The following is a 57,671-nucleotide window of genomic DNA, read 5'->3' as shown; positions in this document are numbered from 1 at the left end:
TACGTTATATACAACAACAGCAAAGTGAACGACGTGATATTAAAATGGGACCAAAAGAACTTAATAACCATGCTGTGACCCAGTTTAACAAAGGCCAATTGAATACAGCACTAGAAGCATTCACGCATGCGTTCAGAGTGATGCCACGTAATCAAAGCATTGCACTTAATTTATTACAATGCTTATTTGATTCAACCAAACAAAGTGGCAGTTCATTGAATATCGGGCTTGCTAAAAAGTGCTACACCTTATTAGACAAATCCGATTTGCCTGCCGATCAAGCGCAGCGTTTAGATAAAATTATGAATCAAGCAAAAGAGATGAAGCTAAACCTCAAAGACTAAAGCTTTTTCATTGCGGCGCCATTAACGCAGTATCGAAGGCCCGTTGGTAATGGGCCATCTGGAAATATATGCCCTAAATGCGCATCACACACATTGCATACAACCTCTACACGCTCCATGCCATGGCTAAAATCACGTACATAGCCAATTGCTTCTATACTTGCCGGCTGAGTAAATGAAGGCCAGCCAGTTCCGCTTTCAAACTTTTCGTCAGCATCAAACAATAAATTATCACAACACACACACACATATTTACCAGGCTCTAACAATGTACAACTACCAGACATATCAGGGCGCTCTGTTCCTTTCATACGCGTTACATAGTATTCGTTTTCTGACAATTGTTTACGCCATTGTTCATCTGTTTTAGTAACTTTTTTACTCGGTGTAGGATTGCCATTTTTGGCAAAATTAATCACATCGTTCCATTTCAACATAATAACCTCATGAAAACCTGTATTACGAATAGGGTAAATAATCTGAGCTCTGGATAATTAACGTTTATAAATCAAAGATCAGGTTATATAACTAGACCTTTTATTACGTGGTGAAATGGTGCGTCGATCAAGCTTGTTCAAAGGTAATCGTTTGCTTTTCCGCAGTAGTAAAAATCCGCTGCATGAACGCCTCTAACTCCGCTTTTTTAACTGGTAAGCTAACGCTTAGTTGCCGATCATTATTGCTACAAATAATAAGCTCATCATCTTTGCTTACTACGCGCTCAATACTTTGTATAACCAGCCAATTAGGACCATGTTTTTTATCAAAAAAGCCCATTAAGCTAAATACTAATAAATGCTGCGCATCGCGTTGAACAAAATGCTCTAAGCGATTTCGCGCTTTAAATAATGGAGTAAGTCTATACATGCTAGAACAAAACACAAACACCCATACACCTATCAACATTTTAAACCACATAACGTCTGATAACTCATAGCCAAGCATTAAACCAACAAGCACAAAACCAATGAGTGCAATTATTAATGCTATTTTTTTGTTTACTGCGTCCACTATGAATCCTTTTTAAGATGTTTTTTATCATCTGATGCTTTTTCTGTTGGCTCAGGCCAATCTTTAAAAAACACAGTTAAATACCGGCTTTTAACTAAATACCAAAGCACCCAAAACACAATAACCATTTGCACCGCTAAAAAAAGCGAAAACCGATAATGGCTATGTGCCGCTTGTACTATTAACCACGTTAAATCTATCAGCGCACAAACAATTAATGGCCAGCGCATATGCCGCCAAATACTTGCCAACCGGTCAGTGGCTATATGTGAATCACGTGGACGGCGCAAACAAAATAACAATGTAGGAATTATCGCAATACTGCCAATAGCAATGGCAATAAAAAAGTCGCTTTTAGATCTAAAAAATAACGACATTAAGTCAAGCTCTGGTCGGCGGCTTAGTGCCGCAATAACCCAAATAAAATAAGCACGCAGCAACACCACTACACTTAAGTGAAACGCAACAGGAGTACGATAACTCCCGTATTTATCCCAGTATTGGGGTCCGTATCGGCTCATTGCTACTTTCCTAACCGTTATGCTTTTTAAGCAGCTCGATTAAATCATCCTCTGTCAGGACATCTATTCCTAAATCTTGAGCCTTTGTGAGTTTAGAGCCCGCTTTTTCACCCGCTACTAAGGCATCGGTTTTAGCAGATACACTGCCTGACACCTTCGCACCTAGCTGTTGTAAGCGCGCTTTTGCATCATTGCGATTAAGTGTGTTAAGCGTACCTGTAAGTACATAAGTAAGCCCTGCTAGCGGTTGGTCATCCTCCGATGGTGCACTCAGCGCAGGCCAATGTATGCCTTGCTCAATAAGCGCATTGACGACCGCTAAATTGTGCTCTTCGTCAAAAAAACCTCGCACATGCGATGCCACAATATCACCTACATCGCTTACTTGTGTCAGGCTATCGACACTGGCACTAATAATATTCTCAAGCGTTAAAAAGTGATTTGCTAAATTTTGTGCCGTTGCCTCACCAGCCTCTCGTATACCCAATGAATATAAAAATTTAGCAAGCGTGGTGGCTTTTGCTTCGTTTAAAGCAGTGACCAAATTTTTAGCCGATTTTGGCCCCATGCGTTCAAGTGATTCAAAATGGCCTTGCTTTAGTATAAATAAATCAGCGGGTGTTTTTATAAGCTCACGGTCCACTAATTGATCAACAATTTTATCGCCAAGGCCATCAATATCTAATGCTTTGCGAGATGCAAAGTGCTTTATAGCTTGCTTACGCTGTGCCGGGCACACTAAACCGCCAGTACAACGGGCTACAGCTTCACCTTCGACTTTTTCTACATGGGAATCACAAATTGGGCAAGCTGATGGAAACACAATATCTCTTGCTTCTGCGGGTCTGCGATCGAGCACTACCTGCGTTATTTGCGGAATTACATCGCCAGCACGGCGAATAATCACCGTATCACCAACTTTAACACCTAAGCGAGCAATTTCATCACCGTTGTGAAGCGTTGCATTAGACACCGTTACACCGCCTACAAATACAGGTTCTAAACGAGCAACAGGCGTAATTGCACCCGTGCGCCCAACTTGAAACTCTACATCAAGTAGTTGAGTAACTTCTTCTTGCGCCGGAAACTTATAAGCAATAGCCCAACGAGGCGCACGCGCCACAAAGCCCAAACGCTCTTGTAAGGCTTTATTATTAACTTTTATTACTACGCCATCAATTTCATATTTAAGCTCACTACGACGCGTTAAAATATCACCATAGTAATCTAAAGCAGCTTGTGGCCCTTCCACCAGCTTTGTTTCTGGGCAAAGGGGTAAACCCCAATCAGTTAGCTTTTCTAATTGCTGAAAATGATCATCAGGAATTGAGCCATCGGCAACCAAACCAGTGCTGTATGCATAAAACATCAGTGGGCGTTTGGCGGTGATTTTAGAGTCTAGCTGACGCAAGCTACCTGCAGCTGCATTACGTGGGTTTACAAATACTTTTTCGCCACGCTTTTGCGCTTCACTATTGAGCTTTTCAAACCCTGCGCTATCCATGAATACCTCGCCACGCACTTCAAGCTCTTTCGGGAAGTCTCCACGTAATTTAAGAGGCACGTTACGAATTGTTTTTACATTTTGAGTGATATTCTCACCAGTAAAGCCATCACCCCGCGTTGCGGCTTGTACCAACACTCCATCACGATAAATGATCGACACAGCCAAGCCATCTAACTTGGGCTCACAGCAAAAAGTAAGATCATCGGTGCTCATTAAGCGATCTTTGATTCGGCGATTAAAGCCTGTAAATTCGTCTTCGCTAAACGCATTATCGAGCGATAGCATGGGCACTTGGTGGGCGACTTGCTCAAACTTGCTAAGCGCTGCGCCACCTACTTTTTGAGTCGGTGAATCGGCAGATAAAAATTCAGGGTTTTGTGTTTCAAGCGCACTGAGTTCGCGTAATAGCCTATCGTATTCAGCATCTGGAATGCTTGGGGTATCAAGCACATAATAATTGTAATTGTGCTGCTCTAATAGGGTACGAAGATGATTAATTTGCTCACTAATGCTGCTAGACATTTAAACCTCAAAAAACATAAAAAAGCCACTTTGACGATATCGCCCAGTGGCTTATAAAAATTATATATTACAAATTGTTACGCTGAAAAAGCACGAACCTGCTCAACATACTGTCTTACACGCTCAACACTCATTTCTTCGCGCTCTGCGTCTAATATATGCGCGCCGAATTCGTCGGCTATTTTTTTAGACGCACTGTGCAACATATTAAACGCTGCTAACCCGTCGCCGTCACACGGTAAGGTCATGAATAAGCTGACCCCAGCGGTGCTAAACTGTTCCATATTATCTATATCGAATGTCCCTGGGTTGTACATATTAACCAATCTAAACAACACAGGTCCTTGGCCTGCGGGGTCTAAATGACGGTTAAAAAAGCCTTCCTCTGAGTATTTAAAACCGAGCGTATTTACAGCGGGTAATAACTTGCTGCCTTGCATAGTTAACCCTTCAGGCATTTGTATATGTACAATAACAAAATCCGGTACTGGCTCCTGTGGTTGTTGATCAGTTTGCTCAACCGACTCTAAATCATCAACAACACTTAGATCGTCCTCAATAGGCACCTCTGGCACGCTAGACTCTATTTGAGGCTCATTAGCATCAAAGTTAAGCTCCCCTAACTGTGGCTCGTCACGTTCACTAATAACCGGTTCTTTTTGCTCAGTTTTTTGACTATATGAATGAGATGAAGCTGCGGGGCTTTCTTGGAGTGGTTCAACCCGTTCTTTAACAGACGTATCTGGGCTGTCTTTTTTTCTTACAGACCATAAACCATGGACTAATAAGCCACCAATGACAATCACACTGATAATGATTAAAACCCATCTTAATTGTTCGGCCATCCCCTCACCTTTTATTATTTGTTATGCCTAAACTCTGTATATTAATCAAAAACTAATACACGTGTTATAAAAATTTATGCGTGTGCAAGTTGCACCGCTTGCTCAATATCTACAGCAACCATTCGTGATACACCTGGCTCTGCCATGGTAACACCGGTTAAACGCCCCGCCATCTCCATTGCAATTTTGTTATGACTTATATAAATAAATTGCACTGATTGTGACATTTCTTCTACCAAACGGCAAAAGCGTACAACGTTTGCGTCATCTAATGGCGCGTCAACTTCATCCAGCATACAAAATGGCGCTGGATTTAGCCTGAATATAGAAAACACTAATGATAATGCCGTCAGCGCTTTTTCTCCACCACTTAACAAGTGAATGGTTGAATTTTTCTTACCTGGCGGCCGTGCCATTATACTAACACCACTTTCAAGTAAATCGTCACTGGTTAATTCCAAATACGCACTACCGCCACCAAAAACTTTAGGAAACAGCTGCGCAAAATCTTCGTTTACTTGATCAAATGTGGCTTTAAAGCGTGTTTTTGTCTCGGTATCAATTTTTCGAATAGCACCTTCAAGGGTATTTAACGCTTTGGTTAAATCCTCTAACTGGTTATCTAAATACTCACTTCGCTGTTTTGCAACGTCAAACTCTTCTATGGCTGCTAAGTTAACCGCACCCAGCTTGTCTAGCTGATTTGTAATACCTGTTAATTGGTTTTGCGCTGCATTTAAGGATAAGTCGTCTGGTAATATTTCAAGTACTGCTTTTAGGCTTTGTTTAAGCTCATCTAATGGCTCAAGTGAAGATTGCGCCTTTATTAATAAGCTCTGCTCTTCAAGTGTTAATTTTTGATGTTGTTCTTGAAGTCCTTGCAGCTCACCCTGAGAATTTTTAAGGCTAGCTTGCTTTGTATTTAAGGCATCTTTAGCTTGTAATAAATCGTTTTGTAATTGCGCTAGTAATTGCTCGCCATGTTGATGCGTTTCTAATAACGTTAAAATTGATTCACTGAGTGTTTCTTCTGGAATAAGTAGCGTCTCTATTTCCAAAACTAATTCTTCAGCTCCTTGTTTTGCCTCATTATAGGCTTGCTCTGCATGGCTTAGTTTTGTTTGGCTTAACTGCCACTCACTGCGTGCTTTTTGCTGACTTAAACTAGCCTGATGAGCCTGCGTTTTGTATTGCTCTAGCGCACTGAATGCTTGGCTATAATTTTTATCACTTTGCATGCGCTCATCATTAGCAGCCTCAGTTTCATCTATTAAATTAAATTGCTGCTCAGCAAATAGTTCATATTGCTCTGTTTGTTCTTCAAGCTGTTTATTAAGGTGCAAAAGTGACGCACTTATCGTTTGCTCTTGAGTTTTTATTTTTAATAACTGGTGTTGATATTGAGTGACTTGCTCTGTGAGCATATCGCTTCGGGTACTTGAAATAGCAATCTGTTGGGCAAGCTGATGAATAACGTCTTTAAGCGCTTTTTGCTCGGTATTAAGCTCTGCTTGTAGTGCAATGTATTGTTCAAGTTCGCTTGTCACCTTTTCAAGATCACTTTTAGTCTGTGTAATCTCATAGGTGTACTCGTGAAGTTGCTTATGTTTAATTAGCAATGAGTTGTTTGTGTTGCTATCCGCGTTTACGTGCCAATTACGGCCATGCAACGCGCCGTTTTTATCCATCACCGCAATGTAATAGTCATCGTTTAACACCGTTAAATCGGCGTGTTCACTGTAAACAATTCGTGTGAGTAAATCTGGGTATACGCCAGCGGTAATATAATCAGCCAGGCTTGGCTTAAGTAAAGACTGATTGCTTGGCCATACGCTATTAGGTGATTGCTGCTCTGTGACGCTTAAATCTGTAAGCGACTTAAGTGCTTGCTCTATTAATGGCTCAAAACCATCTTGCACTATTAGTTGACTTAAGAGTCCGGCTGAATCAGTGACTTCTTCATCCAACCCCAATGCACTTTTAAGCCCTGCAATACGTGCGCTCAGCTCATTTTCTTTTTGTGTCAGCGTTGTATGGTGGTTTTGAGTTTCATTAACTTGCTTATTTTGTTGAGTCAGTTTAACTTCACATTGCGAAAGCGCACTTTGATTTTTTGCAAGCTCCTCAGTAAGTGTTTGGCGCTGCTGTTTTTGCTCGGCCAGCTGCTGTTCTATATTATTTTTTTTAAGTTCATCAAGCTGCGAATTTAACTGGCTGAGTTGCTCATTAACATGATTTATTTGCTGTTGCGTGTGCTTTATTTCACTACTTTGCGACTGCACCTGAGTATTAAATTGCTGCTGTTGTTCGTTGAGTGTTTGCCAATGCGAATAACTCTGCTGCTTAGCGGCCTGTAATCCCTCAAGTTCAAATGACAATTCACTCACTTGCTCTTCGCACATTAAACTGCTTTCTATTGCCGCTTGCAGTGCCTCATCAAGTTCTTCGCATATGTGCTGCTGTTGCGCTTTTTGATCAAGGCTGTCTGTTTGACGTTGTTGTAATTTTATTAAGCTTTGCTTAAGTGATTGTATTTGTTGTTTAATACTGATTTTTTGCTGTTCGGCTCGAGTTAACTCGGTATGAGTAATATGTTGCTGATGCTGCGCATCACTTAATTTATCTTGCTGAGCTTGTACTTCGCCTTCAAGTGTTGCGAGCACATCATCGTGCCCTGAGTGGGCTGTTTTAAAAAAGCTTATTTGTTCATTAAGCTTTCTTATTTGCTCGCTTTTGTCTATTTGTTGCTGATGCAGTTTTTGCCATTTTAAAACAGCTATTTGACCTTTTAATGTGCGCTCTGTTGCTTTGAGTTCACGGTATTTTTTTGCGTCAAGTGATTGAACTGCCAATTTATCGAGCTGACTTTGCAGCTCTTTACGAACATCTAATAAACGTTCTAAATTTTCGCGGGTACTTTTTATCCGCGTTTGCGTTTCGCGGCGGCGCTCTTTGTATTTAGATACGCCCGCGGCTTCTTCTAAAAACACGCGCAGCTCTTGAGGTTTACTTTCAATTAAGCGCGATATCATCCCTTGCTCAATAATCGCATAACTGCGAGGACCAAGACCCGTGCCTAAAAATATATCGGTTATGTCTCGTTTACGGCATTTGCTGCCATTTAAAAAATATAACGATTGCCCATCGCGTGTTACTAAACGCTTAATCGCTATTTGATTTCTATCGGCAAAGGTATTTTTTAATTCTTGCTCGCCTAATGAATTATCAAAAATTAGCTCTACTGAAGCTTGCGAAATGGCTTTACGATTAGTTGACCCATTAAAAATAACATCAGTCATGGCATCGCCACGCAAGTTTTTAGCTGAGCTCTCGCCTAGCACCCATCGCACTGCATCAATAACGTTAGATTTTCCACAGCCGTTTGGCCCAACAACGCAGGTCATTTGATCTGGAAATGGAATTTTAGTGGGCTCTACAAACGATTTAAAGCCCGCTAATTTAATAGTGCTTAAGCGCATCTTGTTGTTTTACCAATTTATTATTGTTGTTATTCATGGGCAATTTAACTTAAAAAACACGCAATTGTTAAGCTTGTCGCTTAAAATTATCTAAAATAATCCCTGTTGCCATAGCAACGTTGAGCGATTCGGCCTCGCCAAATGCAGGAATTGTTATTTTATCGGTCACTAAACCCGCACAGGCTTCGCGTATCCCATGAGATTCACTGCCCATTAGTAAAACACCCTCACCACTGAATTGTGTTTTATGCACACTTTGACCATCTAAAAACGCGCCATATATTGGCAAGTTTAAAGTCTTTAAATATTCAGGTAATTCAACTTGGCTTACAGATACTCTTACAAACGACCCCATAGTGGCACTAATTGTTTTTGGGTTATAGGCATCGGCGCTGTCTGTGCTAGTCACAATATGTTTAACCCCATACCAATCAGCAACTCTGATAATAGTACCTAAATTGCCTGGATCAGACACGCCATCAAGAGCCAATATTAACCCATTCATATTGGGTAAGTCGGCTTTGGGCATATCAACAATTGCAATAGCTGCATTATTACTTACAAGGGTGCTCGCTTTAGTCAACGCCTCTTCGTCTGCTTCAATGATGTGGGTGTTTGGAAAACGGCTTTGATGAGCATTTATAAACGCGGAAGTTGCAAATATAACAACTGCGTTTAATGAACTATTTAACAACTCAAGTACGTTTTTTTCGCCTTGTACAAGGTATTGATTATATTGCTTTCGGTACTTTTTTTGGCCAAGTTGGCGAATAAGTTTGAGTTGGTTTTTTGAAATCATAACAGCCCCATAAAATTATCCGCTCAGTATAACAGAGTTCATTATAAAAAATGTATCACCTAGTTTGAACACACCTTATAGTGAGAAAAAACAGCTAAATGGGTCAAACAAACGTCACACCTTGTATGTATTAAAAGCGCTATTGCTGTGATAAATATTGAGTTTTGCACTTAAAATCGGTAAATTAACAAAAAAACAACATGGAATGGCTTTTAATGGAATCAATACACCCAACCCCTTCACAATCAAACGAACCGATCGCGAACCCACTTACCCCACTATCTAGCTCCAAAGTGCAATTTAGTGGCAAAGGCGGTGAGTTTTTTGGTATTTGGATAGTAAACATATTACTTAGCGTACTAACATTGGGCATTTATTCTGCCTGGGCAAAAGTGCGTACAATGCGCTATTTTTATGGACATACTCGTATTGACGGCCACAGTTTTGACTACTTAGCCACTCCTATGCAAATTTTAAAAGGTCGTATTTTAGCGGTTATTGTGTTTTTAGCTTACACCTTTGCTGTCAGCTTTTTTCCACTCGTAGGCTTTATATTTGCGATTGCTTTTATTTTTTTAATGCCGTGGATCATTAACCAAGGCCTGCGCTTTAATATGCGTATGACCCGTCATCGTAATGTGCGCTTTGCATTCAAAGGCAATTACGGCGAAGCCTTTGTCAACTTTATACTGTTACCTATAGCCAGTGTTTTTACACTTTATTTATTAATGCCTTATGTTTTAAAGCGCATAGATACTTACATCCACAGTAATATTAGTTACGGCAATAAACCATTAGCCGTAAAGCTCAAAGGTGAAACTTACTACTTAACAGCGCTTATTTGTTTTGTGGTGAGCTCTATCACCATGGTGATATTTATGGCTATTTTAGGACTCTTTGGACTTGATTTACTCAATGTTGAAAATCAACAAGCGGCTCAAGACCCAGCCAAAATGGGAATTATGTTTGGTGGATTAATGATTGCCTATGTTGTAATGATTGCCATAGTAACCGCAGTGTGGAAAGCGGCCATTCGAAATCATATTTTTAATAACAGCCAATTTGAAGATGTTGCATCGTTTAAATCTGAACTTAAACCTATTCCTTATGCCATTTTACTTTTAACCAACATGTTAGCTATTGTGTTTTCATTGGGGCTTGCTTACCCCTGGACACAAATTCGTACATCAAAAATGCTTGCTGAGGCCACAACTGTTGATATATACCCTGGCGCATTAAACTTAATCGATACAACGCAAGAGCAGCAGTCATCCTTTGCCGAAGAAGCGGCTAATGTATTTGATATTGATTTATCGCTAACATAAGAGTTTATTATGAACGTTCAGGGGCATTATTTTCCAAACGCTTCGAGTAACTACCAGCTGTGTGTTGCTACAGTTAGTGGCTCACATGTTGAAATTAATCACGGTGGTCACGCACCTGTTCGTTATGCAATTAATGAACTCAATTTAAGTTCAGCAATTGCCGGTATTGCCGACGAGCTAAGCTTTGATGATGGCGGTCGCTTCATTCCGCTTGACACAGAATTTAGGTGGCCATTTAACGCTAAAAGTCATCACTCATTAGAGCGGCTTGAAAAAAATAAGTGGGCTATTATAGCGGCAATTGTAGTTACACCGCTTTTTATGTGGTTTATGCTATACAAAGTTGTGCCCGCAATTGCTGTGTACAGTGTTGATACCCTACCACATAGCGTTGTTGAACAAATGGGTGAGCAAAGTTTTGCTGTAATTAAAAAATTGGCTCTCGACCCAACCGAGTTACCTGCCGAGCAACAAGCCACAGTGCAGCAGCATTTTAATACCATGCTTGATGCGCTTGCACTTGAAAAGTCGGTGTATAGGCTTTCGTTTTATAAATCCCAAAGCTTTGGGGCTAATGCGTTTGCACTCCCTCATGGCCGTATTGTGGTCACTGATGAATTAGCTAATTTACTAGCCGATAAACCCAATGCGCTAAAAGCTGTGTTACTTCACGAAATAGGTCATGTCGTCCACCAGCATAGTGTTCGCATAACAGCACAATCGGCTGCCAGCACAATTGTACTTGCCGTTATATTTGGTGATTTAGAAGGGATTGCAGAAGTCGCTTTAGGTACGGGGGCATCGTTTGCTCAACAAGGATTTTCACGAGATATGGAACGAGAAGCCGACAGCTATGCATTAACTCAATTAGAATACTTAGGCTATTCAAGCAACGATTTTGCCGATGCAATTGAAGCATTACAGGGTGCGCATACCACTGAGAACGAACACCTTAAAAAGGTGAATAACTTACTCGAATATTTATCGAGCCACCCCAGCTCACAGGAGCGAATAGACAATGCTAGGAAATAACCGCGGTTATATACAAATGGCACGCTATATCGTGGGGCTGAGTTGGATGTATCATGGCTTTTTTCCAAAGATTTATCATATCGCCCCTCTTGAAAAGTTAATGACTGGCAGTGCAGGTTATTCTGAACAGGTGTCTGATTTAATTACGCGTAGCGCAGGTATTGCTGAGGTTATTTTTGGGCTGTTACTAATTATATTTTATAAAAATAAACAGCTAGTTTGGTTAAATATTTTCTTATTATGCGGCCTGTTAGGGGCCGTTGCGCTCATGCAGCCTAATTTGTTAATAGAAGCATTTAATCCAGTTACTACCAACTTACCGCTTATTGCCTTGAGCTTTATATGGCTGAAAGAAATAAAACTATTGAGTAATCGATACCTCTAAATAATAAAAGAGGATTTACATCCTCTTTTATTATTGGGGCACTTTAGAGTGAGTACTTATTTTTATGTGTCCACAAATGCAATAACTCGCTCGCAATGGTTGCTGCGGCAATAGCGGTAAGCTCACTTTGATCGTACGACGGTGATACCTCTACCACATCCATACCCACCATATTTATACCTTTAAGCGCGCGCAGTATTTTAAGCACTTTATCTGATGTTAAACCACCACAAACCGGTGTGCCTGTACCTGGTGCAAATGCCGGGTCAAGGCAGTCTATATCAAACGTTAGGTAAACGGGTAAGTCGCCTACTCGATCACGTATTTGCGCTGCAATGTCATTGGCATGCAAATCGTTAGCTTGCATTGCATCAATCACTGCAAACTCATGCTTTGATTGGTCAAAGTCGGTACGAATACCTATTTGGATACTGTGCTCTACATCAATCAGCCCTTCCATGGGTGCATGATAAAACATAGTGCCGTGATCAAAACGCGAACCATTGCTGTATGTATCGGTGTGCGCATCAAAATGAACCAAGGCCATTTTGCCGTGTATCTTTGCATGTGCACGCAACAGCGGAAGCGTTACAAAGTGATCGCCCCCAAGCCCTAACAAGGTTGCACCTTGGCGAAGTATTTGCTCTGCGGCCATTTCTAGCTGTGCAGTAAAATACTCAGGATCGCCCACCGGATAAGTAAAATCCCCTGCATCTGCAACCGTTAAACGCTCAAACAAAGGAAATGTCCACGGGTATTTAGTGTCTTCCCAGGCTAAATGTACCGAGGCTCTGCGAATGGCATCGGGCCCTAAGCGAGCACCGGGACGGCCCGATGTTGCTAAGTCAAACGGTAAGCCTAGTACAACGACGTCTGCATCAATGGCATTAATATTTTGCACCATAGGACGACGTAAAAACGTCATCCCGTTTGAATACAACGAGTGGTCAACATGACCAAACAAGCTAGACATTGCTTATAACTCTTCTAAATAAGTGTAGCCATTAAGGCCGCTTTGCAACTCGTCTAAAACGCTTTGCTGTTCTTTTTTATCTATTTTTGCAGACACTAACTGCGCATACGACTGCTGAAAGCTCTCAACATCTAAATGTACATAACGCATCATATCAGCTACGGTATCGCCGTGATTTATTTCGCTGATACTGGCAACGCCTTGCTCATCCATGTTGATAATGGCACTGTGCGTATCGCCAAATAAATTATGCATATCACCTAAAATTTCTTGGTATGCACCCACTAAGAAAAAGCCCATTAGGTAAGGTTTATCAGCACTGTACTCAGGCACCGGTAATGTGCTTTCAATGCCTTGGCCATCAACATAGTGCTCAAGTGCACCGTCTGAATCACAGGTTATATCAAGTAATACAGCACGTTTTTTTGGTGCTTCGGTTAAGCCACTTAATGGCAATACCGGAAACACTTGATCAATCCCCCACGCATCAGGCAATGATTGAAAAAGCGAAAAGTTTACAAAAAACTTATCGGCTAAACGCGCATTTAACTCGTCAATAATCGGGCGATGAAAACGGTTTTTGTTATCCATGTGTTTGTTAAGCTCATAACAAATACGTAAGTTAACTTGCTCTGCCCACGCACGCTGCGTTAAATCTAAAAGCCCTAGCGCAAACTGGTTATGCGCCTCTGCTAAGTCGCCTTGGCTATCGTGATAAATTTCAATGAGTGCACGGTCATCAGTTAAATCGGTTAACTGAACAAACGAGGCCCACATATTATTTAATAAAAGTGGTGCATCTGCTGCAGGCGCTTTTAGCTCCTCTGGTACGTAGCTTTCTGTGCCTATCACGTTTGAGATAAGTACCGCATGGTGCGCCGTTAGTGCACGCCCCGACTCAGAAATAATAGTCGGCATGGGTTGCGCGTACTGCTTACACGTATCGCCTATGGTGTACACAATATTATTTGCATACTCAGCTAAGCTATAGTTCATTGAGTTATGAGATTGGCTGCGCGTACCATCGTAATCAATCGCTAAACCGCCCCCTACATCTAAGCACTCAATGCTTGCGCCTAATTTGCGTAACTCACAGTAAAAACGCGCTGCCTCGCTTACACCTAAACGCACATCGCGAATGTTTGCCATTTGCGAGCCTAAGTGAAAATGCACAAGCTGCATTAAATCAAGCTGTCCGGCCTCTTTTAAACGATTCACTACATGCAGTACTTGCGACGCTGATAAACCAAATTTAGATTTTTCGCCGCCACTTGCTTGCCACTTACCTTTGCCTTGCGATGCTAAACGTACACGAATACCAATACGTGGTTTAACATTTAGCGCTTTTGCTTGGCTAAGCACCATGTCGAGCTCAGAAAGCTTTTCAAGCACTATGTATACTTTGTGACCTAGCTTTTCGCCAATAAGTGCTAAGCGCACATATTCTTTGTCTTTGTAGCCATTGCATACAATCACTGCACTGGTTTTTTCTGCCATTGCCAAAACAGTTAAAAGCTCTGGTTTGCTGCCTGCTTCTAGGCCTAATTGTTTTTTTTCTAATTCAGCTTGGCTTGCTACTATTTCTTCAACCACTTCGCGTTGTTGGTTTACTTTAATTGGGTAAACTAATAAGTAGTCTTTTGGGTAACCATAGTTTTCAATCGCGCTATTAAATGCACCACATAAACTGTGCACACGATGATGTAAAATTTGTGGAAAGCGCACTAAAGCTGGTAAGCTCAAGCCTTTTTCTTCTAGTTGTTTTGCAATATCTGTCAGTGCAATAGTTTGCTCTGGGGCGTGAGCCTTTGGCGCAACATACACATCACCTTGATCATTAATACCAAAAAAACCTTGGCTCCAATGACGAACATTGTAACTCGTGCGAGCTTGTTCTAGTGATGTTGTCTCTTTCATTTATCTTTCTCTTTTATTTAATGAATGCCGGTTCGGCCAAGTGCGCGCATTAAAAGAAAAATAGACTTTTAAGTCCAACAAGTATTTTTACTCGTAACGAGTGATTTTTAATATTATCAGTAAATAGTACACAGCATGATCCACAAGCCCTTACTTTATGGGGCCTAGTTGCAAATAATAATCAGATTAGTCACACGTTTATTTATTATGAGGAGAAATATAGGTCTGGTTTTAATAAAAAATTTATTCAGCTTATACGCATGGTTAGGGGGCTGCTAATAAAAAACTTTTTGTTTTATATTCATTATTTAATTTTGCTATGCCGAGTTTTTAACCATTAGCGTGAAAATTTAAATCTTCAAATTGATTAAGTATTATTGCGGATGGGTTTTAACAGCTAAATAGCAACAAATTAATTACTTAGCCTGAAATCTGCTTTAGCAGTTTGCTATTCAGAAATCAGGCTAATTAGCTACTGAAGCTAAAATCAATTATTTAACTAAGGCCACTTCGGCTAACTTCATTGTACTTTCGAACGACTTAGTACCGGCTATAAATAACCCATTATGGCAAAATACAGCGTCGTCTAAGCCTGTTTCAGCTTGAAACTCTTCATCAGATAAACCAGCCCACGCTTTAGGGAGTGACTTTCTATCTTCAAATGAGCCCGGCTCTACAGGTACTGTTTGTAGTATCCATTGACCTGAGTGTGAAGGATAAACCATGTACAATGCTTCACTTGACAAGATATGCACTGTTTTTTTCCATGGAGTGTATTTTTCAAGCACAATAACGCGTGGGTCTTCTGCACTTTCTATAGCTTCAGTTACAATTGCTTTTGCATTAACACTGCCACTGGCTGACGCTATAAATCGAGTCAACATACGAGAAGCAAATTCGACAGCCTCATCAAAGCACTTATCAAACTCAGGGCTCTCTTCCCACGTTGGGTTATACATTGAAATTGTTTGACTTAAACTTATGCCTTGCTGCACCCCTTCAACATGGCCACAATCAATTGCATCAATGGTTGAGACCAACCCGGCATCTACTCTGTCTGCAATTGCTTGGTTATTGCCACACAGTGATAAACCATACTTTTGCCACACCAAACCAAATGACGAGTACGGTATTCCATTTTCACGCTCCCCGGCGCCACCGCGCTGGTGGTGATCAAAACGCCCGGTATCTGGATCGTATTGCCCACCTACATCAATCACGATATCAGCATTATCCATAAGCGCTTTGTCGCGGGTACGTACTAAATTAAACGAAGGAAGTACATGTTTGAGCACCGCGATGCTAAATACATCATCGGCATGAAAATTACCATTGTGAGTAACTACTGTTAAATCGGTCGCTGAACTGGTGTCTTTATTAGAAAGGATAAGGAAATCTCGCTCTGTATTGCGTTAATTATGAAAACTAAAGGACGTTATGTGGTGAATTTTATACGAATGCGATTAACAAGAACAGGGTTCTTGTTGATCGTTTTGATATTGCGACTGAGCCTAGCCTAATTGCTAAGGCATGTTAATTTTGTATTTACAGTATCTACCTCTAAAAAGACTGATGCCAGTGTAAATAATCTTCAAAATGCATTGGTTTAGCAATTAAATAGCCTTGAATCATGTCAACGTTCATTGTTTTAAGTATGGTAAATTGCTCTTCGGTTTCAACGCCTTCAGCAACAACTGTTAAGCTAAGGCTTTTACCAAGGTTAATAATAGTTTGCACAATGCTAAATCCAGTGCCTTTGTCTAAAATTTTATCTATAAAGCTTTTATCTACTTTTAATTCATTCACCGAAAACGAGCTCAAATGCGTTAAACACGAGTAGCCTGTGCCAAAATCATCTATCGAAAAAATAAAACCTTGCTGTTTTAATTCATCAATTTGCGATATCACGCTGGCAATATCGCCGCTAAGCATAGACTCTGTGATCTCTAACTTAATATTCGATGGGTTAACGCCATAATCGTTAACAACATTTAATAATTCAGTTTTTAACGTCGTTGAATTGAACTGGACCTGGCTGATATTTATAGACACTTTAAATGAATCATCAATCAGCTGCTTGCTGTTAAGCTCATTTATTAAAATACAAATATCACGCAGCACGGTGTTTTGAAGTTTTTGAATAACCCCATTTTGCTCAGCGATTGGAATAAAGTCATTAGGCGCAATCAATCCCTTACTTGGGTGCTGCCATCTAATTAAGGCCTCTGCCCCCGTAATTTTTCCATTAGCGTTTATTTGCGGCTGAAAATAAGCACTAAATTCATCGTGTGCTATCGCTCTGACAATATCGGTTTCAAGCTCTGCCTGATTTTCTAGTAGAGCTTGTAACTCTGGATCATAAAAGCTGCAACTATTGCCATTTTTCATTTTAGAACGGTACATGGCCGTATCAGCAAATTTAAGAATGTTGTCGGTTAAATGATTATTTTTATCTATTAAACAAATACCGATGCTACAACTAACCTGGAAAGCTAAACGACCCACTTCAAATTTATCATAAAAGACGCTTTGTATTATTTTAGCTTTTTTTTCTGATTCTAAAATCGCGCTTTCGGTGTTATGACCAACATATTCAAGCAATATAATAAATTCATCGCCGCCAACACGCGCTAATGTATCTTGTTCACCAATAACACCGTTAAATCGTTTTGAAAGCTCTACAAGTACTTCATCACCTGCACTGTGACCAACTGAGTCGTTAATTCGCTTAAAGTTATCCAAATCTAAAAATAACAATGCACCGGTCACATTGCTTTGGTGTATATTCTCAACATAGACTGCTAATTTGTCGTTTAGCATTCGCCTATTTGGTAAACCTGTTAATGGGTCATAGAAGGCGAGTCTTTCTACTTCTTTTTCTGCTTTTTTTCTTGTGGTTATATCGCGGGCAACCCAAACAATATAACGCTGAGATGGGTTATCTGATTGGTAATCTTTAATTGGCGATGTACGACCTTCAAAAACCATTATTTTGCCGTCAATATCTAGCTCATATTCAAATACTTGCACATCATTTGTCAGCAATGTTTTATCTATTACCGCCATGATTGATGCGGCATCTTCTGCAGGCAATACATCGTTAATTTTTTTATTTACCAAGTCAGATTGTGATTTGTATAAAAGTGCATCAGTGGTGCCATAAATATCTATATACTCACCTTCTTCACTAATAATGAGGGTTAAATCGGGCATCACTTTTGTAAATGCCTCAAATTTTTCATTACTTTTTTCCAAATCATTGATCAGTTGATTAGCTTTTATGTACTCCTGGTTTTTTTCAAGCGCAATGCTGGTAAAGTGAACAAAATAGTCGATTAATTCAAGTTCGGAAGATGAAGGCTTTTTAGGTTTATCGTGGTAAATGGCAAAAGTACCTAAAATACTCGATTTAGTTGAAACAACAGGGGTAGACCAGCACGACCGTAATCCAAACTGTAAAGCGACTTCTTTAAAGTCTGCCCATAAAGGCGACTTAGCTATATCTTCAACAATAACGCGTTCGCCTGAATACGCAGCAGTTCCGCACGAGCCAACATTTGGACCTATATGAACCCCATTAATTGCTTGGCAATATCCATCATCAATGTTGGGGGCAGCGCAATGAAGTAGTTGTCCTTTATTTAGTGATAGGATTGAGCATTTAGCTGAATTTTCATCAATAAGCTCTTCTATAGACAAACATATCTCATCTAAAACGTCTTCAAAGGGAAGCCCTAGCGCTATTTTAGACAAAATATCTTGCTGATGGGATAACAACTTGTTTAACCTAACTGCTTCCATTTGACACCACACACTTTCATTGTTGTTTTTAGCTTAAAGATGTTTTTAAAAACAGTACAGTATTAAGTACCGAATAAAATTATTCGCTTAAGTAACGTAAAGTATAGTTGTAAATAATCGACTTTTACTGTTAATTAATGTTTTTTATACAATAATAAACAGCACAGCGTTAGCCTATAAAAACATAGGCGTTCAGAAATCTGCTTGTTATTGGCTTAAGCCAAGCTCCATAAACACACTTTGCGGGTTATCTTGATAAGAGCCAAAACAACCACAACGTTTAAACCCTAAATTTTCATATAATTTAATCGATTCAATTTGTTTAGGGCCGGTTTCTAACCTAATTAATGGGATCTCTTCTTCACCTGCGTAATGCAAAAGAATTTGCATTATTCTACGAGATAGCCCTTTTCCACGGTAACTTGGGTTTACATAGAGACGCCTTACTTCTGCGTAAGATGGCTCCCCTGATTGCATCACAATTGCCCCACAAGCAACAATCCCATCATCATTTTTTAAACCAATTGCATAAACATTAGGTTTATCAAGCTCACCTAACGTGAGAGATTGTGCGGTCGCTACTGGGTACAAAGAGTTTATAAGTCGGTCGATATCAGCAAAAACATTAATCACATCCTGGTCATTCGGTTTTAAATCAACTAACTGCATTGAGTATCTCAAATTTATATTAATTATATGTTGTGAAACTATACCGAATTGTAACAAATGAACAACCTCTGCATGTTGTTTTAACACAATTACAGGTTTAAATAATTCAGACTCAGTGCTTTCAAATTAAGAATTGATAAAAATACGTATACCTTGCTTTAAACACTTTGTTACGCAAAATAGCTGTTCAAAATTATTAAGCTATTTATACTAACTTGAGTTGTAAACATTGATTGAGGTTGTTGTGCAGATCATACAAGGTATGGAATATTTTTTTTCAGGGTTTAAATTAATCAGCCAAAAAGGTTTAAAGCGCTTTGTGCTCATTCCGCTTTTAATTAATATTTTATTATTTGGTAGTTCGCTCTTTTTTTTATTTGGCTGGCTTAGTGAAAGCTTTAGCTACATCAATAATATGCTCCCTGATTGGCTTAGCTGGTTAGAGTGGCTAATGTGGCCGATTGCGGTATTGGTCGTGCTATTTAGCTATAGTATGATATTTACAGTAATAACAAACTTTATTGCCGCTCCATTTAATGCACTTTTAAGCGAAAAAGTAGAGTTATACTTAACTGGTCAAAAAATTAATGATGACGGCTTTGCCGAGTTAGTTAAAGATGTACCTCGCATGCTTGCCCGCGAATGGACCAAGCTATGCTATTACTTACCACGAGCTATTGGCTTTTTTATACTGTTATGGATTTTACCGGTAATAGGCCAAATATTATGGGTTTTATTTACGTGTTGGATGTACGCGGTGCAATACGAAGATTACGCGTTTGATAACCATAAAATTAGCTTTAATGAGATGAAAAACGACTTAAAGTCTAAGCAAGGGCTTTCATACGGGTTTGGTTTTGCCGTTATGCTGTTAACAGCAATTCCAGTTGTTAACCTAATTGTTATGCCTGTCGCGGTATGCGGTGCTACGCGTTTATGGGTAGATAATTACCGCCCTAAGTACCGAAGCTAACTCTTAAATGAAGTTATTGCCTCAGTAACAGTGTGTATATAAAAATGGGCCTAGCGGCCCACTTTTATCGTTAATCAACTGTATAAGCTTTGAGGGACTTTAGTCACATTTAAATGTACCGTGATCTCTTCTCTATCATGGTATAAATGCTTAGCTTGTAATTCGTAGCTAATACCGTACTTAGCGAGCTCTTCTTTTATCATTGCTAAACATTCATACACACTGTCAAAGCGCTTTTTCATTGGTAACTTAAGATTAAAAATAAGCTCTTTTGCATAGGCATTAACAGCCCAATCAATCATTAGGCTTGTTACTTTGGTTGGCTTTTCTACCATGTCACATACAAGCCAAGTAATGTTTCTTTTCTCTGGGCGGTATTTAAAGCCATCTTCTCTAAAGTGCTTAACTTGGCCTGTTTCCATTAAGTCATCATTCATTGGGCCATTATCTATTGCATTAACAAACATCCCTCTGCGCACTAGCTGATATGTCCAACCACCTGGGCATGCACCTAAGTCTACACATCGCATACCTGCAGCAACGCGTGTTTCTCTTTGTTGCTCAGGTATAAACACGTTAAACGCTTCATCAAGCTTAAGTGTAGAGCGGCTAGGCCCGTCACTTGGCATGCGCAAACGTAAAATACCCATAAAATTGGCTGAATTGTTATAGCTGTATGAATAGCCAACATAAGCGGTATTATTTGCCAAAAATAACACATGCATAACAGGCCGGTTCGCTTTTGGCTCACGCAACACGGTGTTTTGTTTCTCTAGTGCTTTTTTAAGCGGTGTCGATATTTTTTTACAAAAGGTAAGTAGTTCTTTTCCTTCGTTTGTATCGGGTGTCTCTACTCGCAGTTCAGAGCATAACGGAAAATCCTTAGCTGCTTGCACAACAGCACCTACACGGTCTTCCAATGGCATATTTTCTAACAATGTGCCAGCAAACCATTGGCGAGCAAACACCATGTTTTTAAAATCTATTTTTTTGATTATTTCGTCACTATGCTGGGCTTCAAAACATTCATATATAACGTAACCTGTATTTGGTTTTGCTTTTACATACCCTGCAAACCCCTGCTCCGCAGCATGAAATGTTATTTCAGCAGCTGCATCGTTTTCAAACCCACTGCGACAATAAATCACAACACTAGACATAATAACCCTTAAACTTTTTAAAACTTAAATCGTGCAACTTGCACTAAAATGATAATCCAACCAACAATAAAGCACATTCCACCAAGAGGCGTAATTGGCCCTAGCCATTTCATTCCTGTCAGTGCTAATAAATATAAGCTGCCACTAAACAGCAACGTCCCTATTATAAAAAAGTGACCAGCCCAATTTAGGTTAATACCCCACTTTATGAGTAAAGCCACTGCAATTAATGCTAAACCATGCACCATTTGATACTCAGCAGCAGTTTTAAACACACTTATCGAATATTCTGATAGACGGTTTTTTAGTCCGTGAGTGGCAAAAGCCCCCAACATAACCGAAAGCATACAAAATAAGCTTCCCGTCATTAAAAATAGTTTTGTCATTATTTATCCAATATTTTTTTTATAAACTGTACTGTGCTTGAAGCTGCTATTTGACGGTTTTCTAATTCAGTAATTCCACTTTTTTTACGCGGTTTTAATGAGTGATCACCGTCAGTTAGCCATACAAAATTTGGCTGCTTTGGCATAGACAGGGTTTTTAGCTCTTCACGAGTACCAAATGTATCTCGCTCACCTTGTAATACTAAAAAAGGACAATTAACATCAGCAAAATGCTCTGTGCGCAGCTTTTCTGGTTTACCGGGTGAGTGAAATGGGTAACCAAACGCAATAACCCCTTTAACAGGCTGATTTGTTGTGCATACGAGCATAGATGCCATTCGCCCGCCCATTGATTTACCGCCAATAAACAATGGCAATTTATACTGAGCATGCGTTAATACTTGCTCGTAGTAAGCAAGTAACTTGGGTGCACGCTCCGGCGGGCGTCGCTTATTAGTTTGTTTGGCAATTTGCATATATTCAAAATCAAATAAACCAACATCAACACCTTGATCACTGATCAGTGCAGCCACGTGCTGCATAAAATCAGAATCACTGCCAGCACCAGCACCATGAGCAAAAATAAACTGTGCTATTGCGGGTTGGCTTTGACTTTTAAACCATTCAATCATGATTAATACTCTTGCTCTTGTTCAACCAAACTTAGCATCCATTCTTTAAATGACACTATTTTCCCCAGTTCAGTTTGTGACTCACGAAGCACTAAATAGTAAGCGTTTTTACTTTCTAGACTATGGCTAAATGGAATAACTAATCGCCCTGCATCAATATCTGGTTTAGCTAACACACTATTCCCAATTGCAACGCCTTGGCCATGAACAGCGGCTTGCAGCACCATAGAAGAGTGGCTAAATATAGGCCCTTGATTTACTTGTACATTACGTACACCTGCAGTTTTCATCCACGTTTTCCAATTTTTACGTGTAGTGTCATGCAATAAGGTGTGCTGTGCTAAATCACTGGGTTGATCAAGCGGTTTAGGACCACTCAATAACATAGGGCTACACAATGGCACTAAATACTCTGTATGTAGCTTATAAGCTTGCACCCCATTCCAGTGGCCGCGCCCATAGTAAATAGCAATATCAACATCATCGCTTAACGAATTTTCGTCTTGGTCTTGTGCTTTTATTCTTACGTCAATCTCAGGGTGTAATTCATTAAATAAACTTAAACGAGGCACTAACCATTGAATAGCAAAACTAGGGGTTAAACTTACCGTTAATGAGCCTTTAGCCCCTCGCGCAAGTAACTTTTCAGTGGCATCAATAAGTTGCGTAAAAATTTCTTTAATATCTAAAAAATAGCCTTGGCCTTCTTCCGTTAATAATAACGAGCGATTTTTTCGTAAAAATAGCTTTAAACCTAAATGTTCTTCTAGTGTTTTTATTTGATGACTGACAGCTGCTTGCGTTACATAAAGCTCTTCTGCGGCTTTAGTAAAGCTTAAATGCCGCGCTGCAGCTTCAAATGCTTTGAGTGCGTTTAATGGGGGGACTCGTCTTGACATAATAACCAAGCTTTGAATTAGTTTTTCTTATGCATGAATTATATACCCATGACGAGAAAAGAGTATATTTAAGGTGTAAAAAAAGCGACTAAAGTCGCTTTTTATTATGCGGTCACTTTTTATAAGTCGCTAGCGCTGGTATCTAACGGCGCAAAACTCTTGACCAAATCATCTACCGCCTTCATTTGTGATAGGTAGCCTTCTAATTTACTTAGGGCTAATGCACATGGTCCATCACACTTTGCTTCATTAGGGTTTGGATGTGCTTCTATAAATAAACCAGCGATCCCCAAAGCCATTCCGCTTCTGGCAAGTTCTGCGGCTTGAGCACGGCGGCCATCCGCTGAGTCTGCGCGACCACCTGGGCGTTGCAGCGCATGCGTTGCATCAAAAATCACTGGTGCCATTGCTTTCATGTCATCCATACCTAACATATCAACAACCAAGTTATTATAACCAAAGCTAGAGCCACGCTCACAAAGTGCAATATTATTATTACCAGCCTCATTAAATTTAGTAATGATGTGGCGCATTTCATGTGGTGCTAAAAACTGCGGCTTTTTAACATTAATAATGGCACCTGTTTTTGCCATAGCAACAACTAAGTCTGTTTGACGAGCTAAAAAAGCGGGCAACTGAATAACATCAACCACTTCAGCAACCGGCGCCGCTTGATGCGGTTCATGAACATCGGTGATTAGTGGAATATTAAAGGTGTTTTTAATTTCTTCAAATATTTTTAAACCTTCTTCCATTCCCGGACCACGGTACGAGTTGATTGAAGAACGATTAGCTTTATCAAATGATGCTTTAAACACATATGGTATGTTTAGCTTAGTCGTCACTTCTACATAATGCTCTGCAATGCGCATGGCTAAGTCGCGAGATTCTAAAACGTTCATACCACCAAATAAAACAAACGGTTTATTGTTTGCTAATTCAATATCATTAATTTTGATAATTTGATCTTTCATTTTAATTCCTTAAGGTGCAACTGCTTGCAACATTAATCCACAAATATAAGCCATGTATGTACCCACTCCGTAACCTAATACAGCCAGTAAAACACCGACAGGCGCAAGTGAAGGATGAAATGCTGACGCAACAACAGGAGCAGACGCAGCCCCTCCCACATTAGCTTGTGAGCCTACTGCCATATAAAAAAGCGGTGCTTTAATTAATTTTGCAACAAGCAACATTAAACCAGCATGTACTAGCATCCAAATAGCGCCCACTAAAAACAAGCCCGGGTTATCAAAAATAGCAGTTACATTCATATGTAAGCCAATTGAGGCAACTAAAATGTATAAAAAGCTTGAGGCGACTTTAGATGCACCAAATGCTTCAATCTGTCTTACTTTAGTAAAAGACAAACTAATACCAATGGTCGTTGAAATGACTATTAACCAGAAAAACTTACTGGTTAAACTGTACTCTTTTGCCCACGCATAATTATTAGCGAAAAACGGCCCTAAAAAGTCTGCGCAAAAATGGGCTAAACCAGTAATACCAAATGCAATAGCAAGTAATGTCATGTAGTCATTCAGTGTTGGCATGCGCGCATGCTCCGCATGGTATTTTTCAACACGCTGCTTTAAATCTTCAATGGCGCTGGTGTCTGCTCCCGTAGCAGCATCAATTTTCTTGTGATTAGCTGCCATTAGTAACAAAACTGCCATCCAAATATTAGCCACTATTACATCAACGGTGACCATCACTGAAAAAATATCGCCGCCAACCTCAAACATTTCTTTCATTGAGGCTTGGTTTGCCCCACCGCCAATCCAGCTTCCTGCTACAGTTGTCATACCGCGCCATACGGCATCTGGCCCATGCCCACCTACAATTGTAGGGTCTACCGCGCTCACAACTAAAATTGCGAGAGGTCCGCCGATAACAATACCGAGCGTTCCGACTAAAAACATAATAAGAGCTTTAGGCCCTAAGTTTAAAATTGCTTTTAAATCAATGCTAATAGTTAACAGTATTAAGCAGGCCGGTAATAAATAACGCGAAGCCACGTAGTACACATTCGATTTATTGCCATCAACAATACCAAACGTATTAAGCAAAGAAGGTAAAAAGTAGCAAAGTAATAAAGCCGGTACATATTTATAGAACGTTTTTAATGCTCGGCGCTCGCTGTTTGAGGTTTTAAATATAAACCCCAAAATAACGGCGAGTAAACCAAGCACAACTGCATCATTAGTGATTAATGCGCTTTGTGTTTCAACCATGGTATTTCCTAATATTAATGGTGAGTTTTATTATTATCTTCTAATTCTTCAATTTGGTGCTGGATGATTTCTATTGCTGGATCATCTGGGCATTCATCTACAAAAAATTGTAGATCATCTCGGGCCATTTTAGGGCAATCGAGCTGATTTAATAAATATCCTCTGTCACGTCTTTCGTAAGGGTCGTCGCCAATTAATTCCATTAACATTTCAACGCATGTTAATGCATGGCCAAATTTGTTCTCGCTGATGAATGACCACTTTTGTTGTGCTAAGAAAACCTTATAAACTTCATCGTCAAAAATAAGTTCCAATGGCTCTTGTTCTTGCCCGTCTGCTTCATCAGCATTTTCAGGAATAATATACCAGCTTTGCTGGCCGCTACTTGGCTCAACCAAATAGCCTTCTTCATCGCTCATAGCAATGTGTACACCTATATCGCCTTGATTTAGGCTCATACTGGCGTCTAGCTTAGCCTGCTGTAAAAAATGACAAAGTAAAATTGCCAGAGTGGTTGGCGAGCCGCTACGCATAGTTAACGTGTAACTTAAGCTATTTAGTTTATGCTCAGGTACTTTTAAACTCGAAGCGCTAAATAGCCATGCACTGTAAAAGGTGTCTAGTAACTTATCTAAGCGTTCATGAGAGTCGGGTACAGCAACACATAGTGCATTAATTTGTTTTTCAAAATCAGCAAGAACATCTAAAGCGGCTGTTAAGTCTAGTTGAGGATCCCATTTCGATTCAGCCTTAATGCAGCGATAAATTGCCGCAGGGGTAAAGTCATCGTAAGCATCATCAATATAAGAGTCATCGTGTTCATCAAACCCAAAAGTGGTCATCAATACTGCAACATTTCTAGAAAACGAACGCGTAGTTTACCTAATTCTGCCAATATATTCCAATATCGAAATGTACTTGATCAAATCAATGGAGGAGGATATTCGAGCCTCAGAGATACTAAAGCTCGGTAAATTTATTTTAGGTTTAAAGTAACAATGCTGACTTAGCTGTTGCCAAGTAACCAATAGCTAAAATAACAAACGTATTTACAGTAAGGTACGACATTTTAGCCAAAAAGTTAGTTTGTTTTGCGCTAATAACACCGATGGCAATATACGCGATAACCAATATAATTTTTTCTAGTAGCCAAAATTGCTCAAATGGATTAATTTTACCCATGAACATTAGTGTAAATGCAGAGATCAAAAGTAGCGTATCTATACCGTGACTGCCAATAAATACTATTTTGTTCCGAGCTAGCTTACCACTTCCAATTCTCGAAAAAGATCGAATATAAAATAAAACGACACTCAGTACGGCTATTGCCATGTGTGAGTGTTTTACTGCTAAATAATCCATATGCCTCTGTTCTTCTAGTTATAAAGTTAATCGGGGTAACGTTTAATAATTGTTTCAAGTTCATTGAGATTTTCGTTAAAAACGTCAACTAATTTTGGCTCAAAGTGCGAGCCTTTTTGCGAGTTTATTTCTTCTACTACGCGTTCAAGTGTCCATGAGTCTTTGTAACAACGCTTATGCCTTAATGCGTCGTAGACATCAGCCAATGCTACAATACGACCAAATATGTTAATTCGGCTTCCCTGTAAGCCTTGAGGGTAACCTGTGCCATCCCACTTTTCATGATGCTCTTTGGCTATGGTAGCCCCTGCACTCACAATTTCGTGAGCAGACCCTTTTAAAATCCCGTACCCTTTGTCTGTGTGAGTTTTCATTACTTCCCATTCGGGGGCATCAAGCTTTGCTGGTTTATTTAAAACCGAATCGGGTATACCTACTTTACCTACATCATGCAAGGGCGCAGCCAATCTAATTAAATCGGCTTGTTGTTTTGATAATCCATAGCCAATAGCAAGTGCGTGGCAAATATGTGCTACACGTTTTACATGATTGCCTGTTTCAGTAGAGCGTTGCTCAACCGCCTCACTTAATCTGTAAACGAGTTCTTGCTGGGTGGCTTCTATTTCGCATTGTAGCTGAACATTTTCAAACGCTAATTGCACATTTTGGGCAAAAATCTCAACTAAGTTTCGTTGTGTATCTGTCAAAGCATTTGGAATGCCAGTAATGAACAACATCGAACTATGGTTATATTCACTGCTGCAATAAGCAAATAAATAATTGTCTTTGTAAATAATAGTCTGATTAGCTAAAGCTTCTTGGCATGCACTTAGTTGTTCTGCATGAAGAACCTCTTCTAAGTTTTTACCTTCGCTTTTTTCAAACTCACCGGTACCTGAGCAAATAATCATTTTATTATTTTGAGATGCCGGATTTTGTGCCACAAGCGTAGTGGCGTACATAGCTTGATCTGAAATGCCGAGTAAAGATGTAAGTTGTTGCATTACACCTTCAATAAAATGCTCAATTGAATGCGCAGAAAATATATTACGCGAAGCGGTTATTATTTTTTCAAGACCAATCCGCGACTGCTCTATTGAAATAATGTCGCGGTAAGAACGAAGGCTTGACATAATCACAGTAAATAACTTTTGCGCTGTCAACTCGGTTTTCGATTTGTAATCGTTAATATCATAATTAACAATAACTTGGCGTTCTGGTGCTTGTCCTGGTTGACCGGTACGTAAAATAATACGAATGTGGTTATTTTTTGCGGTTTCACGAATATATTTTACAACTTGTAAACCTGCATCGTCCGTTTCCATTACAACATCAAGTAGAACGATTGCAGCATCCTTATGCTCATCGATTAGTTTTTTAGCTTCTGCGCCTGAATAGGCACTTATAAATTCTAGACGTTTATTTTGGAACTCAAAATCACTCAATGCTAATTTTGTAACTGCATGAACTTCAGGTTCGTCATCAACAATTAATACTTTCCAGGTGCCCAAATCAGTATTGTCTACCGGTACCTCTGGCTCATCTGAAAATAAAAAGTCACCCATCATAATTAGAATTCCTACATGACACATTTAACACACGGATGCAGTAATAATTAAACTTATTATGGCCACTGTGCGAGCGTTACACGGTCATTTTCACCAAGATCTTTTATCGTTTTAATATTAACAAAAGCCATCGTTTTAAAAAATTCACGTACAGCAAAACCTTGGTCATAACCGTGCTCTATTAGAAGATAGCCACTAGATAGCAAATAGTCACGTGATTGTGTAATTATTTGTTTAATATCAGACATTCCTGAATCTTCAGCAACTAAGGCAGATAAAGGTTCAAACCGCACATCGCCTTGAGCCAAATGTTCGTCACTGCTTTCTATGTACGGTGGGTTGGTAACTATAAGATCAAAATATTCATTATTAAGTGAGCTAAACCAATTGCTTTGTTTAACACGCACATTACTAATTTCTAAACGCTGTTGATTACGAGTTGCAAGCGCTACAGCATCACTTACTCTATCTACCGCTGTAATATCCCAACGAGGCATTTCACTGCCCAATGCCAATGCAATGGCGCCCGTTCCCGTGCCCAAGTCTAGTACTTTGGCCTGCTCTGGGATCCCTAGTGTAAGCGCTACTTCAACTAAGGTTTCTGTGTCTGGGCGCGGAATTAACGTTGTTGCATTCACTTCTAAGGTTAAACTCCAAAACTCACGTTGCCCTGTAATATGCGCGACAGGCTCGCCGTTCAATCGCCTAGCGCAAAGAGTGTCAAAGGTGTGTTGTTGCTGTTCACTAAGCAACCTTTCAGGCCAAGTAAAAAGGTAACTACGAGGTTTATCAAGAACATGAAGAAGTAATACTTGCGCGTCTAATTTTGCACTATCGCTGCTTTGCACTAATAATTTAGTGCCAGCAGCGACAGCTTGTTCAAGGGTTTGCGTCACGATTACTCATCGCCCATTGCAGCAAGTAAATCAGCTTGGTGCTCTTGCATTAACGGATCGACAATCGCACCTAAATCGCCAGCAACAACTTCATTTAAGCGGTATAACGTTAAATTAATACGATGATCGGTAATACGACCTTGCGGGTAATTGTAAGTACGAATACGTTCAGAACGATCACCACTACCTACTAAATTGCGGCGTTCAGACGCCTCAGCAGCATGACGCTTTTCATCTTCTGCTTGCTGTAATCGTGCAGCAAGGACTGACATCGCTTTTGCACGGTTTTTGTGCTGAGAGCGCTCATCCTGACACTCAACTACCACACCTGTAGGTAAATGCGTAATACGAATTGCAGAGTCGGTTTTGTTTACGTGCTGCCCACCCGCACCAGATGCTCTAAAAGTATCTACTTTTATATCGGCGGTGTTAATTTCAATTGCTTCAGCTTCTGGGATTTCTGCCATTACCGCCACGGTACAGGCCGAGGTATGAACACGACCTTGCGACTCAGTTTCTGGTACACGTTGAACACGATGAACACCAGACTCAAATTTAAGTTTACCGTAAACACCTTCACCACTAATGTTAGCAATAACTTCTTTGTAACCACCATGTTCACCTTCATTAGTGGTTACAACTTCTAATTTCCACTTTTGTGTTTCGGCAAAACGGCTATACATTCTAAATAAATCACCAGCAAAAATAGCGGCCTCATCGCCACCTGTGCCCGCACGCACCTCTAAAAATACATTGTTATTATCTTTAGGATCTTTAGGCAGCATCAACACTTGGATTTCATCTTCAAGTGTTAGTATTTGTGCTTTTGCCTCTTTGTACTCTTCTTGCGCCATTTCGCGCATATCTGGGTCTGAATCTTTTAACATTTCTTCAGCACTGGCTAGGTCATCTTTTGTTTGTTGATATGCTAAAAAAGTTTTAACAATTTCTTCAAGCTCAGAATATTCTTTTGAAAGACCACGAAAGCGATTTTGATCGCTAATAACCGATGGGTCGCTTAAAAGTCCTTGAACTTCTTCGTAGCGTTCTACTAGCGTTTCTAATTTATTATAAACAGACTCTTTCATTTAACTGTTATTCCTGGTCAATACCTAACATTTTTTTCAACTGATTTAATTGAGCAACTTCACCTTTTTTAGCCGCATCTTGGATTGCACGTGTAGGCGCGTGCATTAAGCGGTTGGTTAATTTGTTGGCCAATTCTAAAATTACTTTTTCTGCATCTTTACCGTTAGAAAGCTGACTAACCGCTCTTTCTACTAATTCAGACTTAATTGTTTGAACATCATTTCTATAGTGGCGGATTAGCCCCACTGAATCGAGTGAGCGCATCCACATGCAAAACTCTTTGGTGCGCTCAGTAATAATTATTTGTGCTTGCTGTGCAGCTTGTTCTCGTGCTGCCATATTTTCACTTACAATCGTTTGTAAATCATCAACCGAGTAAAGGTACGCTGCATCTAAATCCCCCACTTGGCTTTCAATGTCGCGCGGTACCGCAATATCAATAAACAACATAGGCTTATTCCTTCGCTGTTTAAGCGCCTGTTCAACAACACCTTTACCAATAATGGGTAAGGTGCTGGCCGTTGAACTTATTATAATATCGGCGTTATGCAAACGCTCTGGCAACTGCGCGAGTGCAATAACGTCTGCAGATACTTCATCGGCTAAATTGCGGGCTCGTTCAATGGTTCTGTTTGCTACGGTAATATTTTGGGGCTCGTTTTGATACAAATGCTTAGCCACAAGCTCTATTGTTTCGCCTGCACCTATTAATAGTACATTCGTTTTATCTAGTTTACCGTAAATGTGTTTGGCTAAGTTTACCGCCGCAAATGCAACCGATACCGCACTGGCGCCTATATTAGTTTCAGTTCGGACTTCTTTAGCAACCGAAAATGTTTTTTGAAACAAACGATCAAACGTAACACCCACTGCATCATGAGTTTTTGCACTATTATAGGCTTGCTTAATTTGCCCTAAAATCTGCGGCTCACCTAACACAAGTGAATCTAAGCCACAGGCTACACGCATTAAGTGATTAATTGCTTGATTGCCTTCGTGGCAATAAATGTTCTTACTCAGTTCTTGTTCATCTAAACCGTGGAAACTAGCAAGCCATGCTAACAGTGTTTGGGAATTTTGCTGAGCAAGGCTACAATAGATTTCTGTTCGGTTACAAGTCGACACAATCACAGCTTCATTAAAGTCGGCATGCCCACTTAATTGCTGTAGCGCCTCTGAAATTTGCTCAGGCGAAAAAGCCACTTTTTCACGTAGTTCTACGGAAGCGGTTTTGTGATTTATACCTAGTGCTATTATGGTCATATTTGCCAAATATTGCTGAGCCCTACTTTAAAGGCGGCAATTTTACCAAAAATCATCGGAATATGGAAAGTAAGGAACAACATTTGATTCGACATTATGTAATTTTAATCATAACATTTTTGTTTTTAGGCGGTTGCGCGCAACAATTATCAGATAAAACAGTTGTTTATGATAATTGGAAAGGTCAACTTACCAATCAAAAAACTTGGCGTGTGCAAGGCAAACTTGCTTTTATCAGCCCCGATGAGCGTCAATCTGCAAACTTAAATTGGCAGCAACAAGAAAATAGCAATAATTTAGTGCTGACCTCGTTTATTGGCACACGTATTTTACAGCTTAAGCAATCACGCGATATTGCCGAACTTGAATTCGACGATAAAGTTTACGTCGATAGCAACGCATCGGCCCTACTAAAACGTTTAACGGGTTTTGCATTACCGGTCAATAATGCAAGCGATTGGCTTAAAGGAACCATCGATTCACACACCTTAAAGGTAGACGAGCTTGGCCGAGCCAAACAAGTACTATGGATTGATAACGAAGGGAAGCAATGGCAAATAAATTACACTAATTATATACAAAGTGCAGGCTTTTGGTTACCCACAAATTTGACACTCAAGCACCAAAAAATAAGAATTAAAATTCAACTTTACGACTGGCGATTTAATTAATTATGAATAGCAACACGTCTTTTTCACTCATTGCACCTGCAAAACTCAATTTATTTTTACACATTAATGCACGCCGAGATGACGGATATCACGAATTAGAAACCTTATTTACCTTCTTAAACTTTGGCGATGAGCTATCTTTTGAGTTAATAGATAAACCGTCAATTTCAATCTATGGTGATACTAAAGACATACCACTTGAAGATAATCTAATCTATAAAGCTGCTTTCATGTTACAAACCCACTCTAAAACAAAGCACGGTGTAAAAATAAATTTAATAAAACGATTGCCAATGGGAGGTGGTGTTGGAGGTGGTTCGTCTGATGCGGCAACCACACTATTAGCGCTGAATAAATTGTGGAATATTAATTATGACATTAATGAACTTGCCCGTTTAGGATTACAATTAGGGGCGGATGTACCTGTTTTTATACGTGGTGAAAGCGCCATAGCGCATGGCATTGGAGAAGAACTACACCGTGTAGAGCTTGAACAGAAATGGTACTGTGTTGTGCACCCAAATCAGCATGTAAGTACCGCTGAAATATTTACCCATCCAGATTTAAAACGCGATACACCAAAAATTTTAGGAGATTGGAAACAGCAAGATTTACACAACGATTGTGAGCCTTTAGTTAAAAAGCTATGCCCCGAGGTTGAAAAAACCCTCCAGTGGTTGCTAAAATACGCCCCGTCGAAGATGACCGGAACAGGTTCATGTTGTTTTGTAGAGTTTGATACACAAACTCAGGCAAACGATGTGCTTGCAAACCTCCCCCATACTTGGCAGGGATTTGTTGCGTCAAGCGCTAATATTTCTCCTGCTCATACGGAGCTTACCGCCATATTCGATCAATGAAGTAACGTAAAAGTAATCATAAGTTAACTTGCAATGTTTTTTATCATTGCTTGTTAGTCCAAAATTTCAGTGCCTGAGGAACCCTACCGTGCCTGACATGAAGCTCTTCGCTGGTAACGCAACACCTGAGTTAGCTCAAAAAGTTGCAAAACGTTTATATATTGAATTAGGCGATGCTGTTGTTGGCCGTTTTAGCGACGGTGAGATCAGTGTTCAAATTAATGAAAATGTTCGTGGCTCGGATGTTTTTATCTTGCAATCAACCTGTGCCCCTACAAACGATAACCTTATGGAACTTATCGTTATGGTTGATGCTCTTCGTCGCGCATCTGCGGGTCGTATTACTGCCGTCATTCCTTATTTTGGTTATGCCCGCCAAGATCGTCGCGTACGTTCAGCCCGTGTACCAATCACTGCTAAAGTTGTTGCCGATTTTTTATCGAGCGTAGGTGTAGACCGAGTACTTACGGTTGATTTACACGCAGAGCAAATCCAAGGCTTCTTTGACGTACCAGTAGATAACGTATTTGGTAGCCCAGTATTACTTGAAGATATGAAAGAGCGTCATTTTGATGATGTTGTTATTGTTTCTCCAGATATTGGTGGTGTAGTACGCGCACGTGCAATTGCAAAACTACTAAACGATACTGATTTAGCTATTATTGATAAACGCCGCCCACAAGCAAATGTTTCTCAAGTAATGCATATTATTGGTGATGTAGAAGGCCGTGACTGTATCATTGTCGATGACATGATTGATACTGGCGGTACTCTATGTAAAGCAGCAGAAGCACTTAAAGAACATGGTGCTAAACGCGTATTTGCTTATGCAACTCATCCTATTTTATCAGGTAAAGCAGCTGAGAATTTACGTGATTCTGTTATTGATGAAGTTATTGTAACCGACTCGATTCCATTATCTGATGAACTTAAAGCACTTGATAAAGTAAAAGTGCTAACGCTTGCTGATATGTTGGCAGAAACTATTCGCCGTATTAGCAACGAAGAATCTATTTCAGCGATGTTTGAACACTAAACACAGATATTTACTGAAAACAAAAGCGCCTTTTGGCGCTTTTTTTGTATGCTATGTATATTTTACTGAATCACAGTGGTATGATAGCGCGCCTTTTGGCTAGGGACCTTGGTCGCAAAGGCCCTAAACTTTTAAATAATTGGAGACATCATGTCTAACACAACTTATACATATGACGCTGAACTTCGCGTAGAAACTGGTACTGGTGCGAGCCGCCGCCTACGTCGCGAAGACAAAGTTCCTGCAATCCTTTACGGAGCTGACAAAGAAGCTTTATCTCTTACTTTTGCTCATAAAGATATGATCAAAGCACAAGAAGACGAAGGTTTTTACACTCATATTCTTACACTTAACGTAGGCGGCGAGAAAGTTGAAGCTATCTTAAAAGATATTCAACGTCACCCATTCAAGCCTAAGCTTACTCACCTTGATTTCCAACGTGTAGACGCAACTCATAAATTAACAACTAAAGTTCCTCTTCACTTTATCGGTGAAGAAATTGTAACTAAAGCTGGCGCAACTGTTGTTCACCAGTTAACTGATGTTGAAATTTCTTGTCTTCCAAAAGCACTACCAGAATTCATCGAAGTAAATGTTTCTGACTTAGTAGCTGGTGATTCAATCCACATCTCTGATTTACAACTACCAGCAGGTGTTGCATCTGTTGAATTAGGTAAAGGCGAAGGCCATGACCTTTCAGTAGTTACAATCAAAGCAAACAAAGCAGCTCCAGCTGAAGACGAAGAAGCTTCAGACGCTGCAGAATAATATTTAAGGTCTCGCACCTTGAATTCTATTCAAATGCTTGTGGGCCTGGCTAATCCAGGCCCCGAATACGCAAATACACGCCACAATGCAGGTGCTTGGTTCATCGAGCAACTCGCAGCACGCTACAACTGTACGCTAAAACACGATCCTAAATATCACGGCTTAACTGGCAAAGTGATAATTCAAGGCCAAGAATTCAAATTATTGATCCCCACTACTTACATGAATTTAAGTGGTAAAGCGGTCAGTAGTTTAGCCAATTTTTTCAAAATCCCTGTTGAAAATATCTTAGTCGCACATGATGAGATGGATTTAGATCCCGGTGTCGCCAAATTAAAAAAAGGGGGTGGACACGGTGGTCATAATGGCCTAAAAGACATTATGGCAAAAATGGCAAATCAAAAAGATTTTATGCGTTTACGTGTTGGCATAGGTCATCCAGGACATCGTGAAATGGTTACCGGCTGGGTGCTTGGGAAAGCGCCGAAAGTTGACCAAGAAAAAATGGATGCTGCTGTAGACGAAGCAGTTCGTTGTATGGAAATACTTGCAAAAGACGGCGTGCTAAAAGCACAAAACAGACTTCATTCGTTTAAACCCTAGTAAACTTGAGTGCAAGTGCACAGTTTAAACGAATTCTAAACAAGGTATCTTACTATGGGTTTTAAATGTGGCATCGTTGGCTTGCCTAACGTTGGTAAATCAACGCTTTTCAATGCACTAACTAAAGCGGGTATTGAAGCCGCTAACTTTCCTTTTTGTACCATTGAGCCTAATACAGGTGTGGTACCTGTGCCAGATCCTCGCTTAGACGAGCTTGCTAAAATTGTAAATCCACAACGTATTCTTACTACTAGTATGGAATTTGTTGATATTGCTGGCCTTGTAAAAGGCGCATCAAAAGGTGAAGGTCTTGGTAACCAGTTCTTAGCAAACATTCGTGAAACGGATGCAATTGGCCACGTAGTTCGTTGTTTTGAAGACGAAAACGTAATACACGTAGCCGGTACAATTGACCCTGCTGACGATATTGACGTGATCAATACTGAGTTAGTACTTGCCGATATGGACAGCGCTGAAAAAGCCATGTTCCGTAATGCTAAAAAAGCGAAAGGCGGCGATAAAGACGCAAAAGAACAAAATGCAGCACTTGAAAAAGTAAAAGCACACCTTGATGAAGGCCTAACACTTAGATCGTTAGAATTAACTAAAGAAGAAAAAGCAGCTATTAGCTCTGTCAACTTCTTAACTATCAAGCCAACAATGTATATTGCAAACGTAGCAGAAGATGGTTTTGAGAATAACCCACTACTTGACCGCGTTCGCGCTATAGCTGAATCAGAGGGTGCTGTTGTAGTGCCTGTGTGTGCAGCAATCGAATCTGAGTTATCTGAACTTGATGACGAAGATAAGCTCGAATTTATGGCTGACCTTGGCTTAGAAGAGCCAGGCCTTAACCTTGTAATTCGAGGCGGCTACGAATTACTCAAGCTACAAACTTACTTTACAGCAGGCGTAAAAGAAGTGCGAGCTTGGACAATTCCTGTAGGTGCAACAGCGCCACAAGCTGCTGGTAAAATTCATACCGATTTTGAACGTGGATTTATCCGTGCACAAACCATTGCTTATGACGACTACATTAACTGTAAAGGTGAAAGTGGTGCAAAAGAAGCAGGTAAAATGCGCCAAGAAGGTAAAGAGTACATTGTTAAAGATGGCGATGTAATGAACTTTCTGTTTAACGTATAAGTTTTTATTGCCTCTATTAGGGGAAATAAATTTTAAAGGCTCGTTTTTACGAGCCTTTTTTGTTTTTTAAACGTATATACGCTGTCAGCTTTTAGGGAATAAAAAACACTAAGTTAATTTTAAAAAGCTTAACCTGTTATACTTCCTCCCTAAAGGGTATTAAAAAAACGGCGTTTTTATTAAAATTTAGCCGGTTAGCTTAATTTTCCTGCAAACAAACACAGTTAAGTGTTTTTTTGCAAAAAAGGTGTTGACGAATTTGGGTCATGTCAGCATAATACGCCCCGCACTCAGCGATGAAGTGCTAACAAAAAAGATGGCTAAGTAGCTCAGCTGGTTAGAGCACATCACTCATAATGATGGGGTCACAGGTTCAAATCCCGTCTTAGCCACCATTTATTTTTTGTTGCTCAATGAAGAGTTTAAAATAACTACCTTGTGTACGGTAGTTGCGGAATTAGAAGTTGTCTTGAATTAGACGCTGGATTTAGGTTCCAAAACAGTATTACCTGTATGCTCGATGCGGGAGTGGCGGAATTGGTAGACGCGCTGGATTTAGGTTCCAGTATCTTAGGATGTGAGAGTTCAAGTCTCTCCTTCCGCACCATTATTCTTGATAAGAATTAAAACTATCAGTTGTTTATTGTTGGGATATCGCCAAGCGGTAAGGCACCAGGTTTTGATCCTGGCATTCCCAGGTTCAAATCCTGGTATCCCAGCCAACAATGGCTAAGTAGCTCAGCTGGTTAGAGCACATCACTCATAATGATGGGGTCACAGGTTCAAATCCCGTCTTAGCCACCATTTCTTCTAAGGAATGGCTCTGCAAGAGTTAAATTGCAACTCAATGAAGAGTTTAAAATAACTACCTTTCTTTGATTATTCAAAGTTAAAATGCGGGAGTGGCGGAATTGGTAGACGCGCTGGATTTAGGTTCCAGTATCTTAGGATGTGAGAGTTCAAGTCTCTCCTTCCGCACCATGTTCTTGATTAGAACTAAAACAATCAAATATTTCTTTGTTGGGATATCGCCAAGCGGTAAGGCACCAGGTTTTGATCCTGGCATTCCCAGGTTCAAATCCTGGTATCCCAGCCAACTTCTTCTACCAAAGAGTGTTGTAAAAGAATAACTCTGTTATGAGTATAAACATAAAGCTGTATGCGGGAGTGGCGGAATTGGTAGACGCGCTGGATTTAGGTTCCAGTATCTTAGGATGTGAGAGTTCAAGTCTCTCCTTCCGCACCATGTTCTAGATTAGAACTAAAATAATCAGCTAATTCTTTGTTGGGATATCGCCAAGCGGTAAGGCACCAGGTTTTGATCCTGGCATTCCCAGGTTCAAATCCTGGTATCCCAGCCAACTTCTTCTACCAAAGAGTGTTGTTAAAGAATAGAACTGCGGGAGTGGCGGAATTGGTAGACGCGCTGGATTTAGGTTCCAGTATCTTAGGATGTGAGAGTTCAAGTCTCTCCTTCCGCACCATGTTCTTAATTAGAACTAAAACTCATCCAAATTTAAAGTTGGGATATCGCCAAGCGGTAAGGCACCAGGTTTTGATCCTGGCATTCCCAGGTTCAAATCCTGGTATCCCAGCCAATTTTATAAAACTTCTGTTCTTCACTTCATTAATAAATTCTTATATCTAATATTTTTTATGTTAATTTCTAAATATCTGACTAAGATAATTAATGTTTTAAAACAGATAAAATTCCATTTCGGCTAAAACTCACTTCGCTACAAGGCGAAATTTTTTAATTACATGTTCTGTAGCAGAAGTTTTTGATAGTGTTAGTTTTAGCCCCTTACATTAATTAAACTTTATTACTTATTTATACCCTACATTATTTATGTATTTCTCTATAAAACGGTCTATAGGGAGTGGCTTACTAAAATAATAACCTTGAAGATATTCACAATTCATCGATTTAAGTGCTTCTTGTAAAGCCTTGGTTTCGATCCCCTCTGCAACCACATTACAATTGAGTCTATTTGCTAAAAATAACGTCGATTCTACAATTGCATAATCGGCTATCTGAGTAAGCATATTATTTATGAAAGACCGATCTATTTTAATTTGATTTATAGGTAGTTCTCTAAGTAAAGATAAGGAAGAAAAGCCGGTACCAAAGTCGTCAACACTAAATTCAAATCCACGACTATTAAGCTTGTTCATCATGGTACGAGCTGCATCTAAGCTTGTCATCATAGCACCTTCTGTAATCTCAAAAACAATGTAGTCACTTAGCGTGGGGTCTTCATCAAGTAGCTTTTCAATAGATTCCACAAAGCTCTCACTTTCAAGATCTCGCGTTGATAAATTTACATGCATGGTGCCAGTAAAGCCTAACAGTTTTAAATGCCTTAAATTTTTTACCGTTTCAATTACAACCCACTGAGTAATATTAAGAATCATCCCTGTACGCTCTGCTACTTTGATAAATTGCTCAGGAGCAATAAATGAACCATCTTTCTGAGGCCATCTGATTAAGACTTCTGCACCGTGCATTTCGTCAAAGCGAGTGCAAAATATTGGCTGTAAATAAAGTTCAAATTCGTGATTAGAGAGGGCATTTTTTATTTTAGTCGTCATATCAAGGAAATCATCAGCTCTTTCACTTAACTCTTCGAAATAATGTACGAATAGATGCTGTGTGCTTTTGGCCTCAAGTAAAGCTAAATCCGCATTTTTAAATAACTCATTGGTATAAAGTGCATCCTGAGGAAATGAGCTCACGCCAACTTTTAACTTTAGCCAAATTTTTTGCTCATTGATAAAAAATGGCTGTTCGACAGAATCTCTTATAACCTCAAAGCAACCGAGGATATCTTGCTCATTTGTTGAATCTAAAATTAAGGCAAATTCATCACCACCAACTCGATGTAGCTCGGCTATGCTCAACAAATTGAGGTTTAACGTTATTGAAAATTTACGCAGTAATTCATCACCAAAGCTGTTACCGTAGAGCTCATTTACCCGTTTAAAATTACTTAAATCAAATAAAAATAAACTAAAAGGTTGCGCATTGTTCACCTGAGCATTTAATAAATTAAAAAAACATTTACGATTAGGGAGGCTTGTTAAGTGGTCGTGCTCAGCTAGGAACCGTTGATGATTTTCAGACTTTTCTATTTCTAAAATACTTTTTAAGCTGAGGCGCATTATTAGAAAAACAAAAATCCCACCCCCAAATAAAATAAGTGAAATACTTATTACAACCAAGTTTTCTAAGGTGTTATTTGCAAAATAGTGCAATATCCAACAATATCCAAAAATAAATAGAGTAACTAAGACTAGAAGTAAGCTCCATGCCATGTCTTTAGTTTTCTTGCATATTGTCACTATTGGCCGAATACTAAAACCTAAAAGCAAAATACCTAATAAAATTACAATTAATAAATTGTCCACAGCCACTCAAACTAAAGATTACTTATTACTTAATTATGGCAAATAAATGTAAAAGAGAAATAATATTTGACATAAGAGCTTTAAAATAGCTTCTAAGCTCTCATGTAAAGAGTTGAATAATCGAGGTGATTGCAAGTAAACATATTAAATAAAATGAAGAATATTGAGTGAAAGAGCTTATTTCTAACCAATCTCACCGCTAATTGCATATTTTAATACCCAGTTTTTTACCACTCCAGTACTGTTAGCCACTTTTAAAAATTGGCTACGCGCCCATTTTAGCGGTGATATTTGGTTTGAAAAACCAAAATAGCAAGCATCCATCATACTCATCATTAATAAGTTGGCTTTGCGGCGGGTGCGTTCGTACTCTTGTAGCGTTAACGCGCAACCAACATCGTCTGCATCGTTCAATGCAGTGGCCAAAGCGACTACGTCTTGGAAACCCAAATTAACGCCCTGCCCGGCAAGTGGATTAATGGTATGCGCAGCATCACCAACTAATACTAAACGACCATTAGAATAAGTATTTGCATGTTGGCGAGTAATTGGAAACACAGCGTGACTTTGCACTTCAAAGTCGCCTGCAAGATCGGGGAACCTCATCAAAATATGGCTTTTTAATTGTGCCCCATTTAACCCTTTAAATGCGTGCAATCTGTTGGCACCGTCGTACCAAATTAAATTAGCGTAAGGTGCTTGCATAGGTAGAAAAGCCAGAGGGCCTGATGGCGTAAACTGTTGCCATGTTTTTACCTGTTGAGGTGCATCCAATTTAATCAGCACCCCCATACACTGCTGCTGATACTGCCAACCAGTTACACCAATATTTGCTTTAGTTCGTAATTGCGATTGTCCACCGTCGGCTGCAATCACTAAGCTCGCGGTATAACGTTGCTCGCCATAGACCAAGGTAATTGAGTCAGCATTTTGCTCTATTTTACTCACAGCCTGTTTTTGCTCGATTACTTCAATGTCATACTGCTCAAACTGCACCCATAAACTGGCTTGTATTAAACTGTTTTCGATTAAGTGGCCCAAATGCGAGGTATTAATGTCGGCACAATCAAATAACAAGTTGTCGTCGCCACGCTCGAAAGCTTCTAACTGTTGGTATGGTGCAATCCGGCCTTGTCTTAAAATGGGCATAGCCCCTAACTCATCAAGTAAGTTTTCTGAAAAACGATTAATAGCTGACACTCTTATATCAACCTTACTATTACTCAAAACATGAGTCGGATCTATTAGGTGCTTTTCTATGATACGCACTGACTTTCCCTGTTGCGCTAACTTTATTGCCATTGCCGCACCAACCATGCCGCCGCCAACCACTATCACATTATTTTGAGTCATGTTTTTCATCATTTTATTAATACGTGAATCTATTTTTATTGTACCGTAACTCGTCGCTTTAGTGCGAGAGTATATAACTATCAAGCTATTAAACTTGCCTGAGTTTGATTTGAGATCACAAACATGAAAACTATACTTGGATCTGGGCGGGTATCCAGCTAAAATACGCGTCCTTTAAGTGAGCAAGCTTGCTCCTTAATTCTGTTTCAAGCACATATTTGTGCCATTATCGAATTGAACACGAGGCTAAATTTCAATGAGCAAAAAGCTGCATATCAAAACCTGGGGTTGTCAGATGAACGAATACGACTCTCAGAAAATGGCTGAACTTTTAGATGCCACCAATGGCTACCAGCTAACTGAAGATGCAACAGATGCCGACGTAATCTTACTTAACACCTGTTCAATTCGTGAAAAAGCACAAGAAAAAGTATTTCACCAATTAGGCCGTTGGAAGTTGTTAAAAGACGACAAACCAGAGCTAATTATTGGTGTAGGCGGCTGTGTTGCCTCGCAAGAAGGGGACTCTATTCGCCAACGTGCGCCATTCGTAGACGTTATTTTTGGGCCTCAAACACTGCATCGTTTACCTGAAATGATTAAGCAAGTGCAAGGTAATAAAGGGTCGTCGGTTGTTGATATTTCATTTCCAGAAATTGAAAAGTTTGACCGCCTACCTGAGCCAAAAGCAGAAGGCCCAAGTGCATTTGTATCAATTATGGAAGGGTGTTCTAAATACTGTACTTTTTGTGTTGTACCGTACACACGAGGCGAAGAAGTAAGCCGCCCAGTTGATGACGTACTCCTTGAAGTGGCACAACTTGCAGAACAAGGCGTTCGCGAAGTAAATCTATTAGGCCAAAACGTAAACGCATACCGTGGTGATACTCACGATGGCGAGATTTGCTATTTCTCAGATTTAATTCGTTTAATAGCAGCTATTGATGGCATTGACCGTATTCGTTATACCACCTCACACCCTGTAGAATTTACGCCAGACATCATCGACGTATACGCTGATGTGCCAGAGCTTGTCGATCACTTACACCTACCAGTGCAAAGTGGTTCAGACCGTATTTTAAACTTAATGAAACGTGGCCATACTGCACTTGAATACAAATCAACAATTCGCAAGCTGCGTAAAATTCGCCCTAATTTAAGCATGTCGTCAGATTTCATTATCGGCTTCCCGGGTGAGAGCAAAGCTGACTTTGAAGCCACTATGAACCTTATCAACGATATTGGTTTTGATATGAGCTTTAGCTTTATTTACAGCGCACGCCCAGGTACGCCTGCGGCAGATTTACCGGACGACGTAACTGAGCAAGAGAAAAAAGAACGCTTATACCTGTTACAAAACCGTATCACACAAATGGCACAGCAAATTAGCCGCCAAATGTTTGATACAGAACAGCGTATTTTGGTTGAAGGTCCATCTAAAAAGAACCCAATGGAATTACGCGGTAGAACCGAAAATAACCGTGTTGTTAACTTTGTGGGCCCACATACGGTGATCGGCCAGTTCGTTGATGTACGTATTACTGAAGCACTGCCTAACTCTTTACGTGGTGACTTAATTCGTACAGAATCAGAAATGAACTTACGACGTGAAATCGCTCCTTCAGCTATTTTAACCAAAGCAGCAAGCAATGAGCCAAAACCAGAGACTGTTAACGAAATTGGCGTAGCTACTTTCGTTCCTTAGTCAATATACCCAGCGCCAGTAAATACTGGCGCCGTTCTATAGGAAGCAATTTTGAGTAATCAGTTAAAAACATTAGAGATTTATTTAGAACCTGCCGATAACAAACGCCTTTCTTCTTTATGCGGCCCGTTTGACGAAAACATCAAACAAATTGAACGTCGCCTAGCTGTTGAAATTATTCACCGCGATAACTTTTTTAAAGTAACCGGTAAATTAATCAATAGTGCCTCTGCGGTCGAAATCTTAAAAAATCTCTATGTTGATACTCAACCTGTGCGCGGTGTTATTGGTGAAATAGAACCTGATAGTGTTCACTTGGCTATTACTGAATCTAAAGCCCTAGAGCAAGATGCTTCAAACAGTGCATACGGTAAAGAAATGGTTATTAAAACCCGCCGTGGTGTTATTAAGCCACGAAACGACAACCAAGGCCTTTACGTCGCCAATATATTAAATCACGACATTACGTTTGGTATAGGCCCCGCTGGTACAGGTAAAACCTATCTAGCAGTAGCTGCCGCAGTAGACGCCCTTGAACGCCAAGAAATTCGTCGTATTTTATTAACGCGCCCTGCAGTAGAAGCCGGCGAAAAACTCGGTTTTTTACCTGGTGACCTAAGCCAAAAAATTGACCCATACCTTCGCCCCCTTTACGATGCACTGTTCGAAATGCTCGGCTTTGAAAAAGTCGAAAAACTCATAGAAAAAAACATTATTGAAGTGGCACCACTTGCTTACATGCGTGGTCGTACATTAAATGATGCGTTTATTATTTTAGATGAAAGCCAAAACACCACCGCAGAACAAATGAAAATGTTTTTAACCCGTATAGGGTTTAACTCAAAAGCGGTGATCACCGGCGATATTACACAAGTTGATTTACCGCGCGGAACACGCTCGGGTCTTCGCCATGCTATTGAAGTGCTAGACAGTGTAGACGAAATTAGTTTTAACTACTTTAAAGCACACGATGTAGTGCGCCATCCTGTTGTTGCGCGTATTGTTGAAGCATACGAGCGTAACGATGAGAGCGAGCGTCTAAAGCGAATTGAAAAACAAAAAGCAAAAGACGACCAAGCAGCTCAACTTAACGCTACTACTAAAGAGTAATACTTTGACAACCGAACTTGATTTACAAATAGCCTGTGAGTTTGACAATCTTCCAAGTGAAGCCCAATTTGCTTTGTGGGCCGATAAAGCCTTAAGCCAATATCGTGATGAGTCAGAACTCACCATTGTAATAAGCGACGAAGCGCAATCACAACAGCTTAATAACGATTACCGTGGTAAAAATAAACCCACTAACGTGTTGTCGTTTGAGTTTGAAGCGCCACCTGGAATAGACCTCCCTCTTGTTGGTGATTTAGTTATTTGCCCAGCCATTGTATTGGCTGAAGCAGTGGAGCAAGAGAAGTCATTTCATGACCACTTTGCCCACATGGTCATTCATGGGTGCTTGCATTTACTTGGATTTGACCATATAAAGAGTGAAGACGCTCTGCAAATGGAAAGCATAGAAAAGCAATTACTTGCAGAACTGAATATAGCAGACCCATATCGGGACGAAATTTAAATTAACGGAGCAATTAGACGCAATGAGCGACGGTAACTCGCAATCTAGCCAGGGTTCTTCTGGCAAAACGTGGTTGGGTAGAATAACCCAAATGCTGCAAGGGGAACCCCAGAATAGAGAAGAGCTGGTCGAAGTGATTGCCGATGCGCAAGAACGAGACGTAATCGATCCAGAAACAAAAGAGATGATTGAAGGTGTGCTTAGTGTGTCTGAGCTTAAAGTGCGAGACATCATGATCCCGCGCTCACAAATGGTCACTCTTGAGATCGACAGCCCGCTTGAAGAGCTAATACCCATGATGGTCGACTCAACTCACTCACGCTTCCCTGTAGTGATTGAAGACAAAGATCACGTAGAAGGTTTTTTACTTGCTAAAGATTTGCTCCCGCTTATCTTAAATAAAGACGAGCATTTACCTTCAATTCGTGATTATTTACGCCCGGCCATGGTCGTACCTGAGAGCAAACGTGTTGACACCCTGCTTAATGAATTTCGTCAGCAACGCTACCATATGGCTGTTGTCATTGATGAATACGGCGGTGTATCGGGACTAGTAACCATTGAAGACATTCTTGAAACCATTGTTGGCGAAATAGAAGACGAGCATGACGAAGAAGAAGAACAACAAGATATTCGTCAACTTGCTAAACACGTACACGTGGTTCAGGCGTTAACGCCAGTAGATGACTTTAACGAACATTTCAGCACAGGATATAGCACAGACGAGGCAGACACCATTGGTGGCACGGTATTGCATGCATTTGGTCATATGCCTAGCCGAGGTGAAACTATAGACATAGACGGTTACCAATTTAAAGTAACCAATGCCGACAATCGTCGTATCTTGCAACTGCAAGTCACCGTACCTAAGGCTGATGATAACGACAGTGAAGAAACTGCTAACTAGACTTATACTATTAGCAAAAGATATAAAATCATGGCTCGCATTTATTGCGGGCCTTATTTTAACTTTTAGCTACTCCCCTTTTGAAATTTGGCCTATTGCATTTATTAGTATTGCAGCTGTCATATTTTGTATCAATCCCAACAACACCGGAAAACGCCACGCTAAAAGTGCCGCTAAATATGGTTTTATATTTGGTTTAGGCTGGTTTGGTGCAGGTATTAGTTGGGTACATGTCTCTATTGCTACCTTTGGCGGTATGCCGCTTGTAGCCTCTTTGTCGTTAATGGCGCTATTGTGCGCCTATTTAGCGCTCTACCCCGCCTTAGCGTTGTATTTAACAACACGTTTTGCCACCAGCTCAAATAGCTTCGGTTTACTGCTTATTTGCTTTTTTGCCATCAGTGAATATTTACGGGGAGTAGTCCTTACCGGATTTCCGTGGTTAAGCTTTGGGTATACCCAAACCGATGGGCCATTAAATATACTGGCCCCTTACATTGGTGAATTTGGGCTGACCTTAGTGTGTATTGCCATTGGCTTTGCTCTATATCGGTTAACGCAAAAAGACATAAAGACCCCGCTTGTTGCACTCATCACATTTACTGTTTTATGTATTGGTTCGCGTGCAACAAGCACAATTGAGTACTCAGGTAAATCAATGTCAACCTTAATGGTGCAAGGCAATATAAAGCAGCACCTTCGCTTTGAGCCTAGCGAGTTTTGGACCACCATGAGTAAATACCAAGACATGACACGCCCACATTGGGATGCTGACTTAATTGTATGGCCAGAAGCAGCAGTTCCTGAAATAGAAGCCCTTGCCGATAGCTACTTAGCTGGGCTAGATAGCGCTGCATCATTCAATGAAACCGCCCTTATTACAGGGATTGTCGACTACCAAATCGATACTAAAACCATATTTAATACACTGATAGTGCTGGGTAACAAAGAGCGCGGCGACGAACATGGCCACTATCAATACTTAGGTAAAAATCGCTATCAAAAACACCAGTTACTACCGATTGGTGAGTTTGTACCGTTTCAAGATTTTCTGCGCCCTATTGCGCCTTTGTTTGATTTACCTATGTCGTCGTTTACCCGAGGCGATAGAGAACAAAACAACTTACGCGCTAATGGTTTTAACTTACTACCCGCTATTTGCTACGAAATAGTATTTGCCGATTTAGTACGCGGTAATTACAAAAGCAACTCAGATCTACTTTTTACAGTAAGTAACGACGCGTGGTTTGGCGACTCAATTGGGCCCTTGCAACACATGCAAATAGCCCGCATGCGCGCCCTAGAACTTCAACGTCCGCTGGTACGTGTTACCAACAATGGGGTAAGCGCCGTATACGACCCAATAAGCCACACACAACAAACCATGCCTCAGTTTGAAGCTACCATATTGAAAGCCAACATTAAGCTTATAAAAGGCGACAGCGTGTACAGCCAATACGGCAATGTATTTGTATGGGGATTTGTGTTGTTAATGGGAGTTGTTGGGTTTGGGGTTAGGTTTAAAGTAGGTTCAATAAAGAGCTAAATAACATATTAAAAAATGAAAAGGTTTAGAAATGGGATTTCGATCACGTAAAATAGGCAACACTAAACTTTTCGCCGGCGTTAATAACGAAAAACATGCATTTACTGTAGTCGTAGGTGATAACGGTAGTGGTAAAACAGAGCTGTTATTGGATATATTTAGAAAATATTATTCAAAGTATGCTGAACTATATAAACCCAAAACACAAACGGGTAAAGATAGGCTACGCTGGGCCATCAATAACAAAAATGAATATAAAGCCCTTACAGATATACTTGGAGTTGAGTTACCACGAAAATTAATCTGTGCATCAACAAGTCAGTTTGAGCGCTTTCAAAGTGATTTCCGAGCAGATGAATATCCGTGGTTATCTGAAGTATATTCATACATAGGCTCTAAGCCATATATACAAGACTTAAGCCCTTCAGTCCGTATCGCATCAAATGCAATAAAGCAGTTACTCATTCAACAAACTTTTGATCTCCGTAAAGTTAATGCTTTAAAAGGATTCTTAGATGAATTTGGATTTAGTAGTGTATTAAAAATAAAGTTAACTCCAACTATAACAGAGCAAGACCTCCTCATAATTTCCTCCGGAGATATAAAGAATCAAAAAATATCTTTAGAAGCTCAATTAAAGCTTCAAACAGCAGCCTACCACTTTGAAGAAACTGATCTTTTAAATCTGCTTTCAACACTCGAAGCTATTTATACTTCACCCGAAGTTTTATTAAGCCTTAGCAATCAATCTTTAAAGTTAATACCGTCAAGTTCTCAGCATGATATTGAATTTGACAAAAGAGAGTTATCTGATTTACTACGTTCTGGTTTAGCTGTTGTAGCAGATATCGAAACACTCAAAGATCAACCTTTAAGAGCAGGTTACTTATCACCAAATGCCAAAGTAAGATCTTTATCAGCTCGAAGCTCAGGTGAGCAATGTCTTTTTTTACTATTTCTAGGAATTGTCGCTTCAATTGAAGATAACTCTCTAGTGTTAATTGATGAGCCAGAAATAAGTTTGCACCCTTCTTGGCAAGAGCGGTTTGTAGATATTTTAAACCAATCCCTGAATACTTACTCGGGTTGTCATTTTATTATTGCTACGCATTCGCCACTTATAGTTTCGAATATATCGACAACAAACTGTGAAATTTTAAATATTCAAAAAAATAGTTTATCAGATGCATCAGAGCATTATTTGCGCTCATCAGACTATCAGCTTGTAAATATTTTTGAATCACCAGGTCACAGCAATGAATATCTTCTTAAAATTTCTATGCATATTTATTCTAAAGTAAAAACATACAAATTCTTTGACGAACTCGATATTAAACAACTAGAAATGCTTAATCGTATAAAACAAAAAATAAGTAATGATGATCCTATATTGGAACTCATTGACTCTTTAAATGAGGTATTTAAAGTTTATGGATAATAAATTAAAAGCAATAGAATTTACTAAGGAGCAAAAAGCACTAATAAAAGAAGTGGTAGAGGCTACAGAGTTTAATCATATTAATTGGTCTAATGATAGTTTAGAAAGCTTAAGATCAAGCATAAGAAGCTACTATCGCAATGCTCAAAACTCTTTATGCTGCTATTGTAAAAACCCAGTTAGTTTAACAAGTGCTGCTAATTGCCAAGTTGAGCATATAGCACCAAAATCTCGATATAAAAAATTTATTTTCACTGCTGAAAACCTTTGTGTCGCATGTGCTGACTGTAATAGTGCAAAGCAAAGTATTGATGTAATAAAGCCTCTACCGTCCAATAAAAAAAGAACTAGATATCCTACTACATCACAGTTTTTAATTGTACATCCTCATTTTGATATTTACTCTGATCACATAAGAAAGTTCGGAGAAAGATTTTATTTTCCACGAACAAAAAAAGGTGAAAATACACGCACCATATGCAAGTTAGACAAAGGTATTGAAGCCCTCGGATATTTTGATTCACCCGAATCTCTTGAAAATTTTGAGTTAATCGCCCAAATAATGGATGCAACAGTAAAAAAAGATACAAACAAAAAAAATACATTAAAAAAAATACTATTAAAATCTATTGGATAATGAGACTGCGTTTCGTCTTATCTTTCACTACATCTTCTACCGTTTCAACATTTACAACTTGATTCAAGTTGCCTTTAATAACCACAGTCGCTGATATCTTATCTTGAATAGCTTGCCTATTAGGGTCCCAATACACTTGTAAAAAGCCTAGCAACCCAGTGGCAAAACCTGCGCCGTAACCACCGTAGCGACCAAAACAATCCAGCAAGCCTAGTGGTTCGCCATTTAAGGCAACAACACGTATGTTGCACACCTTTTTTCCGGGAGTTTGACCACGCCAAAGTAATGAGAATAGCGTAAAGTAAACAGCAGCCCAACCAAAACCCAAACCTAAGTCTTGAATAATACCTTTGCCCCACTGCAAAATACTGTGTGTCGTTGTTTGTGCCGGTTTTTCTTCTAATAACTGCAAAGGTTTTATTTCGTTATCCTCACTGAGCACTAATAATTGTAATAGTGCTTTAGCAAGTTGTGGGTTTTGTAGGTCGTCCATGTCTGCTAATTTGGGTACTTGCCCTATCAAATTATCAAGCGCATTTTGCTGACAAGATTGCTCACAACGTTCGTCTGCTGTTTGCACAAAAAAAGTATTTACACGCTGCTTTTCCGAGGAGGTAAGCTTAATCTCATCCTGGATTTTTAGGCCCTGAGCGGTTAAAGCCTGATCGACGTTATCGCCCTCTAGGTAATCTATACCAATTGAAAGCACCGCAAGAGCGCTTACAAATAAAATACCGGCGGCTACTATTTTTAATATTCTTCGCCACACACTCGACATTTTAGGAAGGTATTGTTGTGCCGTCCCTTTATAGAATGCCATGGCCGCAACAAAGGCAATTAAAGTCGCGCTAAGCTTTGCAGCCATAAATATTAAGGCTACATCGATTACTATTGCTATAGCTCGCTTTAGTGGCGTTGCTAAGGGTAAACCTAGTAGGGCGTTATCAATTTTAAACGCGTAAGGGGTGATGACTTCTCGAGTTTCGGTTTTAGATAGCGCTAATTGTTCTATTTCTTTTGCTTTCATTTTAATTCTTGTTATTAAAATAGGTAACGCGGTTAACTTACGCGCTTTTTATTTTTTGCTCAAGCTAATTCAAACCAAGGCCAGTTAATCTTTCGAGGTTAAAAATTTTTATTCTGAAAGTTCACAAGCTCTAGAATATTGTTAATAAATTAGTTTTATATTAAGTGAACAATTCATGTATTTAAGCGTATTGATTAACCAAAGCCTTTAGGAGCAACCCAATGACCACCAAACAACTATCATCTGTTTTTGTATTTAATGCTTTGCTGCTGAGCGCAGAAGTTAACGCCAATCAGCGTTGGTATGTGGTCAACGATTCGGTCATGGGCGGTGTATCTAATAGCCAAGTAAGTCATACAAAAGATGCTTTGATATTTGAAGGTAATGTATCGCTTAAAAATAACGGAGGGTTTGCTTCTATCCGCACTGAGCTAAATATACAAAGCCAAAACACACGTACTATTAATTTACGTGTTAAAGGTGATGGGCAAACCTATCAACTAAGGCTACGTACATCTAACTACCTTGATGGGCCTGCGTATACACACTCATTTAAAACAATAGAAAATGAGTGGACTAACGTTAATTTTACACCAAGTGATTTTACACTTACTTTTCGTGGGCGTACGCTAACAGAGCAACCAAAAATTGATTTTAATGATATTAAGCAACTTGGGTTTATGATTGCAGGAAAGCAAGCTGGGAAATTTAAACTTGAAATAGCGCACATTGAATTTGCAGATTAACATAACTCGCTCACTTTAAATCGGTTCAAAGTGAGCAAGTACCGTAAATTTATGACTCTATTGCAAGTAGTTCTACTTCAAAAATAAGCAGTGATGCCGGCGGAATACTCCCCACCCGCTTTTCGCCATAAGCTAGTTGATGCGGTATATAAAACTGAAATTTATCACCCGGACTCATTAATTGAAGCCCTTCGGTCCACCCTTTAATAACTTGGTGCAAACCAAAACTAATCGGTGATTTGCGCTCTACTGAGCTATCAAACACGGTGCCGTCGATAAGCGTACCGTGGTAATGCACTTTGACCATACTTGTTGGACTAGGCGTGTTGCTGTTTTCTCCTTTGTGCAATACTTTATATTGCAACCCAGAGGCAGTCTCAAGTACACCGTCTACTTTAGCGTTTGCTGCTAAATAGTCGCTTTCAATTTGCGCATTAGCAATCGCCTGTTGTTTGGCCTTTTTACTGTTTTTAAATATTAAAACGCACAAAATGGCGATGACAACTGCCAAAATAATGTTGATCATAACTCCCCTTTTTCGTCCTCTGGTTTTTCATTTTCTAACTCATCATCTGCATCGTCTTCGTTGTCACCATTAACAATATCGGCAATCTCCTTTAGACGCGCAAGTGCGATGCCATTCACTGAATTTTCAGGGTATTCATCGTCGATGAGGTCGCCTGCTTCAATATCCATCAGTAAGTTTAACGCCTGATCAACCGTCTCTACGGCGTATATGTTAAATTTACCTTGCTCTACGGCGTTGAGTATTTCGTCATCTAGCACTAAGTTTACTTGGTTTGATTTAGGAATAATAACGCCTTGCTCACCTGTTAAACCACGCATTTTACACAACTTAAAAAAGCCTTCTATTTTCTCGTTTACACCACCGATAGCTTGTACATCGCCATGTTGGTTTATAGAGCCGGTAAGCGCAATTGATTGGCTTATTGGTAAGCTTGTAATAGCCGAAATTAACGCGCAAAGCTCAGCTAACGAGGCGCTATCGCCGTCTATGTAGCCATAGCTTTGCTCTATTGCGATATTTGCGCTGAGCGTAAGGCTAAACTGCTGGGCGTATTTATTACCTAAATAACCGGTAAGTAACATCACGCCTTTAGAGTGAATAGCTTTACCCAGCTCTGCTTCGCGCTCTACGTCTATTACGCCATCGGCGCCGGCGTATACCGTGGCGGTAATTCGCGCCGGTGTACCAAACGACGTATCACCAATGTGCAATACCGTTAAACCATTTACTTTACCAATGGCTTGACCCGTTGTAGCAATTAACGTGTGGCCTTCTTTGATATCACTGAGCATATTTTCACTAATTTGACCGGTGCGATATTGCTTACCCTCAATGGCTTCATCAATATGATGCGCATCAATAACCGTTAGCGTATCTTGTTTTGCGTAATAACTTGCCTCAGCCACCAGCTCTAACACATCAGCAAAACGCGCTGAGAGCTTATTATGATGCTCAGCTTGGCGATAACTAAATTTAAGTAACCTCACCATAGCCGCTTGCGTTGTAGTGCACTTAAGGGTTTTTTCGCAGTACTCAGTCACCTTAGTAATAAACTGATACTGTAACTTATCGCTACTTGGTAGGTAGTAATCAAAGTCGGCTAGCACTCTAAATAGCTCAGCAAATTCTTCATCGTATTCACCTATGGTGTAATACAAATCGCGCGAGCCTAATAAAATAATTTTTACATCAAGCGGGATCAATTGTGGGCGAAGCGTAAAACTCGTGCCTACTGTGCTGTCTTGATACGGCAAATCGTTTTTAATCTGGTGCATTTTAAGCGATAGCTTTAACCCATCCCATACTTGCGGGTTAGCCATTACCTTTTCAGCATCCATTATTAAGTAACCGCCATTTGCACGGTGTAATGCACCGGGCTGAATTGAGCGGTAGCTGGTGATTAGTGTACCTTGTGAAGTGGCATACTCTATTTTGCCAAATAAATTGCCAAAGGTGGGGTTTGGCTCGTATACCACAGGCGCTGCATCGTCTTCCTTAAACTCAACTAAAATATTGGGTGCAAAAAAGTCAGTAAGCATGCCTTTACGATCAAAATCTTCTTTGTTTTCTTCGCTTTCGTCTTCGTCATCGAGCCATTCAAGTACAGCATCTATAATTTCTACACGTATGTCTTTTAAGTAACGAAGTACACCAATATGGGTGGCGTATTTATGTTCTAAGTCTTTTAGTAGCGGTTTTGTTGCTTGCTCAGCGGTCGACTTTTTAAGGTTACGGAGTTTTTCTTTTGATTCGCGTTTCCAACGTGGCAGCTCTATCAGCGCTTCAATTAACGCATCTTCTAGTTTTTCTATTTTCTCAAAAAACTCTTCGCGTAACTCATCTTCTAGCTCTGCAAATTCGCTATCGCTCAATTGCTTGCCATCTATTAGTGGCGCAAACCCCACTGAGCTTTTTTCTTCAACCAGTGCAACGCTTTGTTCAAGTGCCGCCACTTCAACAGCGGTAATTGCGCTGTCGTAAGCATCATTAAACTCACGATCAATTGACTTTTTCTTACGCTGATAAGCAGGGTTATCAAATGCGGCTGGAAATGTGTCGAGTACCTCGTCTAAAAACGAGTCTATGTCGTCACTTAACTGCTTGCTTTGCCCTGCTTGCATAAACAGCGCTATCGGCTCGCGGTGGTCGTCGTAGTTGTTAACATACAACCATTCGTTTGGCGTTACTCGACCTTTAGCATGTTGTTTTAGCTTGTCTTTTACTAATGTATAACGCCCATGTGCAGCTTCGCCCATAACGTATACGTTGTAACCAGGTAATTCCATTCCCAGCGAGAAGTCGAGCGCGCTTTGTGCACGTTGTTGCCCAATAAAATTGAGCTGCTCTGGATAGGGGTTATTCATGCACGTCAGTACGTGATTAGCAGAAATACTAGGTGCAAGCGTTGATACAGGTAGTGGCAGCAGTTTTTTCGTCATTCTAACTTCTTTTTGTACCAGCATAATCGCTGGCTTTGGGCGTATTAAGTGGCCAGCAGCCACTTAATACATATGCTTAAGGGTGCAGCGCCTTACGACTAAAATAGATTCCATCACACTCAATACACGGTAAAATTTGTGTCGCGTGATAAACATCATAACTATGAGTGCAATTCTTACATACTAATGTGCCCATGGCTATCCATTCGCCTGCGTGATACACCCCATTGTGCTTAAAATCTTGGTTTAGAGATTGCCATTCCAGCTGAGTTTTGTCTTCTATATGCGAAAGCTCGAACCATAAAGACTCTTTAAGCTCTTGCCATGCAAGCGAGTTGTAGTGGGAGTCGTTCTCGCTAAGGTGCTCTATATCGCGCTTTAGGTAATTTCGGTAAAGCTGATACTTTTCTTCACCTAAATTTTTAAGTGCTTGCTCTGATTCAACAAAACGAGTTACCGCATCTTTTACCTCGTGATCTTTTATGTCTTTTAGCCACGCGCTTAAATCACTAAGCCATGCTTTATAATCTGCCATTATGTACTCCTTCAAAATTGCTAATAAACGAGTTGGGTTGACGCAATATTTATTAATGTTTACTCAGACCACTCAGTGACATCTTATAGTGTGGTTAGAGAACTCTAAACTGAGCAAATTTCAATCCACAAAGGTCAACACGCCTAACGTTTAACATAGATAAGTATAGGTTAACCTGACCTGAAGGTTAGAATTTAGCAAAACGGTGTTTTTGACGCTGTGAATAGCACTTTATTTGGGTTATCCTATCGGCAATTTTTTATTAGTTTGCAAGAAGTCTGGAATCGTAGATGCAAGAGCAATATAACCCGCAAGATATAGAGTCAAAAGTACAAAGCTACTGGGAAGAAAACCAAGTATTTAAAGTCACTGAAGATGAGAGCAAAGAAAAGTATTACTGTCTTTCTATGTTCCCATACCCGAGTGGTCGACTGCATATGGGTCATGTGCGTAACTACACCATTGGTGATGTTGTTTCTCGTTTCCAACGTTTGCAAGGCAAAAACGTAATGCAGCCGATGGGTTGGGATGCGTTTGGTTTACCAGCAGAAAACGCAGCTATTAAAAACAAAACAGCGCCTGCAAAATGGACCTACGAAAACATTGATTACATGCGTACCCAACTTAAACAATTAGGTTTTGGTTACGACTGGGATCGTGAAATTGCGACTTGTCACCCAGAGTATTACAAATGGGAGCAGTGGTTTTTCACTAAGCTTTACGAAAAAGGCCTAGTGTATAAAAAAATGTCAACGGTTAACTGGGATCCGGTTGATCAAACTGTACTTGCTAACGAACAAGTAATTGACGGCCGGGGTTGGCGCTCAGGCGCTGTGGTTGAGCAAAAAGAAATTCCGCAGTGGTTTATTAAAATTACCGACTACGCTCAAGAGCTTTTAGACGATTTAGACAAGTTAGAAGACTGGCCTGAACAAGTTAAAACCATGCAGCGCAACTGGATTGGTCGCTCTGAAGGGTTAGACATAGAATTTACACGTACTGATAACAACGAAAAATTTAGCGTATATACTACGCGCCCAGATACCTTTATGGGTGTAACTTACCTAGCCGTTGCCGGTGGCCACCCTATTGCACAAGAAGCCGCTAAAAACAGCGATGCAATTGCAATGTTTGTTGAAGAATGCAAAAACACCAAAGTAGCCGAAGCAGACATGGCAACCATGGAAAAGAAAGGCATTGCAACTGGCTTTTACGCCACTCACCCATTAACAGGCGAGCAAGTGCCTATTTGGGTAGCTAACTTTGTACTTATGCATTACGGCTCTGGTGCGGTGATGGCAGTACCTGCACACGACCAACGTGACTTTGAATTTGCAAATGCATACGGCCTAGATATCAAACAAGTTATTGCGCCAGTTGAAGGCTCAGACCTTGAAGTAAACCTAGAGCAAGAAGCATTCACCGAAAAAGGTGTATTAGTAAACTCTGGCGAATTTGACGGGTTAGACTTTTCAGCAGCGTTTAATGCGATTGCCGAGAAATTAGAGGCGCTAGGTGTGGGTGAACGTAAAGTAAACTTCCGTTTACGTGACTGGGGTGTTAGCCGTCAGCGTTACTGGGGTTCACCTATCCCAATGCTTAGCGATGAAGATGGTAATGAGCTTGCTGCAACAGAGGATATGCTACCAGTTCGCTTACCAGAAGACGTGGTAATGAATGGTGTTACATCGCCAATTAAAGCAGATCCAGAGTGGGCTAAAACCACAGTAAACGGTGTACCTGCTACTCACGAAACTGATACCTTTGATACTTTTATGGAATCGTCTTGGTATTACGCACGTTACTGTAGCCCGCGCTACGATGAAGGCATGTTAGACCCTGCAGCGGCTAACTACTGGTTACCAGTAAACCAATATATTGGTGGTATTGAGCATGCAATTTTACACTTATTGTACTCGCGCTTTTTCCATAAATTATTACGTGACTTTGGTTTAGTAAATTCAGACGAACCGTTTGATCGCTTACTTTGTCAAGGTATGGTACTTGCCGAAACGTTCTACCGTAAAGATGAGAAAGGTGGTGACATTTGGATTTCACCAAGCGATGTAGAAACCGAAACTGACGAAAAAGGCCGCGTAACTAAAGCATGGCACAAAGAAGATGGTGAGCCAGTATTCTCATCAGGCATGAGCAAAATGTCTAAGTCTAAAAACAACGGTATAGACCCACAACAAGTCATTGCCCAATACGGTGCAGATACTGTGCGTTTATTCATGATGTTTACAGCACCACCAGAGCAAACACTTGAATGGTCAGACTCAGGCGTAGAGGGCGCACACCGCTTCTTAAAACGTGTATGGAAATACGCGGTAGACGTTAAAACAGTTGGTTACCAAGCACTTGATAAATCGGCGCTTACTAACCCGCAAAAAGTACTTCGTCGTGAACTACATAAAGCCATTGCTAAAGTGAGCGATGATGTTGAGCGTCGTCAAACGTTTAACACCGCTATAGCTGCCATTATGGAGCTATCTAATAAGTTATTAAAAGCACCATTAAACGACACCCAAGACATCGCCATTGCAAATGAAGCACTTGAAGCGCTTGTGATTATGCTTGCACCAATTACGCCGCATTTATCGCACGAGCTTTGGAAAGAGCTTGGTAAAGAAGGTGAAATTTTAGATGCAGCATGGCCAAAAGTTGACGAATCAGCCCTTGTTGAAGATGAAAAGCTCATCATCGTACAAGTAAACGGTAAACTGCGCGCCAAACTCACTGTGCCAGCAGATGCAACGCAAGAGCAAGTAGAAGCACTAGCTTTTGCAGAAGCTAACGTAACTAAATTTACTGATGGCGCAACCATTCGTAAAATTATTTACGTGCCAGGTAAATTACTTAACGTAGTTGCTAACTAATATGGCTTTATTTAACGCCATTAAAAACGGACTAGCCTTAGCGCTAGTCTGTTTTTTGTTGTCTAGCTGTGGATTTCACTTAAAACAAGCGTCAAGCCTGCCTGATAACTTAAAAGTAATAACGCTCATTGGCGATGATGAAAAATCAGCGTTATTTGAACAGCTACAAAAAGAGCTGTTAGCAAGTGGAGTCGAGTTTACCTCGTCATCTAAAAACGTAGCGCAACTGTATTTACGTAAAGAAACCATAGAACGCCAAACATTGTCGTTA

51 protein-coding genes and 10 tRNA genes (2 of these 61 cut by a window edge) are annotated in these 57,671 nt (G+C 40.1%); 31 read left to right on the top strand and 30 right to left on the bottom strand.

The genetic code is table 11. The annotated features are described in order from the left end of the window. Positions 1–344: the final stretch of a response regulator gene (locus tag ATS76_RS14540; protein ID WP_058552787.1), read on the top strand. The gene continues 1,294 nt to the left of window position 1, outside the view; the window shows 344 of its 1,638 coding nt (coding positions 1,295–1,638); the start codon falls outside the window, past its left edge; it ends in the stop codon at positions 342–344. On the opposite strand, the gene msrB is transcribed toward ATS76_RS14540, so the two are convergent. The 7 genes from msrB to ATS76_RS14505 form a co-directional block, all read right to left on the bottom strand. Further along, the gene (gene msrB / locus ATS76_RS14535) at positions 341–781 is read right to left on the bottom strand and encodes a peptide-methionine (R)-S-oxide reductase MsrB (protein ID WP_058552672.1); all 441 of its coding nucleotides are present in this window, start codon (positions 779–781) and stop codon (positions 341–343) included. The genes ATS76_RS14540 and msrB overlap by 4 nt on opposite strands. A gap of 127 nt (positions 782–908) precedes the next feature. Next, a complete protein-coding gene (locus ATS76_RS14530; RefSeq protein ID WP_058552671.1) occupies positions 909–1,355 on the bottom strand; it encodes a hypothetical protein in 447 nt (148 codons plus the stop codon). Beyond that, the gene (locus ATS76_RS14525; protein WP_058552670.1) at positions 1,355–1,876 is read right to left on the bottom strand and encodes a DUF2919 domain-containing protein; all 522 of its coding nucleotides are present in this window, start codon (positions 1,874–1,876) and stop codon (positions 1,355–1,357) included. The genes ATS76_RS14530 and ATS76_RS14525 overlap by 1 nt, the downstream gene beginning before the upstream one ends. A 10-nt stretch (positions 1,877–1,886) precedes the next feature. After that, positions 1,887–3,905 (bottom strand): NAD-dependent DNA ligase LigA, encoded by a 2,019-nt coding sequence (gene ligA, locus ATS76_RS14520; RefSeq protein WP_058552669.1) that lies wholly within the window; start codon positions 3,903–3,905, stop codon positions 1,887–1,889. A 77-nt stretch (positions 3,906–3,982) separates the two neighbouring features. Next, entirely contained in the window at positions 3,983–4,750 is a 768-nt protein-coding gene (gene zipA, locus ATS76_RS14515; protein ID WP_058552668.1) for a cell division protein ZipA, read from the bottom strand. 74 nt (positions 4,751–4,824) lie between these two features. Continuing rightward, on the bottom strand, positions 4,825–8,229 hold the full coding sequence (locus ATS76_RS14510) for a chromosome segregation SMC family protein (RefSeq protein ID WP_058552667.1): 3,405 nt from the start codon (positions 8,227–8,229) through the stop codon (positions 4,825–4,827). Between the two features lie 67 nt (positions 8,230–8,296). After that, on the bottom strand, positions 8,297–9,028 hold the full coding sequence (locus tag ATS76_RS14505; RefSeq protein WP_058552666.1) for an RNA methyltransferase: 732 nt from the start codon (positions 9,026–9,028) through the stop codon (positions 8,297–8,299). A 215-nt stretch (positions 9,029–9,243) separates the two neighbouring features. Between ATS76_RS14505 and ATS76_RS14500 the strand changes: the two genes are divergently transcribed. The 3 genes from ATS76_RS14500 to ATS76_RS14490 are packed head-to-tail and all read left to right on the top strand — an operon-like array spanning position 9,244 to position 11,770. Beyond that, positions 9,244–10,353 (top strand): YjgN family protein, encoded by a 1,110-nt coding sequence (locus ATS76_RS14500; protein ID WP_058552665.1) that lies wholly within the window; start codon positions 9,244–9,246, stop codon positions 10,351–10,353. A gap of 9 nt (positions 10,354–10,362) precedes the next feature. Further along, entirely contained in the window at positions 10,363–11,385 is a 1,023-nt protein-coding gene (locus tag ATS76_RS14495) for a M48 family metallopeptidase (RefSeq protein ID WP_058552664.1), read from the top strand. Then, on the top strand, positions 11,372–11,770 hold the full coding sequence (locus ATS76_RS14490; protein WP_058552663.1) for a DoxX-like family protein: 399 nt from the start codon (positions 11,372–11,374) through the stop codon (positions 11,768–11,770). The genes ATS76_RS14495 and ATS76_RS14490 overlap by 14 nt, the downstream gene beginning before the upstream one ends. Positions 11,771–11,813: 43 nt before the next feature. Here ATS76_RS14490 and speB read toward each other — a convergent pair whose 3' ends face one another. From speB to ATS76_RS14465, 5 genes are all read right to left on the bottom strand, one after another. Beyond that, complete coding sequence (gene speB, locus ATS76_RS14485) at positions 11,814–12,743, bottom strand: agmatinase (protein ID WP_058552662.1); 930 nt, start codon at positions 12,741–12,743, stop codon at positions 11,814–11,816. A gap of 3 nt (positions 12,744–12,746) precedes the next feature. Next, positions 12,747–14,660, bottom strand: a complete 1,914-nt coding sequence (gene speA, locus ATS76_RS14480) for a biosynthetic arginine decarboxylase (protein ID WP_058552661.1) — start codon at positions 14,658–14,660, stop codon at positions 12,747–12,749. Between the two features lie 491 nt (positions 14,661–15,151). Then, complete coding sequence (locus ATS76_RS14475; protein WP_058552660.1) at positions 15,152–16,048, bottom strand: MYG1 family protein; 897 nt, start codon at positions 16,046–16,048, stop codon at positions 15,152–15,154. Positions 16,049–16,220: 172 nt separating this feature from the next. Further along, positions 16,221–18,461 (bottom strand): sensor domain-containing phosphodiesterase, encoded by a 2,241-nt coding sequence (locus tag ATS76_RS14470; RefSeq protein WP_058552659.1) that lies wholly within the window; start codon positions 18,459–18,461, stop codon positions 16,221–16,223. 207 nt (positions 18,462–18,668) lie between these two features. Next, entirely contained in the window at positions 18,669–19,130 is a 462-nt protein-coding gene (locus ATS76_RS14465; protein ID WP_058552786.1) for a GNAT family N-acetyltransferase, read from the bottom strand. A 262-nt stretch (positions 19,131–19,392) separates the two neighbouring features. On the opposite strand from ATS76_RS14465, the gene cysZ reads away from it, so the two are divergent. Further along, on the top strand, positions 19,393–20,103 hold the full coding sequence (gene cysZ, locus ATS76_RS14460; protein WP_201023512.1) for a sulfate transporter CysZ: 711 nt from the start codon (positions 19,393–19,395) through the stop codon (positions 20,101–20,103). Positions 20,104–20,177: 74 nt separating this feature from the next. Here the strand turns inward: cysZ and rlmM are convergent, their stop codons facing one another. The 12 genes from rlmM to hemA form a co-directional block, all read right to left on the bottom strand. Next, positions 20,178–21,263, bottom strand: a complete 1,086-nt coding sequence (gene rlmM, locus ATS76_RS14455; RefSeq protein ID WP_058403356.1) for a 23S rRNA (cytidine(2498)-2'-O)-methyltransferase RlmM — start codon at positions 21,261–21,263, stop codon at positions 20,178–20,180. 17 nt (positions 21,264–21,280) lie between these two features. Continuing rightward, positions 21,281–21,649: a DUF423 domain-containing protein gene (locus tag ATS76_RS14450; RefSeq protein WP_058552657.1), complete on the bottom strand. Its 369-nt coding sequence runs from the start codon at positions 21,647–21,649 to the stop codon at positions 21,281–21,283. Next, positions 21,649–22,281 carry an alpha/beta family hydrolase gene (locus tag ATS76_RS14445; RefSeq protein ID WP_058552656.1) on the bottom strand — a complete coding sequence of 211 codons (633 nt, stop codon included), beginning with the start codon at positions 22,279–22,281 and terminating at the stop codon, positions 21,649–21,651. The genes ATS76_RS14450 and ATS76_RS14445 overlap by 1 nt, the downstream gene beginning before the upstream one ends. Positions 22,282–22,283: 2 nt before the next feature. Beyond that, positions 22,284–23,180: a transcriptional regulator GcvA gene (locus tag ATS76_RS14440; RefSeq protein WP_006794510.1), complete on the bottom strand. Its 897-nt coding sequence runs from the start codon at positions 23,178–23,180 to the stop codon at positions 22,284–22,286. Positions 23,181–23,299: 119 nt separating this feature from the next. Further along, positions 23,300–24,154: a 3-deoxy-8-phosphooctulonate synthase gene (gene kdsA / locus ATS76_RS14435; protein ID WP_006794509.1), complete on the bottom strand. Its 855-nt coding sequence runs from the start codon at positions 24,152–24,154 to the stop codon at positions 23,300–23,302. A gap of 9 nt (positions 24,155–24,163) precedes the next feature. Further along, the gene (locus tag ATS76_RS14430) at positions 24,164–25,417 is read right to left on the bottom strand and encodes a DUF819 family protein (protein ID WP_058552655.1); all 1,254 of its coding nucleotides are present in this window, start codon (positions 25,415–25,417) and stop codon (positions 24,164–24,166) included. 14 nt (positions 25,418–25,431) lie between these two features. Beyond that, complete coding sequence (locus ATS76_RS14425; RefSeq protein WP_058552654.1) at positions 25,432–26,259, bottom strand: tetratricopeptide repeat protein; 828 nt, start codon at positions 26,257–26,259, stop codon at positions 25,432–25,434. Between the two features lie 145 nt (positions 26,260–26,404). Beyond that, entirely contained in the window at positions 26,405–26,779 is a 375-nt protein-coding gene (locus ATS76_RS14420) for a SirB2 family protein (RefSeq protein ID WP_058552653.1), read from the bottom strand. Positions 26,780–26,805: 26 nt separating this feature from the next. Further along, positions 26,806–28,347: a response regulator gene (locus tag ATS76_RS14415; protein WP_201023510.1), complete on the bottom strand. Its 1,542-nt coding sequence runs from the start codon at positions 28,345–28,347 to the stop codon at positions 26,806–26,808. Between the two features lie 56 nt (positions 28,348–28,403). After that, positions 28,404–29,243 carry a peptide chain release factor N(5)-glutamine methyltransferase gene (prmC, locus tag ATS76_RS14410; protein WP_058552652.1) on the bottom strand — a complete coding sequence of 280 codons (840 nt, stop codon included), beginning with the start codon at positions 29,241–29,243 and terminating at the stop codon, positions 28,404–28,406. Positions 29,244–29,245: 2 nt separating this feature from the next. Continuing rightward, entirely contained in the window at positions 29,246–30,331 is a 1,086-nt protein-coding gene (prfA, locus tag ATS76_RS14405) for a peptide chain release factor 1 (protein WP_058552651.1), read from the bottom strand. A gap of 7 nt (positions 30,332–30,338) precedes the next feature. Beyond that, entirely contained in the window at positions 30,339–31,595 is a 1,257-nt protein-coding gene (gene hemA, locus ATS76_RS14400; protein WP_171034624.1) for a glutamyl-tRNA reductase, read from the bottom strand. Between the two features lie 83 nt (positions 31,596–31,678). Between hemA and lolB the strand changes: the two genes are divergently transcribed. The 16 genes from lolB to ATS76_RS14320 all read left to right on the top strand — a co-directional run bounded on the left by lolB (position 31,679) and on the right by ATS76_RS14320 (position 38,277). Beyond that, positions 31,679–32,266, top strand: a complete 588-nt coding sequence (gene lolB / locus ATS76_RS14395) for a lipoprotein insertase outer membrane protein LolB (protein WP_082664356.1) — start codon at positions 31,679–31,681, stop codon at positions 32,264–32,266. Positions 32,267–32,268: 2 nt separating this feature from the next. After that, positions 32,269–33,126: a 4-(cytidine 5'-diphospho)-2-C-methyl-D-erythritol kinase gene (ispE, locus tag ATS76_RS14390; RefSeq protein WP_058552649.1), complete on the top strand. Its 858-nt coding sequence runs from the start codon at positions 32,269–32,271 to the stop codon at positions 33,124–33,126. An 88-nt stretch (positions 33,127–33,214) separates the two neighbouring features. Then, positions 33,215–34,162, top strand: coding sequence for a ribose-phosphate pyrophosphokinase (locus ATS76_RS14385; protein ID WP_058403366.1), 948 nt, complete (start codon positions 33,215–33,217; stop codon positions 34,160–34,162). Positions 34,163–34,312: 150 nt separating this feature from the next. Beyond that, the gene (locus ATS76_RS14380) at positions 34,313–34,930 is read left to right on the top strand and encodes a 50S ribosomal protein L25/general stress protein Ctc (protein ID WP_058552648.1); all 618 of its coding nucleotides are present in this window, start codon (positions 34,313–34,315) and stop codon (positions 34,928–34,930) included. Positions 34,931–34,948: 18 nt separating this feature from the next. Further along, entirely contained in the window at positions 34,949–35,533 is a 585-nt protein-coding gene (pth, locus tag ATS76_RS14375) for an aminoacyl-tRNA hydrolase (protein ID WP_082653579.1), read from the top strand. 54 nt (positions 35,534–35,587) lie between these two features. Beyond that, positions 35,588–36,679 carry a redox-regulated ATPase YchF gene (gene ychF, locus ATS76_RS14370; protein WP_058403368.1) on the top strand — a complete coding sequence of 364 codons (1,092 nt, stop codon included), beginning with the start codon at positions 35,588–35,590 and terminating at the stop codon, positions 36,677–36,679. A gap of 318 nt (positions 36,680–36,997) precedes the next feature. Then, positions 36,998–37,074, top strand: a tRNA-Met gene (locus tag ATS76_RS14365). A gap of 127 nt (positions 37,075–37,201) precedes the next feature. After that, a tRNA-Leu gene (locus tag ATS76_RS14360) sits at positions 37,202–37,286 on the top strand. A 40-nt stretch (positions 37,287–37,326) separates the two neighbouring features. Further along, a tRNA-Gln gene (locus tag ATS76_RS14355) sits at positions 37,327–37,401 on the top strand. A 5-nt stretch (positions 37,402–37,406) separates the two neighbouring features. Further along, positions 37,407–37,483 (top strand) — tRNA-Met (locus ATS76_RS14350). Positions 37,484–37,575: 92 nt separating this feature from the next. Continuing rightward, a tRNA-Leu gene (locus ATS76_RS14345) sits at positions 37,576–37,660 on the top strand. Positions 37,661–37,700: 40 nt separating this feature from the next. Beyond that, positions 37,701–37,775, top strand: a tRNA-Gln gene (locus ATS76_RS14340). 65 nt (positions 37,776–37,840) lie between these two features. Then, positions 37,841–37,925, top strand: a tRNA-Leu gene (locus ATS76_RS14335). Positions 37,926–37,965: 40 nt separating this feature from the next. Further along, positions 37,966–38,040 (top strand) — tRNA-Gln (locus ATS76_RS14330). Between the two features lie 38 nt (positions 38,041–38,078). Then, a tRNA-Leu gene (locus ATS76_RS14325) sits at positions 38,079–38,163 on the top strand. A gap of 39 nt (positions 38,164–38,202) precedes the next feature. After that, a tRNA-Gln gene (locus tag ATS76_RS14320) sits at positions 38,203–38,277 on the top strand. 229 nt (positions 38,278–38,506) lie between these two features. Here ATS76_RS14320 and ATS76_RS14315 read toward each other — a convergent pair. Both ATS76_RS14315 and ATS76_RS14310 read right to left on the bottom strand, forming a co-directional pair. Then, positions 38,507–40,087, bottom strand: a complete 1,581-nt coding sequence (locus ATS76_RS14315) for a putative bifunctional diguanylate cyclase/phosphodiesterase (protein ID WP_058552783.1) — start codon at positions 40,085–40,087, stop codon at positions 38,507–38,509. Between the two features lie 183 nt (positions 40,088–40,270). Next, a complete protein-coding gene (locus tag ATS76_RS14310; protein ID WP_058552782.1) occupies positions 40,271–41,452 on the bottom strand; it encodes an FAD-dependent monooxygenase in 1,182 nt (393 codons plus the stop codon). A gap of 244 nt (positions 41,453–41,696) precedes the next feature. On the opposite strand from ATS76_RS14310, the gene miaB reads away from it, so the two are divergent. Genes miaB through ATS76_RS14275 form a run of 7 tightly spaced genes read left to right on the top strand, consistent with a single transcriptional unit; the run spans position 41,697 to position 49,246 of the window. Next, complete coding sequence (miaB, locus tag ATS76_RS14305; protein WP_058552647.1) at positions 41,697–43,145, top strand: tRNA (N6-isopentenyl adenosine(37)-C2)-methylthiotransferase MiaB; 1,449 nt, start codon at positions 41,697–41,699, stop codon at positions 43,143–43,145. 51 nt (positions 43,146–43,196) lie between these two features. Further along, positions 43,197–44,255: a PhoH family protein gene (locus ATS76_RS14300; protein ID WP_058552646.1), complete on the top strand. Its 1,059-nt coding sequence runs from the start codon at positions 43,197–43,199 to the stop codon at positions 44,253–44,255. 4 nt (positions 44,256–44,259) lie between these two features. Then, entirely contained in the window at positions 44,260–44,718 is a 459-nt protein-coding gene (gene ybeY / locus ATS76_RS14295; RefSeq protein WP_058552645.1) for an rRNA maturation RNase YbeY, read from the top strand. A 22-nt stretch (positions 44,719–44,740) separates the two neighbouring features. Beyond that, a complete protein-coding gene (corC, locus tag ATS76_RS14290) occupies positions 44,741–45,625 on the top strand; it encodes a CNNM family magnesium/cobalt transport protein CorC (RefSeq protein ID WP_058403372.1) in 885 nt (294 codons plus the stop codon). Beyond that, the gene (lnt, locus tag ATS76_RS14285) at positions 45,606–47,171 is read left to right on the top strand and encodes an apolipoprotein N-acyltransferase (protein ID WP_058552644.1); all 1,566 of its coding nucleotides are present in this window, start codon (positions 45,606–45,608) and stop codon (positions 47,169–47,171) included. Before corC ends, lnt begins: the two co-directional genes overlap by 20 nt. Positions 47,172–47,202: 31 nt before the next feature. Next, on the top strand, positions 47,203–48,609 hold the full coding sequence (locus tag ATS76_RS14280) for an AAA family ATPase (RefSeq protein ID WP_058552643.1): 1,407 nt from the start codon (positions 47,203–47,205) through the stop codon (positions 48,607–48,609). After that, entirely contained in the window at positions 48,602–49,246 is a 645-nt protein-coding gene (locus ATS76_RS14275; protein ID WP_058552642.1) for an HNH endonuclease, read from the top strand. Before ATS76_RS14280 ends, ATS76_RS14275 begins: the two co-directional genes overlap by 8 nt. Here the strand turns inward: ATS76_RS14275 and ATS76_RS14270 are convergent. Beyond that, positions 49,236–50,273 (bottom strand): RDD family protein, encoded by a 1,038-nt coding sequence (locus ATS76_RS14270; protein ID WP_058552641.1) that lies wholly within the window; start codon positions 50,271–50,273, stop codon positions 49,236–49,238. The two genes, ATS76_RS14275 and ATS76_RS14270, sit on opposite strands and share 11 nt — an antisense overlap. Before the next feature lie 221 nt (positions 50,274–50,494). Here ATS76_RS14270 and ATS76_RS14265 point away from each other — a divergent pair, with 221 nt between their 5' ends. Beyond that, the gene (locus ATS76_RS14265; RefSeq protein WP_058552640.1) at positions 50,495–51,019 is read left to right on the top strand and encodes a CIA30 family protein; all 525 of its coding nucleotides are present in this window, start codon (positions 50,495–50,497) and stop codon (positions 51,017–51,019) included. A gap of 49 nt (positions 51,020–51,068) precedes the next feature. Here ATS76_RS14265 and ATS76_RS14260 read toward each other — a convergent pair whose 3' ends face one another. From ATS76_RS14260 to ATS76_RS14250, 3 genes are all read right to left on the bottom strand, one after another. Then, positions 51,069–51,545 (bottom strand): FKBP-type peptidyl-prolyl cis-trans isomerase, encoded by a 477-nt coding sequence (locus tag ATS76_RS14260; protein ID WP_058552639.1) that lies wholly within the window; start codon positions 51,543–51,545, stop codon positions 51,069–51,071. Next, positions 51,542–53,986 (bottom strand): Lon protease family protein, encoded by a 2,445-nt coding sequence (locus ATS76_RS14255; RefSeq protein WP_235590939.1) that lies wholly within the window; start codon positions 53,984–53,986, stop codon positions 51,542–51,544. Before ATS76_RS14255 ends, ATS76_RS14260 begins: the two co-directional genes overlap by 4 nt. Before the next feature lie 76 nt (positions 53,987–54,062). After that, positions 54,063–54,521, bottom strand: a complete 459-nt coding sequence (locus ATS76_RS14250; protein WP_010555995.1) for a zinc ribbon-containing protein — start codon at positions 54,519–54,521, stop codon at positions 54,063–54,065. A 290-nt stretch (positions 54,522–54,811) separates the two neighbouring features. Between ATS76_RS14250 and leuS the strand changes: the two genes are divergently transcribed. Both leuS and ATS76_RS14240 read left to right on the top strand, forming a co-directional pair. Further along, on the top strand, positions 54,812–57,400 hold the full coding sequence (leuS, locus tag ATS76_RS14245; RefSeq protein ID WP_058552638.1) for a leucine--tRNA ligase: 2,589 nt from the start codon (positions 54,812–54,814) through the stop codon (positions 57,398–57,400). A gap of 1 nt (position 57,401) precedes the next feature. After that, a protein-coding gene (locus tag ATS76_RS14240) for an LPS-assembly lipoprotein LptE (RefSeq protein ID WP_058403380.1) crosses the window boundary here: on the top strand, positions 57,402–57,671 show its 5' portion. Its footprint extends 222 nt past the window's final position; the window shows 270 of its 492 coding nt (coding positions 1–270); its start codon is at positions 57,402–57,404; its stop codon lies beyond the right edge, outside the window.

The organism is Pseudoalteromonas sp. 10-33 (assembly GCF_001469195.1).
GTDB lineage: Bacteria > Pseudomonadota > Gammaproteobacteria > Enterobacterales > Alteromonadaceae > Pseudoalteromonas.
This window is presented reverse-complemented; position numbering and strand designations above follow the sequence as displayed.

Bases quoted from the DNA above. Each gene is read 5' to 3' on its own strand.
- ATS76_RS14275 (WP_058552642.1), top strand. From the start codon at position 48,602: ATGGATAATAAATTAAAAGCAATAGAATTTACTAAGGAGCAAAAAGCA.
- ATS76_RS14260 (WP_058552639.1), bottom strand. From the start codon at position 51,545: ATGATCAACATTATTTTGGCAGTTGTCATCGCCATTTTGTGCGTTTTA.
- ATS76_RS14470 (WP_058552659.1), bottom strand. From the start codon at position 18,461: ATGGAAGCAGTTAGGTTAAACAAGTTGTTATCCCATCAGCAAGATATT.
- ligA (WP_058552669.1), bottom strand. From the start codon at position 3,905: ATGTCTAGCAGCATTAGTGAGCAAATTAATCATCTTCGTACCCTATTA.
- ATS76_RS14525 (WP_058552670.1), bottom strand. From the start codon at position 1,876: ATGAGCCGATACGGACCCCAATACTGGGATAAATACGGGAGTTATCGT.
- hemA (WP_171034624.1), bottom strand. From the start codon at position 31,595: ATGACCATAATAGCACTAGGTATAAATCACAAAACCGCTTCCGTAGAA.
- corC (WP_058403372.1), top strand. From the start codon at position 44,741: ATGAGCGACGGTAACTCGCAATCTAGCCAGGGTTCTTCTGGCAAAACG.
- ATS76_RS14420 (WP_058552653.1), bottom strand. From the start codon at position 26,779: ATGGATTATTTAGCAGTAAAACACTCACACATGGCAATAGCCGTACTG.
- speA (WP_058552661.1), bottom strand. From the start codon at position 14,660: ATGAAAGAGACAACATCACTAGAACAAGCTCGCACGAGTTACAATGTT.
- ATS76_RS14380 (WP_058552648.1), top strand. From the start codon at position 34,313: ATGTCTAACACAACTTATACATATGACGCTGAACTTCGCGTAGAAACT.
- ATS76_RS14465 (WP_058552786.1), bottom strand. From the start codon at position 19,130: ATGCAGTTAGTTGATTTAAAACCGAATGACCAGGATGTGATTAATGTT.
- rlmM (WP_058403356.1), bottom strand. From the start codon at position 21,263: ATGTCTAGTGTTGTGATTTATTGTCGCAGTGGGTTTGAAAACGATGCA.
- leuS (WP_058552638.1), top strand. From the start codon at position 54,812: ATGCAAGAGCAATATAACCCGCAAGATATAGAGTCAAAAGTACAAAGC.
- ispE (WP_058552649.1), top strand. From the start codon at position 32,269: ATGAATAGCAACACGTCTTTTTCACTCATTGCACCTGCAAAACTCAAT.
- ATS76_RS14280 (WP_058552643.1), top strand. From the start codon at position 47,203: ATGGGATTTCGATCACGTAAAATAGGCAACACTAAACTTTTCGCCGGC.
- speB (WP_058552662.1), bottom strand. From the start codon at position 12,743: ATGTCTAGCTTGTTTGGTCATGTTGACCACTCGTTGTATTCAAACGGG.
- ATS76_RS14255 (WP_235590939.1), bottom strand. From the start codon at position 53,986: ATGACGAAAAAACTGCTGCCACTACCTGTATCAACGCTTGCACCTAGT.
- ATS76_RS14425 (WP_058552654.1), bottom strand. From the start codon at position 26,259: ATGACCACTTTTGGGTTTGATGAACACGATGACTCTTATATTGATGAT.
- ATS76_RS14415 (WP_201023510.1), bottom strand. From the start codon at position 28,347: ATGATGGGTGACTTTTTATTTTCAGATGAGCCAGAGGTACCGGTAGAC.
- prfA (WP_058552651.1), bottom strand. From the start codon at position 30,331: ATGAAAGAGTCTGTTTATAATAAATTAGAAACGCTAGTAGAACGCTAC.
- ATS76_RS14265 (WP_058552640.1), top strand. From the start codon at position 50,495: ATGACCACCAAACAACTATCATCTGTTTTTGTATTTAATGCTTTGCTG.
- ATS76_RS14510 (WP_058552667.1), bottom strand. From the start codon at position 8,229: ATGCGCTTAAGCACTATTAAATTAGCGGGCTTTAAATCGTTTGTAGAG.
- ATS76_RS14495 (WP_058552664.1), top strand. From the start codon at position 10,363: ATGAACGTTCAGGGGCATTATTTTCCAAACGCTTCGAGTAACTACCAG.
- ATS76_RS14440 (WP_006794510.1), bottom strand. From the start codon at position 23,180: ATGTCAAGACGAGTCCCCCCATTAAACGCACTCAAAGCATTTGAAGCT.
- ATS76_RS14250 (WP_010555995.1), bottom strand. From the start codon at position 54,521: ATGGCAGATTATAAAGCATGGCTTAGTGATTTAAGCGCGTGGCTAAAA.
- ATS76_RS14505 (WP_058552666.1), bottom strand. From the start codon at position 9,028: ATGATTTCAAAAAACCAACTCAAACTTATTCGCCAACTTGGCCAAAAA.
- ATS76_RS14270 (WP_058552641.1), bottom strand. From the start codon at position 50,273: ATGAAAGCAAAAGAAATAGAACAATTAGCGCTATCTAAAACCGAAACT.
- msrB (WP_058552672.1), bottom strand. From the start codon at position 781: ATGTTGAAATGGAACGATGTGATTAATTTTGCCAAAAATGGCAATCCT.
- ATS76_RS14310 (WP_058552782.1), bottom strand. From the start codon at position 41,452: ATGATGAAAAACATGACTCAAAATAATGTGATAGTGGTTGGCGGCGGC.
- miaB (WP_058552647.1), top strand. From the start codon at position 41,697: ATGAGCAAAAAGCTGCATATCAAAACCTGGGGTTGTCAGATGAACGAA.
- ATS76_RS14445 (WP_058552656.1), bottom strand. From the start codon at position 22,281: ATGATTGAATGGTTTAAAAGTCAAAGCCAACCCGCAATAGCACAGTTT.
- zipA (WP_058552668.1), bottom strand. From the start codon at position 4,750: ATGGCCGAACAATTAAGATGGGTTTTAATCATTATCAGTGTGATTGTC.
- ychF (WP_058403368.1), top strand. From the start codon at position 35,588: ATGGGTTTTAAATGTGGCATCGTTGGCTTGCCTAACGTTGGTAAATCA.
- ATS76_RS14430 (WP_058552655.1), bottom strand. From the start codon at position 25,417: ATGGTTGAAACACAAAGCGCATTAATCACTAATGATGCAGTTGTGCTT.
- ATS76_RS14500 (WP_058552665.1), top strand. From the start codon at position 9,244: ATGGAATCAATACACCCAACCCCTTCACAATCAAACGAACCGATCGCG.
- ATS76_RS14450 (WP_058552657.1), bottom strand. From the start codon at position 21,649: ATGACAAAACTATTTTTAATGACGGGAAGCTTATTTTGTATGCTTTCG.
- cysZ (WP_201023512.1), top strand. From the start codon at position 19,393: ATGGAATATTTTTTTTCAGGGTTTAAATTAATCAGCCAAAAAGGTTTA.
- ATS76_RS14490 (WP_058552663.1), top strand. From the start codon at position 11,372: ATGCTAGGAAATAACCGCGGTTATATACAAATGGCACGCTATATCGTG.
- kdsA (WP_006794509.1), bottom strand. From the start codon at position 24,154: ATGAAAGATCAAATTATCAAAATTAATGATATTGAATTAGCAAACAAT.